Here is a 48,004-nt window from a genome sequence, read left to right as displayed (position 1 = left end):
TTTTATTTCTTTTTAAATCGGTTGAAGACGCATTAGAATCCAGCTGCGGCGTTTTCCCGGAATTGGCCTAGTCACACCAGGCGATTTGGTTGTGAGTTTTCCTTTGCCACAATTTGTTCCACCTTTATACTCATGAGAGTGGCTCGCGGCGCGCAACCTTGGCTGGGTGGATGTCGGGAGTTACGAGAAAATGACGATGGAGACCAACTACATGCAGACGATCGCGCTTGTCGACGACGACCGGAATATTCTCACTTCGGTATCGATCGCGCTCGAAGCCGAAGGCTACCGGGTCGAAACGTATACGGACGGCGCCTCCGCGCTTGACGGACTGATTGCCCGTCCGCCGCAGCTCGCCATTTTCGACATCAAGATGCCGCGCATGGACGGCATGGAGCTTTTGCGGCGTCTTCGCCAGAAATCGGATATTCCGGTTATCTTCCTGACCTCCAAGGATGAAGAGATCGACGAATTGTTCGGCCTGAAGATGGGTGCTGACGATTTCATCACAAAACCCTTCTCGCAGCGCCTTCTGGTGGAACGCGTCAAGGCCATCCTGCGCCGCGCCAGCAGCCGCGAGGCTTCCGCTGCGACCGGCGGCAGCACGCTGAAGCCGACGGCTGATCAACAGGCGCGTACGCTCGAACGCGGCCAGCTGGCCATGGATCAGGAACGCCACACCTGCACCTGGAAGGGCGAGCCGGTGACGCTGACCGTTACCGAATTCCTTATCCTGCATTCGCTTGCACAGCGGCCAGGCGTGGTGAAAAGCCGCGACGCGCTGATGGATGCGGCCTACGACGAACAGGTCTATGTTGACGACCGCACGATCGACAGCCACATCAAGCGCCTTCGCAAGAAGTTCAAACTGGTCGATGGTGACTTCGATATGATTGAAACGCTTTATGGCGTAGGATATCGCTTCCGCGAAGCGGCTTGAACGAGCCGCAATCGGGAGAGACCACCGGAATTGTGGTGGCGAGGACATAGACTTGTTGAAGAAAACGCCGGAAACCGTCTCGGACAGTGACGATGTCGAAGATCGCGGCAGCGAACGCCGCCATCGTATCCATCCGCTGACGATCGTCCGACGCATTTTTGGCAATGCGGTGTTTTCCAGCCTCACGCGCCGCATCCTTTTCTTCAACGTGGCCGCGACGGTCGTTCTGGTCGGTGGCATTCTCTACCTCAACCAGTTCCGCGAGGGGCTGATCGATGCGCGGGTGGAAAGTCTTTTGACGCAGGGCGAGATCATCGCCGGCGCCATCTCGGCCTCCGCCTCGGTGGATACCAACTCCATCACCATCAATCCGGAAAAGCTGCTGGAATTGCAGGCGGGGCAAAGCATCACGCCCGCCCCCAATGACGAGGACTTGAGTTTCCCGATCAATCCGGAACGGGTGGCGCCGGTGCTGCGCCGGCTGATTTCGCCGACACGGACCCGCGCTCGGCTTTTCGACGCCGATGCCAACCTGCTTCTCGATTCTCGCCATCTCTATTCCCGCGGCCAGGTCCTGCGCTTCGATCTGCCGCCGGTGACGCCGGAAACCCAGACCTGGGGTGAATGGTTCACCAGCATGTTCAACCGCATGCTGCAACCGAGCAGCCTACCGCAATACAAGGAAGCGCCAGGTGGCGACGGCTCGATCTATCCGGAGGTGATGAATGCGCTGACCGGCGTGCGCGGCGCAGTCGTTCGCGTTACGGAAAAGGGTGAGCTAATCGTTTCGGTCGCCGTTCCGGTGCAGCGCTTCCGGGCCGTGCTCGGGGTTCTGCTCCTGTCCACGCAGGCCGGCGATATCGACAAGATCGTGCATGCGGAGCGCCTCGCCATCATGCGCGTGTTCGGCATCGCCACGCTCGTCAACATCGTACTTTCCCTGCTGTTGTCCTCCACCATCGCCACGCCGCTCCGGCGGCTTTCGGCGGCTGCGATCCGCGTTCGTCGCGGAGCGAGAACCCGCGAGGAGATACCGGACTTTTCGGCGCGTCAGGATGAAATCGGCAACCTTTCCATAGCGCTTCGTGAAATGACGACGGCGCTCTACGACCGTATCGACGCAATCGAAAGTTTCGCCGCCGATGTCAGCCACGAGCTCAAGAACCCGCTGACTTCGCTGCGCAGCGCCGTGGAAACCCTGCCGCGTGCCAAGACGGAAGAGTCCAAACAGCGGCTGACAGAGATCATCTTCCACGATGTCCGCCGCCTCGACCGCCTGATCAGCGATATTTCGGATGCCTCGCGGCTCGATGCCGAACTGGCGCGTGTCGATGCATCGCCGCTGGATCTCGACGTTCTTATGAAGGGTCTGGTGGATATCTCCCGCCAGATCAGCACAAAGAAAAAGAGCGTGGCGATCGACTATGTCGCCGACCGGAAGGCGGGAGCCAAAACCTCCTTCGTCGTGAACGGTCACGATCTTCGCATCGGGCAGATCGTCACCAACCTGATCGAGAATGCGCGCTCTTTCGTTTCCGAGGAAAGCGGCCGCATCACCGTGCGCCTTTCCCGTCACAAGGACCGCTGCATCGTGCAGGTGGAAGACAATGGCCCCGGCATTCAGGCCGAGGATATCGACCGGATTTTCGAGCGCTTCTACACCGACCGACCGGCAAGCGAAGGTTTCGGCCAGAATTCCGGCCTTGGCCTTTCCATCAGCCGCCAGATCGCCGAAGCCCATGGCGGCAGCCTGAGGGCAGAAAACGTCGTCGACAAATACGGCGTGATATCAGGCGCGCGCTTCACCCTGTCGCTGCCGGCGGCCGAAACCCATGAACGCTGAACGCTTCAACCTGCACGCAACCGCCATTGTCGTCGACAACACCGGCATTCTCTTCACCGGACCGTCCGGCAGCGGCAAAAGCGAGCTTGCCTTCAGCTTTCTGACGGAGGCGCAACGATGCGGATTGCCGGCGGCACTGATCGCGGATGATCAGATTTTCGTGTATCGCGACGGCGAAAACATTATCGCCGAGCGGCCGGAAGCGATTGCCGGACTACTGGAATTGCGCGGCAGCGGCATCGTTAACGTCAACAGCGTCCCGAGCGCCGGACTAAATTTCGCTGTTACGACAGTTCTTTCACCGGAAAATCCAAGATTTCCGGAAGATGACGAGGTGTTGTTGCTGCCCTGCGGCGGGCATCTTCCGCTTCTGCGTATTCCGCTTTCCAGTCTTACGCCCTATGGAAAATTTGCTGCACTTGCTCAAAATCTTTTTAAAACGAACGTGAAGTGACCATGATTCAGGCGATTTTAGGCTTGCGATTCGCATTTTCCTCATCAAGATGAAATCCCACCGATGGACAGGATTGCCGCGTTGCGATAGTCGGCAATGAGAGTGCGTGTGCAAGGGAGCATTTCATGATCGGACTAGTGCTTGTCACCCATGGCAAGCTGGCTGAGGAGTTTCGCCATGCGTTGGAGCATGTCGTCGGTCCCCAGAAATTGATCGAGACGGTTTGTATCGGTCCCGAAGACGACATGGATCAGCGCCGGCAGGATATCATCGACGCCGTTACGCGCGTCAATGATGGAAATGGCGTCATTATTCTGACGGATATGTTCGGTGGCACACCGTCCAATCTTGCCATCTCCGTCATGAACAACGGCAATGTCGAAGTCATCGCCGGGGTCAATCTTCCCATGCTGATAAAACTCGCAGGCGTTCGCAGCGAAGACAACATGGACAAGGCGCTCCAGGACGCATCCGACGCCGGTCGCAAATACATCAACGTCGCCAGCCGCGTTTTAAGCGGCAAATAAGAAGTCAGCCCCATGTCGCCTCACTCCCGGGAATTGCCGATCATCAACAAGCGCGGTCTCCACGCCCGGGCATCTGCAAAATTCGTGCAGATGGTCGAGGGTTTCGACGCGACGATTACGGTGTCGAAGGACGGAATGACCGTTGGCGGCACCTCCATCATGGGTCTGATGATGCTGGCGGCCAGCCCGGGATGCAGTGTCTATGTCGAGGCGAGCGGCAACCAGGCGGAAGAGGCGCTCGCCGCACTCGAGGCACTTGTTGCCGACCGCTTCGGCGAAGAAGCCTGACCCCACCTCCATATAAAGACATAAAGACTTCTTTATATCGTTATTGCCAGATCGTTTTTGGCCTGCTAAACCGCTGCTACGTTTAAAAGCCGGGCCAGCAGGCATGGCATTTCTGATCTGGAGAACTTCATGAGCCTTGAGAAGGACTACATCATCGCCGATATCAACCTTGCCGCATTCGGCCGCAAGGAACTGGACATCGCCGAAACCGAAATGCCTGGCCTTATGTCCTGCCGCAAGGAATTCGGCGAGAGCAAGCCCCTGAAGGGCGCACGTATTACCGGTTCTCTTCACATGACGATCCAGACCGGTGTCCTCATCGAGACGCTGAAGGAACTGGGCGCGGACATCCGCTGGGCGTCCTGCAACATCTTCTCGACGCAGGACCATGCCGCAGCAGCTATTGCAGCGGCCGGCATTCCTGTTTTCGCGGTAAAGGGTGAGAGCCTGACGGAATATTGGGAATATACCGACAAGATCTTCCAGTGGACCGATGGCGGCCTCTCCAACATGATCCTCGATGATGGCGGCGATGCCACCATGTACATTCTGCTCGGCGCGCGCGCCGAAGCCGGTGAGGACGTTCTTTCCAACCCCGGTTCGGAAGAAGAGGAAATTCTTTTCGCGCAGATCAACAAGCGCCTCAAGGCTTCCCCCGGCTGGTTCACCAAGCAGCGTGACGCGCTGAAGGGCGTGACGGAAGAAACGACGACAGGCGTTCATCGTCTCTACGATCTTGCCAAGAAGGGCCTCCTGCCCTTCCCGGCCATCAACGTTAACGACAGCGTCACCAAGTCCAAGTTCGACAACAAATACGGCTGCAAGGAATCGCTGGTAGACGGCATTCGCCGCGCCACCGACGTGATGATGGCCGGCAAGGTTGCCGTGGTCTGCGGTTACGGCGATGTCGGCAAGGGTTCCGCCGCCTCGCTGCAGGGCGCTGGCGCCCGCGTGAAGGTCACGGAAATCGACCCGATCTGCGCGCTTCAGGCCGCCATGGACGGTTTCGAGGTCGTTCGCCTGGAAGACGTTGTGTCTTCCGCTGACATCTTCATCACCACCACCGGCAATAAGGACGTTATCCGCATCGAGCACATGCGCGAGATGAAGGACATGGCCATCGTCGGCAATATCGGCCATTTCGACAATGAAATTCAGGTCGCTTCGCTGCGTAACCTCAAGTGGACAAACATCAAGCCGCAGGTCGACATGATCGAGTTCCCGAAGGGCAACCGCATCATCCTGCTGTCCGAAGGCCGCCTGCTGAACCTTGGCAATGCCACAGGTCACCCTTCCTTCGTCATGTCGGCGTCGTTCACCAACCAGGTGCTGGGCCAGATCGAGCTTTTCACCAAGCCGGGTGAATACAAGAACGAAGTCTACGTGCTGCCGAAGCACCTCGACGAAAAGGTCGCACGCCTTCATCTCGAGAAGCTTGGCGTGCGCCTGACAGAACTTTCCGACCTTCAGGCTGATTATATCGGCATCTCGAAGCAGGGTCCGTTCAAGGCAGAACACTACAGATATTAATTTCATAGTTAATATCCACTGAAATTACACAATATGTAGATGCCGTGCGCTTGACAAAGCGCGCGGCATCTTTTTTGCGCGCTCCCTTTCCGCAGATTTATGAAGACGGTATTGTCATCGAACTTGATTCGGACACGCCAAAGGGCGGCGGGGACGAAATGGGATGTCTTGTCGAAGATGCGGCACATAGGACGGAGACAGACCGGGGATGACGGTTCACAATTCGGATCTGCGCGAGCAGACAGTTCAACGCGTTGAAAACACGCATGCTGGCGTGGCATTGGGCGCGGCCATGGCGCGTTGCCGGCTGGCGATCAGTGCTGTGCGGACAGGCTTTTCGCGGCTTCCCGTCCTGATGTCCGGCACGGTTCTCGCCGGCTCTGCAAATGTGGCGCTGGCGCAGGACGGTCTTGTCGCAAAGACCGGCGCGCGGCTGTTTTCATCCGGAGAAACCATCACCTATTCGCTTTTTGTCGGCATGCTTTCGGCAACGCTGTTTTCCGTCGTCTGGCTGGTGCGCCAGCGCGGTAATATCGAGGCGGAGAGCGGTGAATACCGCAAGGCGCTGGCAGAATCCCACCACAAGATCGCGAAATACGAGGCGCTTATCTCCGACAAGAGCCGGCGCATCGTCATCTGGGACGGCGTGGACAAGCGCCCCGAATTTCTGGGGCAGCTGCCCGTAGAGACGGGCGCACCGCAGGCGGATCACGATTTTCTGGCCTTCGGGCGCTGGCTGAAGCCATCATCCGCGAGCCAGCTTGAAAAATCCCTCGAAAAACTTCGCAGCCACGCACAGAGTTTCGATCTGACGATCGAGACGCAGCGCGGCGAAGTCATTGAAGTTCAAGGCCGGGTTTCCGGCGGCAATGCCTTCGCGCGTTTCGTCGCCCTCAACAACCTGCGCGCCGAACTGGCCGAATTGCAGGTGGAGCGCGAGCGCCTGATCGCCTCGGTCTCCACCTTTCAGGAACTTCTCGATTCGATCGAACAGCCCGTCTGGCGGCGCAATGGCGAAGGCGAACTCATATGGGTGAACCACGCCTATGCGCACGCTGTGGATGCGCGCGATGCCGAACAGACCATTCAGGAGAAACGCGAGCTTCTGAACACCGTTACCCGGCAGAAGATACGTGCGGCTGCCACGCCGAGTTCCCCCTACCACGATCGCATTTCGACGGTGGTTTCCGGAAACCGTACCTTCTTCGACGTTGTCGATATCAAGACGGCGGGCGGTTCTGCAGGCATCGCCATCGATGCCACCGAAGCGGAAACCACCCGCGAGGAAATGAAGCGGGTTCTGAAAAGCCACGCCGAAACGCTGGATCATCTCGCAACGCCCGTCGCCATTTTCGACGGCCGGCAGCGGCTGCAATTCTACAATCAGGCCTTTGCCACCCTGTGGGGCTTCGATCTGGTTTTTCTGGAATCCGGCCCAGATAATTCCGAGCTTCTCGACAGGCTGCGCACCGCCGGCAAATTGCCCGAGCAGCTGAACTGGAAAAACTGGAAAGAGACGGCACTCTCCGTTTACCGCTCTCTCGATACCAAGACCGATCTGTGGCACCTGCCCAACGGCCAGACGTTGCGGGTTATCGCGACCGCCCACCCGCAGGGCGGCGCGACATGGGTCTTCGAGAACCTGACCGAACAGGTCGATCTACAGATGCGTTACAACACCTTGGTGAAGGTGCAGGGCGAAACCATCGACCATCTGGCCGAAGGTGTCGCCGTGTTTGGTGCGGACGGACGTATTCGCCTTTCCAACCCGGCATTCAGGGCCCTCTGGGGCGTTACCGCCGAGCAGGCGGAAACTGGAACCCATATCCGCGCCGTTGAGGCCGCCTGCACGCAATCCTACGACAAGCCGGATGGCTGGCGCTCTTTCAGCCAGTTCATCACCAGCTTTGACGATGAACGCCCGTCGAGACAGGGAACGTTGGAGCTGCTCTCCGGCCTGGTCCTCGACTACGCCATTATTCCGCTGCCGGATGCGCAGACCATGCTGACATTCGTCAACATGACTGACAGCGTGCGGGCCGAGCGGGCGCTCAAGGAAAAGAACGACGCACTGCTCAAGGCCGACGAGCTGAAGAACGATTTCGTGCAGCACGTCTCTTATGAGTTGCGCTCGCCGCTGACCAATATCATCGGCTTCACCGATCTCCTGAAGACCCCGGGTATTGGAGAATTGACGGACCGGCAGGCGGAATATCTCGACCATATTTCCACCTCTTCCTCGGTTCTTCTGACCATCGTGAACGACATCCTCGATCTCGCGACCGTCGATGCTGGCATCATGCAGCTGAACTATTCGGAAAACGATCTCAACGAATTGCTCGACGACGTTTCGGTGCAGATTGCCGACCGGCTACAGGAAAGCGGTATTTCGCTCGAGATCGTCGCACCCGCGCATCTCGGCAGTCTGGTGGCGGATCACCAGCGCCTGAAGCAGATCCTCATCAAGCTCCTCACCAATGCAATCAATTTTGCGCCGGAAGGGTCTTCCGTTCAGCTTTCATGCCAGCGCAGCGAGGGTGACTTCCTGTTCTCGGTGGCGGACAAGGGACCGGGTATCCCCGAAGACATGCTCAAGGCCGTGTTTGACCGCTTCGAGACGCGCGGTAACGGCGGGCGGCGGACCGGCGCTGGCCTTGGCCTTTCTATCGTGGAAAGCTTCGTCAGCCTGCATCACGGCACTGTCAGCATCGACAGCCGGCCCGGCAACGGGACCATCGTCACCTGCCGCATTCCTTCGGGTGTGCACCCGCATTCCATCGCCGCAGAATGAGTGACGATATCCTGCCGATCACCCTTTCCCTCAATGGGGAAAAGGACACCATCCGGTTAGGCGAAGATCTGGCGCTGGCTTTGGGAGCTGGCGATTGCCTCGCGCTGATCGGAGATCTCGGCGCGGGCAAATCCACTCTCGCCCGCGCCTTCATCCGGGCGATGGCGGATGCACGTGATCTTGAAGTTCCAAGCCCCACATTCACGATCATCCAGACCTATCCAACACGTATTCCCGTTGCCCATCTTGATCTATACCGACTGTCTGACGTCTCGGAACTGGACGAACTCGGCATCGACGAGATGCTGGAAGACGGTATCTGCCTGATCGAGTGGCCTGATATCGCCGCCGAAATCCTCCCGCAAAACCAGACCATCAGCCTGCGACTGGAACACTCCGGTGACGGGCGTCGGGCTGTAATCGATGCTCCCGCGAAACAGAAAGCACGGCTTGAGCGCGTTTTCGCCATTCGCGATTTTCTTGCGAAAAATGGCAAGGGCGATGCGACCCGCCATTTCCTAAGCGGCGATGCTTCCACACGCGCCTATGAGACCATTTCCACCGATGGTCCGGACCTTATCCTGATGGACTGGCGACGCCCTTTGAGAGGTGCGATCGTTGCTGATGGCAAGACCTATGCGGAAATCGCCCATCTTGCCCAGGATGCCCGTTCCTTCGTGGCGATCGGCAATTATCTGCGAAATAGCGGCTTTCGCGCGCCTGAAATACTGGCGGCGGATACCGATCAGGGCATTCTTCTCCTGGAGGACCTCGGGCGGGAGGGGGTGCTTGCGCCCGACGGAACGCCGATTGAGGAACGTTATCTGCAAAGCGTCGCCTGCCTCGCCGCCCTTCATAAAGCTCCGACACCGCGCAAGCTGCCAGTTGGTGACGGCAGCACCTACGAAGTGCCTCCTTTCGATCGACCGGCGATGAAGATCGAGGTGTCGCTGCTGGTGGAATGGTATCTGCCCCACAAACGCGGCAAATCACTGTCCGATACCGAGAAGCGTGACTATTATGCTCTTTGGGACGGCCTGATAGACGCGCTCAGTGGCTGCGAAAGCGGGCTACTTCTGCGCGATTTCCATTCGCCCAACATTCTCTGGCAAGAGCATAATGCAGGCATCCGGCAAGTCGGACTGATCGATTTTCAAGACGCGATGATCGGCCCGACGGCCTACGATCTCGCCTCCATCGTGCAGGATGCGCGGGTTACCATTTCGCCCGAACTGCAGGAACGCCTGCTTTCGCACTATCTCGACATTAGACGAGACGAGCCGTCCTTCGATGAGGCGTCCTTTCTCAAGGCTTTCGCCATCATGTCGGCGCAGCGCAACTGCAAACTGGCCGGTATCTGGGTAAGGCTGTTGGAACGCGATGGCAAACCCGGTTATATGAAACATATGCCAAGGACGTTTCGCTATCTTTCCGCAGCGCTTTCGCATCCCGAACTTGCACCGCTCAAAGACTGGTGCGTCCATATGGGCATGGAATTTTAAAGACTGAAAGACGGTTGACCACGATGACGATCAAGAACGCGATGGTGCTGGCCGCCGGGCTCGGCACCCGGATGCGCCCGATCACGGATACGATCCCGAAACCGCTCGTCAAGATCGCCGGCAAACCGATGATCGACTACGCGCTCGACGCCCTTGTCGAGGCCGGCGCCGAGAAGATCGTCGTCAACGTCCATCACCATGCCGATCAGATGATCTCCCATCTTGAAACCCGTACCGACGCCGAAATCCTGATTTCCGACGAGCGGTCGCAGCTGATGAATTCCGGTGGCGGACTTGCCAAGGGCCTGAAACTTCTGGAGCCAGGTCCCGTCTTCGTCATGAATGCCGATCTTTTCTGGATTGGCGAGCAGCTGAATGCCGTCAGCAACCTGCGCAAGCTTGCACAATTCTTCGATGCGACGCGCATGGATATGGCGATGCTCTGCGTCGATATGGACCGTACCACCGGTCATAACGGCAAGAGGGATTTCAACCTCTCTTCGGATGGTAGACTGGCGCGGTATCGCGACGGGGACACGAACCCGGTGGTTTATGCCGGGGCCATTGCCATGGATTCGCACCTGCTGGACGATGCGCCGGGGGATGCTTTCAACCTGAATATCTATTTCGACAGCGCCATCGAGAAAGACCGGCTTTTCGGGCTTTCACTGGATGGCCACTGGATCACCGTCGGCACTCCCGATGCGATAGACGATGCCGAAAGTATCATCCGGCAATACAGGGAAAAGCGCTCTGCATGACTTTGACCCATCACGCAAAGCGCGTCCTGACGATCGCTGCGGGAACACCGTTCCTCAAAACGCTCGCGGAAACGCTGTGTGACGGGACACTGACAGCCGGCTATAAATACGACCCTGCGGATCCGCTTTCGCTTGCCAAGGTGACGATCTATGTTCCGACCCGGCGCTCCGCCCGCGTGCTGCGCTCAGAGTTTGTCGATCTTCTGGGCGGCCGTTCCGCCATTTTGCCACTGATCCGGCCGCTCGGCGAAACCGATGACGACAGCGGCTTCTTCGAGATCGAAAATCCTGAGATCATGGATCTGGCGCCGCCGATTTCCGGCACCGGCCGGCAAATCGAGCTGGCGCGCCTCATTCTGGCATGGCGCAACAGCCTGCCGGACGCCATCAGGGCCATCCATTCGGACTCACCACTTGTCGCCCCCGCCAGCCCTGCCGACGCCATATGGCTGGCGCGCGCGCTTGGCGAAGTGATCGATGCGATGGATACGGAAGAAAAGGAATGGGAGGCGCTCGCGCATCTCGATACCGGCGATCACGCCCAATGGTGGCAACTGACGGCGGATTTCCTGAAAATCGCCAGCGTGTTCTGGCCCGCCCGTCTTGCCGAACTCAATCGAACTTCCGCAGGCCGACATCGCAACGGCATCCTGAGGGCGGAGGCGAACCGGCTTGCCAACCTGCCGGACACCGGACCAATCATCGTTGCGGGCTCCACGGGCTCAATTCCGGCAGCAGCAGACCTTATCGCCTCTGTCGCCTCCCTGCCCCAAGGCGTCGTCGTGCTTCCGGGCCTCGATCTCACGATGCCGGAGGAGCAATGGGAGGCTATTGCCGAGGACCCTACCGATCCTTCAAGCCGCACCCATTCGCAATACGGGCTCTACATGCTGTTGCAGAAGCTCGATATCATGCGAGACGATGTCGTTCAGATTGGCGCTATCGATAGCGATCTTGAAAAACGCGCGGCGGTTTTTTCGGCAGCACTTGCTCCTGCCAAATCCACCAGTGACTGGAACCGCTGGCGTGAGGACAAGCAACCCGGATTTTTCGACGATGCTTTTGCGGCAGCGACCCTGATAGAAGCTGCCAACGAGCGCGAAGAGGCAACCGCAATTGCGGTGGCGCTGCGGCTGGCGCTTGAAGCGCCGGGCGCTGGCCGCCCGTCTCAGGCCGCGCTGATCACGCCCGATCGCGGACTGGCCAGGCGCGTGGCGACGGAATTGCAGCGCTTCGGTATCGAAGCCGACGATTCCGCCGGTACGCCGCTTTCCGCCACGCCGCAGGCCGGACTGACGCAACTCGCACTGGAAGCTATCCTCAGGCCCGGAGATCCGGTGCCGGTCATTTCCCTTCTGAAACATCCGCTCAGCCGTTTCGGGCTTTCGCTGGAGGCTTTTACAAAAGCATCAAAGGCGCTGGAATTGATCGCACTTAGAGGCGGCCGCGTCGAAACCGAAATCGGCAATCTGGAGGCGGTTCTCGATGCGCAACTGGCGGCACAGCGCGATGACCGGCATCCGCCTGCCTGGAGGCTGGCACTGCCTGAGGGAAGCGTAGACGCCGCGCGCGATCTGGCACGCCGGATCGCCGTTTCGACAGAGCCGCTTGGCAGCGCATTCGTTCGTCGCGACCGCTCAGGCCGGTCTTTCACGGACAAATTGCCGCTTTCCGATTGGGCCGAGCGGACGGGCCGGGTGATCGAAGCCATCTGCGCGGATGACAACAACGATCTTGCCACTCTCTGGTCCGGCGAGGCAGGCGACAAGCTTTCCGGCCTGTTTGGCGAATTGATGGAAAGCGGCGAAATCCTTGATGCGGATGGTCCGCAATGGGCTGATATCTTCGCGGCACTGGTTGCTGGCGAATCGATCAAGCCGCGATCCATGCGCCATCCGCGCATTTTCATTTTCGGTGCCCTTGAGGCACGACTGCAAAGCGTCGACACTGTCGTGATCGGCGGTCTCAATGAAGGGCTTTGGCCGGGCCAGACTGCAAACAACCCGTTTCTGTCCCGCAACATGAAGACAGCCATCGGCCTGGAACCGCCGGAACGGCGCATCGGCCAGCTGGCGCACGATTTCGAGATGGCGAACGGGACACGGCAGATTTTCTACAGCCGCGCGCTCAGACAGGGCTCGACACCCGCAGTCGCATCGCGCTGGCTGCAACGGTTGCTGGCACTCGGCGGCGAGGATTTTGCCGACCAGCTGAAGAAGCGCGGCGAGACCTATCGCCACTGGGCGGCACTGATGGATGCGAGCATCGACCAGGAAGCAGCAAAGCGCCCTGCCCCCAAACCGCCGGCTGACTTGCAGCCGAAGAGCTATTCCTTCAGCGAAGTGGGCAGGCTGCGCCGTGACCCCTATTCGATCTACGCGCGGCGTATCCTGAAGCTCAACCCGCTTGATGGCTTCAACCGCGATCCCAATGCCGCCGACCGTGGCACGCTCTATCATGCAATCATCGAGCGCTATTCCCGCGAGGGGCATATTCCCGGCACACCGGCATCGCTCGAGGCCATGCAGCGTATTCTGGATGAAAGTTTCGACGCGGAAGATCTTCCTGCACATGTCGATGTCATCTGGCGCCCGCGATTCGAGGCGGTGGCACGCGCCTTTATCGACTGGGAGAAAGAACGACATCCATCCATCCGCCGCAGCTTTTTCGAGGCGCGTGCCGGACAGGAAATCCCCGAGGCAGGCATAAGGCTGACCGGCATCGCCGACCGCATAGATATCAAGACCGGCGGTCAGGCGGATATTATCGACTACAAAACGGGGCTTGCGCCTTCAGTCAATCAGGCGCGCGCGCTGCTCGACCCGCAGCTCGCGCTGGAAGCGGCAGCACTGATGCGGGGCGCCTTCCGCGAGGCGGGTTCGCAGACGCCGGAGAACCTTATCTATGTGCGCCTGCGGCCGGGTACCCGTTTTTTTGCCGACCAGGTGAACAACGAACACTCCAACCGGGGTGGCAAAAAAGCACCGAAATCGGCAATCGAGCTGGCAACCGAATCAATCGATCAGCTGGCCAAGTTCGTGCGTTCGCTGCGTGATGGCGAAAACGGCTTTGCCTCGCGGCTGGTGCCGGAGGAGCAGCAATCCTACGGTGGGGAATATGACCACCTCGCCCGCGTTTCGGAATGGTCGACGGCAGAACCGGGAGACGGCGATGATGATTGACCCTATCGATCACGGGCCTGCCACGGACACCCCGCAAAGCTGGATAGACTGGACGAGCGATCGGCAGCGGCTCGCCTCCGATCCGGCAAGTTCCGCCTGGGTTTCGGCCAATGCCGGTTCCGGCAAGACCCATGTGCTGACCCAGCGCGTCATCCGTCTGCTTCTGGCCGGGTGCCGACCCTCCGCAATTCTGTGCCTCACCTATACCAAGGCAGCGGCGTCCGAAATGTCGAGCCGCGTTTTCGACCGTCTGGCGGAATGGGCTACGTTGCCGGATAACGATCTTGGGGATCGCGTCGCTGCCATCGAAGGAAAGATGCCGGATCGCATCAAGCTGGCCGAAGCGCGGCGGCTGTTCGCCAAGGCGCTGGAAACGCCCGGTGGGCTGAAGATCCAGACGATCCACGCCTTCTGCGAAGCCTTGTTGCATCAGTTCCCGCTGGAGGCCAATGTCGCCGGCCACTTCTCCGTCCTTGATGACCGCGCCGCAACAACCCTGCTGGCCGAGGCACGTCGGTCGCTTTTAACGGCGGTTTCGACGGAGGGAGACACCGATCTCGCGCAGTCTCTCGCTTATGTGCTTGATTTGGCGGACGAAAGCGGGCTCGAATCGCTACTCACCGCCATCATCGCCAATCGCAGCGCCCTTCGTGCCTTTTTGATCGATGCAAAACAGGCTGATGGCATCGATGCCCAATTGCGGCAGGCAATGCAGATAGACGCGGGTGAAACCGAAGAAACGGCAGCGGCGGCATTCTGGCCCTTGCCAGGTCTCTCGGGGCTTTCCCTCGATACCTATCTGACGCTTGCCGATGAAGTGGGCGGATCGCGCGTCATAGATGTCGCTTATGCCCTGCGGGAAGCGAAACGGCAGACGGATTCCGTGCGGCGCATGGAATTCATCGAAGCTGCGCTGTTGACAGCCAAGGGCGAGAAAAAATCCGATGCCTATGTCATCAACAAGGGCATGCAGAAATCCGCACCCGATCTCGTCGACGCGCTGACGCTTGCGCGGGACCATGTCGTGGCCTGTCGCAACCGCTATCGTCTGGTGCGAATGCTGGAGGCGACGAAATGCGCGCTTGTTCTGGCTGAGAGACTGATCGGCGATTTCGAGGATCTGAAAAAGCAGCGAAGCCAGCTCGATTTTGAGGATCTGATCGAGCGCGCCGCCAATCTCCTCAACCGCGATACGGCGGGCGCCTGGGTGCATTACAAGCTAGATCAGGGTATCGACCATATTCTCGTCGATGAGGCGCAGGATACCAGCCCTGTGCAATGGTCGATCATCCAGTCGCTGGCGGCGGACTTCTTCAGCGGCGAGAGCGCCCGCATGGGGCGGCGCACGCTTTTTGCCGTGGGTGATGAAAAGCAATCGATCTATTCGTTCCAGGGCGCACGACCGGAGCGGTTTTCGCAGGAGCGCGACGAGACCAAAAGGCGTGTCGATTCGGTGGAGCAGGCATTTCACCGCATCCGCCTGCCGCTGTCCTTCCGTTCCACGGAAGATGTGCTGGCCGCCGTCGATCAGGTCTTTTCGGACCCTAAAAATGCCAGCGGCCTCAGCGCCGATAACGAGCCAGTCGAACACCGCTCCAACCGCGCCGGCCACCCCGGCACCGTGGAAGTCTGGGATATGGTGGCGCCGGAAACCGCCGAGGACGAAGAAGACTGGACGGCACCTTTCGATGCACTTCGGGAAAGCGCGCCGGCCACCATCGTTGCCCGCCGGATCGCCGCGCGCATTGCCGGCATGATCGGCAACCAGACAATCATCGAAAAGGGCGTGGAACGCGCTATTGAGCCCGGCGATATTCTTGTGTTGGTGAGAAAACGCCATGCTTTCGTCAATGCGCTGACCCGTGAGCTGAAACGGCGCAAGAACATTCCCGTCGCTGGTGCCGACCGTCTTCGCCTGACCGATCACATCGCCGTACAGGACCTTCTGGCGCTTGGCCGTTTTGTCGTGCTGCCTGAGGATGACCTTTCTCTAGCCGCGCTGTTGAAAAGCCCGCTTTTCAATCTCTCCGAAGACGATGTTTTCGACGTCGCTGCCACACGATCCGATACGGAGAGCGTGTGGCAAAGATTGCAGACGCTTTCGCAAGACGAGAACAGCCGCTTCTTCGCAGTCGCCAAAAAGCTCAAGAACTTCATCGCGCTTTCGAAAACGGCAACGGTTCATGATTTCTTCGCTGCGGTTCTGACCCTGCATGACGGGCGCAAAAAGTTCCTGGGTCGTCTCGGCAACGAGGCGAGCGATGTCCTGGACGAGTTCCTGTCCTTTGCGCTTGACCATGAAAGGACTGGCTTGCCCGGCCTGCAAGCCTTCCTATCCGTTCTGGAAACGGATTCGCCGGAGGTGAAACGCGAACAGGACAAGGATCGCGGTGAAGTGCGGATCATGACCGTGCACGCCTCCAAGGGTCTTGAAGCGCCGGTCGTTTTTGTGGTCGATGGCGGTTCGAAGGCCTTCAACCACAGCCATGTCCCGAAACTGCGCTTCGTTGAAGCAGACGGGGACGCCTTCCCCGTCTGGCTGCCTGGCAGCGGTTTTTCCAATCATCTCATTCGCGCCGATGAGGAACGCCTGAAAACGGCCGCGGAAGACGAATATCGCCGGCTGCTTTATGTGGCGATGACACGTGCCGCCGATCATCTGGTCGTTTGCGGTTATCGCGGCCAGAAGGAAAATCCCGAATGCTGGCACGCTATCGTCAAGGCAGCACTCGCCGACAATGAAAAGCACTGCCAGCCGCAACAGTTTATGGCCGATGGTGAAGAGTGGCAGGGGCTTGTCTGGCGCAAGTCCGATGCTCGTTCGACCCCCGCTCCGAAAAGGCTGCCTGAACCACAGACGCAAGAAGAATATGCTCTCCCGGCGGGGCTTCTTACCCCCTTGCCCGCCCTGCCATCATTGCCGAGGCCACTCAGCCCTTCCGGTGCGGGCACCATCATTGATGACGGTGCGGACGATCTTGCCGTGCGTTCGCCGCTTTTCGGCGAAAAAGCCGATGTCTCCTCGCTGGCATTGCAACGCGGTCGGTTAGTGCATCGCATGCTGCAGGCCCTGCCGGATTTTGCCGAGAGTGAGCGGGAAGAGGCAGCCCGCCGTTATGCCGAACGTGCCGCACGGTTCTGGCCGTCTGCCGAGCGCGAACATCTGATACGGGCGGTTTTGCGGGTCATGTCAGAACCAGCGGTGCAGCCGGCATTTTCGCCCAATAGCCGCGCAGAAGTTTCCATTATGGGGACCATGACGATCGGCAGGCAGCATTATGCGGTTTCCGGCCGTATCGACCGGCTGGCAGTGGATGGCGACCGCGTCATTCTGGTCGATTACAAGACGAACCGCGTGCCGCCGCGCGACGCGCACGAGATACCCTTCTCCCACACGGCACAGCTTGCCATCTATCGCGAAATTCTGTCACCGCTTTATCCCGGCAAGGAATTTGTCTGCGCGCTGATTTATACGGAAAATGCCGCTTTTATGACGGTTGGTGACGATGCCATGATGCAAGCCCTTGCCGCAATAAAGACAAAGTGAGATACCGGGGCATTGAAATTTCGACGCGCCCGCATCACATCGATAGTGGAAAAGATTCACTGAAAGGAGAGCCAGATATGGCTACCGTAAAAGTCGACGCCGCCAACTTCCAGTCCGAAGTCCTCGAATCCTCCGAACCAGTCGTGGTGGATTTCTGGGCCGAATGGTGCGGCCCGTGCAAAATGATCGCGCCGAGCCTCGAAGAAATTTCGTCCGAGCTTGCCGGCAAGGTCAAGGTCGCAAAGCTCAACATCGACGAAAACCCGGAACTGGCTGCCCAGTTCGGCGTTCGCTCCATCCCGACTCTTGCCATCTTCAAGAGCGGCGAAGTGGCTGACATCAAGGTCGGCGCTGCGCCCAAGACAGCGCTTTCGGCCTGGATTTCCGGCGCCGCGTAAGCGACTTTCCATGGAATAAAGAAAAGCCCGGCATCGCTGCCGGGCTTTTTTATTCGGGAACCGTGCCATTCAATGCAAGCGCGTTTCCGGCAAGATAAAGCGAGCCGCCGATCAGGATGCGCGGCGGCGGCCCTTCGGGATCGAAGCGACGCGATAGCTCGTCCAGCGCCTCGGTCAGCGAAGATGTAGGCGCCGCAACCAGACCGGCATCAAAGGCCGCATGGGCAAGCACGACGGGATCGATTGCGGCATCTGTACCGCCGATAGGAACCGTGAAGACATACTCCGCGATATCGGCGAAAGCCTTGAAATAACCCACCGGATCCTTGGTGTTGATCATGCCGGCAATGATGAAGAGCGGGCGCGGTGTCTTTTCTTCAAACCCCGCCATTGCCTCGGCAATGACTTCGCCCGCGCCTGGGTTGTGACCACCATCGATCCAGATTTCCGCATCCTTCGGAGCGATTTCAGCGATTTTTCCTGTTAGGATACGCTGAAGACGGCCGGGCCATTCCACTGTTGTCATGGCCTTTTCGATCATCCGCTCCGTCACCTCAAAACCGGCAGCCTTGACGGCCCGGATCGCGGCAGCGGCATTGGCAAGCTGGTGGCGACCGGGAAGACGTGGCAGCGGCGCGTCGGTCAGGCCGAATTCATCCTGGTAGACCATACGGCCGAATTCTTCATGGGCGGAAAAATCCTGCCCATAGACTGATGCCGGGCAACCAAGACGCTCAGCCGTGGAAACGAGGGTATCCAGCGCCGCATCATACTGCTGATGACCAATGACGACAGGGGAACCCGACTTCATGATGCCGGCCTTTTCAGCGGCAATCAGTTCCACCCGGTCGCCGAGATAGGCCTGATGATCGAGCGATATCGGCATGATAACGGAAACGGCCGGGTTGTTGATCACATTGGTCGCATCGAAGCGCCCACCGAGTCCAACCTCGACCACGGCAGCATCTGCCGGATGCTCCGCGAAGAGCAGAAACATCGCGGCGGTCAGAATTTCGAAAACCGTTATCATCTGGCCGCCGTTGGCAGCTTCGATGCGGCGCAGCGCATCCGCAAAGACGGCATCATCGACATAACGGCCTTTTTCGGCGGAAACGCCGATGCGATAACGTTCATGCCAGTTCACGAGATGCGGAGAGGTGTGAACGTGCACGGAAAGTCCTGCCGCCTCCAGTAATGCGCGGCAAAAGGCCGTAACCGAACCCTTGCCGTTGGTGCCTGCGACATGAATAACCGGCGGCAACCTTTTCTGAGGGCTGCCTAGTTTTTCCAGAAGACGGGAAATTCTGTCCAGTGAAAGATCAAAACCCTTGGGGTGAAGCTGCATCAGCTTTTCTATGATCTGTTCGGCCTCGCCGATTGCGGGCTTCGTCATATCTTCTGTTCGCCTTTCAGGCGTTGTATTGGCCATTTGTCCGCCGCACCCGAGATGAAATCATGCAACGTATAACGTCATCCCGAAGGCGCTTCCCGCCTCCGGGCGACATATTTTTCCGTCAGGCCGAAGCCGCGAGCGGAATGACCGCGTTTGCTTCTGCCGGAGCCTTCGTCATGATCTTGAGAAGGCTTGCCAGCGTATCGGGAATTTCGCGGCGATCGATCACCATATCCACCATGCCGTGCTCCAGCAGGTATTCCGATGTCTGGAAGCCTTCCGGGAGCTTTTCGCGAATGGTCTGCTCGATCACGCGCTTGCCCGCAAAGCAGATTTCGGCGCCCGGCTCGGCGATATGCACGTCACCCAGCATGGCGTAGGAAGCAGTGACACCACCCGTCGTCGGGTTCGTCAGAACCACGATGTAGGGCATGCCTGCTTCTTTCAGCATGTTGACAGCAACCGTGGTGCGCGGCAGCTGCATCAGCGACAGAATGCCTTCCTGCATGCGGGCGCCACCGGAAGCCGGGAACATGACCAGCGGGCAACGCTCGGAAATGGCGCGCTCGAACGCCTTGACGATGGCTTCGCCGGCCGCGATGCCGAGAGAACCGCCCATGAACTGGAATTCATGCACAACGGCAACGATCTTCAGGCCTTTCAGGAGGCCAACGCCAGCAAGAATGGTATCTTCCTGCTCGGTCTTCGTGCGGCTGTCGCGCAGACGATCGGTGTATTTCTTGGAATCGCGGAACTTCAGCGGATCCTGCGCTACCTTCGGCTGCGGCAAGGCCTCATAGACGCCACCATCGAAAAGATCGACGAGACGCGCCTTTGCCGGCATCTTCATGTGGTAACCGGAAGCGGGAATGACCCACTTGTTATCTTCCAGATCCTTGTGGAAGACCATCTCGCCCGTTTCCGGGCACTTGATCCACAGGTTCTCAGGAACCTCCGGGCGGCGGCCAAGCATGGAATTGATCCGGGGCCGTACGTAATTGGTGATCCAGTTCAACTGACTACTCCTGACTGGGCCGCGCGCTTATTCCGCAGCGGCAAGGCGCGACGCACGCACGCCCGTTGAAAGTCCTTTTACCAGCGTCGTGACAGATGGCACGGTATCGGCGGTTGCCTGCCCGTCCTTCGTCAGACTGCCGGCAATCTGGTTGACGATGGCCGAACCGACCACCACGCCATCCGCCACGGCACCGATCGCTTTGGCATGATCGGCCGTCTTGACACCAAAACCGACGCAAACCGGCAGTTCCGTATGCGCCTTGATACGACCGACCGCGCCTGAGATCAACGAGGGATCGGGCAGTGCGGAACCGGTAATACCGTTCATCGATACGTAATAAACGAAACCTGAGGTATTTTTAAGAACGGTCGGCAAGCGCTTGCCATCCGTCGTCGGCGTGGCGAGACGGATGAAATTCACGCCGCGCGCCAAGGCGGGCACGCAGAGCTCATCATCCATTTCAGGCGGCAGATCGACCACGATCAGACCATCGACGCCAGCCGCCAACGCATCGTCAAGAAATTTGTCGACGCCGTAGATGTAGATCGGATTGTAGTATCCCATCATCACGATCGGGGTCGCGTCGTCTTCCTTGCGGAACTCGCGGGCGAGATCGAGCGTGGTTTTCAGCGTCTGGCCGCCTTTCAGCGCGCGCTGTCCTGCCAGCTGGATCGCCGGGCCATCCGCCATCGGGTCGGAAAACGGCATGCCGAGCTCGATAACGTCGGCGCCTGCTTCCGGCAGGGCCTTCATGATGCCGAGCGAGGTTTCGAAATCCGGGTCGCCGCCCATGAAATAGGTAATCAGAGCCGGGCGGTTTTCAGCGCGCAGATCGGCAAAGCGCTTGTCCATACGTGCAGTCATGGTCTTACATTTCCATTCCGAGGAACTTGCTGACGGTGTGGACATCCTTGTCCCCACGACCCGAGAGATTCATCAGGATGATCTCATCCTTGCCCATCTTCGGTGCGCGCTTGATGACTTCCGCCAGCGCGTGACTTGGCTCCAGAGCGGGAATGATGCCTTCGAGGCGCGTCAGCATCTGGAAGGCGTCCAGCGCCTCGTGGTCCATGATCGGTACATATTCCACGCGGCCGATATCGTTCAGCCAGGAATGCTCAGGGCCGATGCCGGGATAATCGAGACCTGCGGAGATGGAATGGCCTTCCTTGATCTGGCCATCCGCATCCTGAAGAAGGTAGGTGCGGTTTCCGTGCAGAACCCCCGGCGAACCGGCCGTGATCGAAGCGCAATGCTCCTCACCCGAAAGACCCCTGCCGCCAGCCTCGACGCCGACGATACGGACACTCTTGTCATCAAGGAAAGGATGGAAGATGCCGATGGCATTCGAGCCACCGCCAACAGCCGCAATGACCATATCCGGAAGACGGCCCTCCGCCTCCAGCATCTGTGCCTTTGCTTCCTCACCGATGACGGCCTGGAAATCGCGAACCATTTCCGGATAGGGATGCGGGCCGGCAGCTGTGCCGATCAGGTAATAGGTGTCATCGACATTGGTGACCCAGTCGCGCAGCGCCTCGTTCATGGCATCTTTCAGAGTGCCGTGGCCGGCCGTTACCGGCTTTACCTCAGCGCCCAGAAGCTTCATGCGGAAAACATTCGGCGCCTGACGGGCAACATCCGTCGCGCCCATATAAACGACGCAGGGCAGGCCGAAGCGCGCGGCGACGGTCGCCGAGGCAACGCCGTGCTGGCCGGCACCGGTTTCGGCAATGATACGGGTCTTGCCCATGCGCTTGGCAAGCAGGATCTGGCCAAGGCAATTGTTGATCTTGTGCGAGCCGGTGTGATTCAGCTCTTCGCGCTTGAAATAGATCTTGGCGCCGCCCAGTTCGGCCGTCAGGCGTTCCGCGAAATAAAGCGGGCTCGGGCGGCCAGTATAATGAGCGCCGAGATATTTGAGTTCTGCCTGAAATTCGGGATCGGTCTTTGCCTTCTCCCACTCCGCCTGCAAATCCAGAATAAGCGGCATCAGCGTTTCGGCAACGAAGCGGCCTCCGTAAATGCCAAAACGGCCGTCCTCATCGGGACCGGCGCGGAAAGAATTGGGTGTTGGCGCGTCGTTCACTTCAAGCTCCCTTTGGGCCTTTCGACCAATCATTCACCACATCGAAGAATGCATCAATCATCGCAAGATCCTTGACGCCCGGCGCGCTCTCCACACCGGACGACAAATCCAGTCCGCCAGCTCCGGTTTCGGCCAGAGCCTCCGCGACATTGTCCTTGTTCAATCCCCCGGAAAGCATGTAATCGATACTTCCGTCAAGAGAGCGCAGGATGGTCCAGTCGAAGGATACTCCGTTGCCTCCCGGCAAATCGGAACCCGCAGGCGCCTTGGCATCCAGCAGGAAACGGTCGGCTATGCCTATATAGGGATCAATCTTGGCAAGATCAGCGGCGTCGCGAACGGAAAGCGCCTTCATTACCGGAAGTCCGTAGAGTGCTTTGATGTTCAGCACCCTCTCCGGGCTTTCACTGCCGTGCAATTGCAGAATATCCGGTCTCAGCAGATCGACGATCTCGTCCAGATCATCATTGTCGGCATTGACGGTAACGGCGACAACCTTTGCGGCGCCACGGGCGGCTTCCGCCAGCCTGCCGGCGATATCGGGCTCGATGTTGCGGGGGCTCTTTTCAAAGAAAATAAAGCCGACATGGGAGGCGCCGCGCCTGACGGCACGCTCCAGCGCTTCCGGTGTCTTCAATCCGCAAATCTTGATATCCGGTTTCATACCCGCGACCTGACACGAAATGCGACAAGAGTCGAGCCAAATCGCACCCGTTTTCCATGGAATGTTTCACGTGAATCCAGATGGCGATGCACGCCTCCACTTTCAATCAAAATCGATAGCGTGGAGTTTAGAGCCGTGACGTTTCAGCCATTCCTTGGCTTCCTGCGTATGCGGGCAGAGTTTTTCGCACAGGGCCCAGAATTTCGGGCCGTGGTTCATTTCCCGCAGATGCGCAACCTCGTGGGCTGCGAGATAATCGATGACCTTTTCCGGAGCCATGACGATACGCCACGAGAAACTCAGATTTCCATCATGGGAACACGAACCCCAGCGGCTGCGGGTGTCCTTCATGCTGATGGATCGCACGGGCTTTCCGGCCGCGCTCGCGTGAACCGCAACAAGCCTCTCCAGATCAGCCTTCGCTTCCTTTTTCAAAAACATGGCCACCCGTCTGCGGAGGTGTTCGGGCGCTCCGCTGACTTTCAATACCGCCGTGCCGTCCTCGTCTTTGGAGATATGAGTCAGGCCACGCAGGCTGCCAGTGTGATGGATACGATGGGATACGCCGCGAATATCAACCGACGCACCATGACGCAAACCGTCATCTGGGGTGATTTTCGAAAGCTTGCCTTCAATCCAGCCCTGATGCCTTTCGAGAAAATCATCCACCTGGCCATGGTGAAGCCCCATCGGGATCGTCAGCTTCAGAGCCCGGCCGCCGGGTTCGATGCGCAAGGTGATGCGCGTGGCGCGCGGGTTTTCCTTCACCGTAATTGGCACATGACGGCCAGCCACCTCGACGGTGCGCTGGCTGGGCGCTACCTTTTTCGGCGCCGGCGACTTCACGGATTTTCTGAGGAACGAAAACATGGACTGTTCATAGCCGATTCGACACCGGCTTGGCCACGCAAATGCGCGGCATCGCCTGGCTTCCAGCGCTAGACAGTCTGATTCTTGCGGATGAATTCCACCATGCGCGGCACAATCTCCTTGCGGAAACGCGACCCGTTGAAAACGCCGTAGTGACCGACGTCGGGCTGCATGTAGTGCGCACGCTTTTCATCGGGGATGTTCCGGCAAAGATCGTGCGCGGCTTTGGTCTGGCCCACACCGGAAATATCGTCGTTTTCGCCTTCCACGGTGAACAGCGCGACGTTACGAATGGCAGCGGGATCGACCGCCCTGCCCCTATGCTGCATGTTTCCCTTGGGAAGCGCGTGTTCGATGAAGACGGTTTCCACTGTCTGCAGGTAGAACTCCGCCGTCAAATCCATCACGGCCAGATATTCATCGTAAAAATCGCGATGCTTCTCAGCGGAATCGCCGTCGTTCTTGACGAGGTTCAGGTAGAAATCCTTGTGTGCCGTCATGTGCTTGTCGAGGTTCATGGACATGAAGCCGGATAATTGCAGAAAGCCGGGATAGACATTCCGGCCAAAAGCCGGCTGCGGCCACGGTACCTGCATGACGACATTGTCGCGGAACCATTCGATTGGCTTGGCCGTGGCCAGACCGTTGACAGCTGTGGGATTGATGCGCGTATCGATCGGACCGCCCATCAGCGTCATGGATGCAGGCGCGAAACCGTCACCATCGGCTTCCATCAGGGACACTGCGGCCAGAACCGGAACCGAAGGCTGACAAACGGCGACCACATGGGCGCCGGGCCCGATCTCGCGCAGCATATCGATGACGTAGCTGATGTAATCGTCGAGATCGAATGTCCCTTCGGTGACTGGCACCATGCGGGCATCGATCCAATCGGTGATATAGATATCCGCCGATGGCAGCAGCGCCTCGACCGTTCCCCGCAGCAATGTGGCGTAGTGGCCTGACATAGGCGCCACCAGCAGCACCTTCGGATCTGGTTTGCGGGCCGCATCGAGTTCTTTTTTGAAATGAACGAGATTACAGAAGGGACGCGACCAAATGATCTCTTCAGTGACGGCAACGGTCCGGTCATCGACGGTGGTAGTCGCCAAACCGAACTCCGGCTTGATGTAACGGCGCGTCAGCCGCTCGAATACCTCAAAGCCTGCATCGAGGCTTCGCCCGAAGGCGGTGCTGGAAAGCGGGTTCAAAGGATTGCTGCATGCCTGGCGCATCATATCGGCACCGGCGCGCAGTGGCGCCATCGCCGCATGGTTCATTTCATAGAGGTGGTAGAACACTGATTACGCCTCCTCGCGGATCAAGCTCTTTTTTTGACCATAGCAGCTTTTCGCAACTGCACAAAATCGAAGGCGCCGGTGGTTTCCCTCCGGCGCCTCAATTTCAGTTGAACGTTTGTTGATAATCAGATGTCGGCAACGAAGGTCTGTTTCTGGGAACCGAGGCCTTCAATGCCGAGTTCAACGACATCGCCGGTCTTGAGGTAACGCGGGGGCTTCTGGCCCATGCCGACGCCGGGAGGCGTGCCGGTGGAAATGACGTCGCCGGGATGCAGAGACATGAACTGGCTGAGATAGGAAACGACATGCGCGACGCCGTAAACCATGGTCTTGCTGGAGCCGTCCTGCATTGTCTGGCCGTTGACCTTCAGCCACATTCCGAGGTTCTGCGGATCGGTGATTTCGTCCTTCGTGACCAGCCAGGGGCCGATCGGACCGAAGGTGTCGCAGGACTTACCCTTGGTCCACTGTCCGGCACGCTCCGTCTGGAACGCGCGCTCAGAAACATCGTGCGAAACGCAATAACCGGCGACGTAGTCGAGAGCATCGGCCTCAGATACATATTTCGCGGTCTTGCCGATGACGACGCCGAGTTCGACTTCCCAGTCGGTCTTCTCAGAACCGCGCGGAATGACAACGTTATCGTTCGGACCGACGATTGCCGAGGTCGCCTTCATGAAAATGACCGGTTCCGGCGGTACGGTCGCACCGGTTTCAGCGGCGTGGTCAGAGAAATTGAGGCCGATACAGATGAATTTTCCGGTTCCGGCAACGCAAGCGCCAATGCGCTCTTCGGAGATTACGGGAAGAGTGCCGAGGTCGATGGCGGCAATCTTCTTCAGGCCTTCCGGAGAAATGGCTTCACCGCCGATGTCTTTGACATGAGCAGACAGATCGCGGACTTTTCCTTCCGCGTCGAGGATCGCAGGTTTTTCCTGGCCAGGCTGGCCAACGCGCATCAATTTCATGGAACTCTCTCCCGGTTGTCAGACAAGGTGATGCATATATGAACGATACATTCATACTTGTCACCCCTTGACTGCTTCGACTTTCGAAAAATACCTTTTCCCTCCCGACAATCAAAAGGACACGCCCGTGACAAATAGCAATTCCCGGCAATCCGAATATCCCGTCGATCCACTCTTCCTCGATCGCTGGTCTCCTCGCGCATTCGATGGAGATGCGATGCCAAACGAGCATCTGCTGACCATTCTCGATGCCGCGCATTGGGCGCCATCGGCATCCAACCAGCAACCGTGGCGGTTTGTCTACGCGCACAAAGATAGCGAGGATTGGCCGCTCTTCGTGGAACTGCTGATGGAAGGAAACCAGCGCTGGGCAAAAAATGCCTCAGTGCTGCTCTTCGTCCTTTCCCGCGACCACAATATTTCACGAGAGGGTGAGAAAAAGCCTTCAGCGACCCATTCCTTCGATGCCGGTGCGGCATGGTTTTCACTCGCCATGCAGGCGCATCTGCTCGGTTACCACGCCCATGGCATGGCAGGCATATTTAAAGACCAGATCGTGGAAAAGCTTGATGTTCCGGATGGATATAAGGTGGAGGCCGCAGTTGCCATCGGCACATTGACCGACAAGGCTGTTCTTCCTGACGATCTGGCAGAACGGGAAGTGCCCAGCAAGCGCCTCCCCCTTTCGGACGTAGCTTTCAAGGGGCGGTTCAGCGGCAAGGCCGATTGATATCCGACAACACAGATGACAAAAGGCCCGGCGGAAAATTGACCGCCGGGCCTTTCGTTAAAGTTTCGTTTCACGTGAATCGTCACGCGAGACGTCCCACAGGATTAAATGTCGAGATTGGCAACGCTGAGCGCATTTTCCTGAATGAAGTCGCGGCGCGGTTCCACCTCATCGCCCATCAGGCGCGAAAACAGGCCGTCGGCATCCGTGGCATCGTTGACCTTGACCTGCAGCAGCGAACGTACATTGGCGTCGAGTGTGGTTTCCCACAGCTGCTCGGCGTTCATTTCACCGAGACCCTTGTAACGCTGCATGGAAAGACCCTTGCGGCCGGCGGCGAAAATAGCATCCAGAAGCGCACGCGGTCCGGCCAGTTCCATAGTGCCGTCCTTGCGTTGCAGAACCGGCGGAGTGACGTAAATATCGCGCGTGCGGGCCGCGAGCTGATCGATATGACGGGCATCGACCGAACCGATCAGGCCCATATCGAGCGTCGAGATTTCCTTGACACCGCGTACCATGCGCTCGAAGCGCAAGCCGCCATCTTCCAGCACCAGGCCGGACCAGCCGCGTTCGGTTTCTTCCGCGATCATGTCCAGACGCCGGGCCACTTCGGCAACGGTTTCCTGGGCACGGGCAGCATCGGCCGAAAGCTCGGGGTTCAGGGCACCCGCAATGGCGGCCTGTTCCACGATGGAGCGGCTGTAGCGGGAATGCAGACCGTCGATCAGCGTGCGCATGCGCACCGCATCGAGAATGACCTCACGAAGGTCAGCGCCGATGCGTACTTCGCCGGAGCCGAGCGTCAGCGACGTATCCTCGATGCCCATCGAGATCAGATATTCTTCCAGCGCCTTCTCATCCTTGAGATACTGCACGGATTTGCCGCGCGTCACCTTATAAAGCGGCGGCTGGGCGATATAGAGATGGCCACGCTCGATCAGTTCCGGCATCTGGCGGAAGAAGAAGGTCAACAGCAGGGTACGAATGTGGGCGCCGTCGACGTCAGCATCCGTCATGATGATGATCTTGTGGTAGCGCAGCTTGTCTGCGTTGAATTCGTCCTTGCCGATCGACGTGCCGAGCGCGGTGATCAGCGTGCCGATTTCCTGGCTGGACAGCATCTTGTCGAAACGGGCGCGCTCAACGTTCAGGATCTTACCGCGTAGTGGCAGGATGGCCTGCGTTTCGCGCGAGCGGCCCTGCTTGGCCGAACCGCCTGCGGAGTCACCCTCGACGAGGAAGAGTTCGGATTTCGCCGGATCGCGTTCGGAACAATCGGCGAGCTTGCCGGGCAGAGAGGCGATATCGAGCGCACCCTTGCGGCGCGTCAGTTCGCGCGCCTTGCGGGCGGCTTCACGGGCAATGGCCGCTTCCACCACCTTGCCGACAAGAATCTTGGCGTCGGACGGATGTTCCTCTAGCCAGGTGGACAGGGCCTCATTGACGAGACTTTCCACGACAGGGCGCACTTCAGACGAAACGAGCTTGTCCTTCGTCTGCGAAGAAAACTTGGGGTCGGGAACCTTGACGGAAAGAATTGCCGTCAGTCCTTCGCGGCAGTCCTCACCCTGCAAGCTGACCTTTTCCCTTTTCATGATGCCGGAAGTCTCGGCATAGGATGTCATCTGACGCGTGAGCGCCGCGCGGAAGCCAGCCATATGGGTGCCGCCGTCGCGCTGGGGAATGTTGTTGGTGAAGCAGAGCACATTTTCGTGGTAGCTGTCGTTCCACCAGAGCGCGACCTCAACCGTGATGCCGTCCTTTTCGCCATGAATGGCGACCGGCTTGTCCACCAGCGGTTTCTTGGCCCGGTCGAGATAACGCACGAAGGCTTCAAGACCGCCATCGTAGAGCAACTCTTCCTGTTTGATATCAGAATGACGCTTGTCGGTGAGCACGATACGAACACCGGAATTCAAAAACGCCAGTTCGCGCAGGCGATGCTCCAGCGTACCAAAATCATAATCCGTCATGGTGAAGGTGTCGGGGCTCGCCAGGAAGGTGACTTCCGTGCCGGAGCGGCCCTCATATTCGCCAATGACCGAGAGCGGAGCATCGGCAACCCCATGGGTGAAGCCGATTTCGTGCAGCTTGCCATTGCGGCGGATTCTGAGCTTCAGCCAAACCGAAAGCGCATTTACGACCGAAACGCCCACGCCATGCAGACCGCCGGAAACCTTGTAGGAGTTCTGGTCGAATTTTCCGCCCGCATGAAGCTGGGTCATGATGACTTCCGCGGCGGAAACGCCCTCGGAAGAATGGATATCAGTCGGAATGCCGCGTCCGTTGTCCGTTACCGTCACCGAACCATCGGCGTTGAGCGTTACCGTCACCAGATCGGCATGACCCGCAAGAGCCTCGTCGATGGCGTTGTCGACCACCTCGTAGACCATGTGATGCAGACCGGAGCCGTCATCGGTATCGCCGATATACATGCCGGGCCGTTTGCGCACAGCATCAAGACCCTTCAGGACCTTGATCGAATCGGCTCCGTATTCAGTGTTGGCGCCGACTTCGCTTGACGATGTTTCGGTCATAAGTACTCTTTCCAAAATTTCCTGGCCAAGTTTTCAGTGAGAAGGCCTGAAGCCCGCGAATCACTCAAATCCGACATACGACTATAGAAATTCTACACTCAATCCCAAAGGCCACATGCCTCAGAACGCTGCATAAAGCAGGGGATAGAGGGGTTTCAATCGCAAGAACGGCTTTTTTGTAGCACCGCTGACAGTTCCTCTATCACACTCAGCGGCAGCTTGCGAATATCCCGCGCCAGCCGATTGGCAAAAGCCGTATATTGCGGCGGCAGACCGACCGTGTCGATCGCCACCTTGGGGTCGGAGGAGCCGGCGAGAAAGAACAATTCCTCCGCCTCATCCCAGATGATGTTGAAATATCCGGCGATGCGCTGGAGGAGATCGAAGCTCGGTTTGCCGCGTTTGCCGTGCTCCAGTGCCGAGAGATAAGCGGGGGAAACGCCGATTGCCGCCGCCATCTCCTTCTGTGTCACACCCTTGCGCTCACGAAGCAGCCGCACGGCTTCTGCAAAGGGCGTCATGATTTTTCACCCTTGCGGCGCGCCAACCGGACATAGAGAGCGCCATCGCCGCCGTGATTGGCGGATGCATCCTCATAGGACGAAATCAAGTAACGATATTCCGGTTTGGCGAACCACATGGGCACGGCCCTTTTCAGCGCACCATCGCTGCCGATGGAGCGACCCTTGCCGGTGATGACGAGCACGTGCCGGAGGCCCCGTTCGTGCGCCCGCAATAGAAAGTCGAGCAGAACCGCATGGGCTTCGCTCTGAAACATGCCATGCAGATCGATACGTCCTTCCAGCGGCAACCGCCCGCGCGTCAACTTGCGCTTAATCGGCTTTTCCATCGGTTGATGAATTTTTGGCTTCTTGTCCGGCGTAAAGGGCGAAACGTCCACCGGCTCCGCGAGCATCCTAGGGAAGACGGCGTTTGCCGTTTGCGGGACGACAGGTTCCGCCGCGGCTTCCTCGATATCGTCGAAAGCCAGCAAATCCTCCAGCCTGCCGGAGATGGGTCGGGCTGTTCTTGCGACCTTACCCCACAGAATGCGTTCTTCCTTGCCAAGCTTTCGACTGCCCTTCATCGCCGATACCTTTTCGCAGCAACATGCGGCAGCAGCATATAGAAATCGGCGTCGTTGCGCACTGTGCCTGCAAGTTCCCCGGCTTCAAAACCCGAGCCGGTGAAAATGTCGCCGCGTGCCGGGCCAACGATGGCCGAGCCGGTATCGAGCGCCAGCATCAACCGCGCGAAGGGCTTGCCATTATCCAGGTGGGTCAATGACGGCGCATGGATAAAGAAGGGAAAACCGAAGGTGTGGATGAGCCTGTCCACCGCAAGCGCCCGCCCGGCGACCAGCGGCACCTTGGCGGCGGCGATCGGTCCCATATCCAGGCCGGCAACATCAGCCTCCCGGAAAAAAATATAGGAGCGATTATGCCATAGCACCCCATCCACCTCATCCGGATGGTCGGCGAGCCATTTGCGAATTGTCTGCATCGAGATCGTTTTCGGATCCAGTTCCCCACGATCCAGAAGCAACCGACCGATCGGCGAGAACGGATGCCCGGCCTTGGCGGCATAGGTGATGCGTTTCACCTCTCCATCAGGAAACAGAAGACGGGCAGCACCCTGAACGTGGACGAAAAACAGATCGACCTTCGATTTCGCCCAGGCAATCTCAAGCCCCCTGCCCTGCAGATATCCTTCGTCGATCGCGCGGCGATCGGGAAAATAGGAAATGCCGTCCTCACCCTCTCTGCCAAAAGCATAGGACGGATCGAAACCGCTCGGGCGATTTTCGTCGTCGATATCCACCAGCTCCGGTGGGCGGCGGTAGACCGGATACTTCCAGACATCGTCGCGGACGGACGATACCTCAAGCTCCGGTTCATAAAAGGCAGTTACAAAACCGCGTTTTCCGCCGGGTGGTGAAATTTTGAAAGGTACACAATTCGTCTCGAAAAACCGGCGGGCCTGCTGGGGACTATCCGCTTGTTCCTCATCGGCCAGTTCCAGAAGCGAGGCCAGTTCGCCGGCGGTGAGACCCAGCGCGCCGGTCCTGTAGGGTTTTGAATTCCGAAGATGTGACAGGATCGTCCGCATCGCCGGAAACAGCTTACGCGGATCGTCGTCCTGCCATCCCGGCAGATCACCGAAAGAAACTTCTTCGAACGAAAAGGGCGTGTTCATTGCTCGGATTCAGTGGCGATCAGCTTCCAGTTGGGATCGCGCGAGCGGACATCACGCGAGAAGGTCCAGATGTCGTCCACTTCCGCAACCGCATCGGGATCGCCGTCCACCAGCTTGCCATCCTTGTCATAGGTGGCCGAAATCAGCTGGCTGACTATTCTGAGCGTGATCTGCTCTTCGGAATCGCGGATACCGGCCTGGGTGATATCGGCCTTCTCTATTCCCACGAAAGTGGACTTGACCACCTCGCCGCGACTTTCCCGCTCGGAAATGGCCGCCTCGAACCCGTCGAAAACTTCCTTCGACAGAAGGTTCTTCAACGTCTTGCGGTCACCATCGGCAAAACCCATGACGATCATCTCATAGGCCATGCGGGCGCCGTTCAGGAATTCCTTGGGGCGGAAGGTCGGGTCCTTGGTCATCAGCTCGCGCAGGGATGTATTCAAGGCAGTATCGACGGGTGCCAGAGCATCCGCCTCGGCAAAGCGGTTTTCGTCCTCCGCCTCAGAGCGTTTGGGCAGGGTCACGACCTTGTTATCGTCCGTGACGGGGCCTTTCGCGACATCGCGCGGCGTGTAAGGGTCGAATGGCGGCTTCTCATTGCCGGTTCGGCGACCAAGAACGCTGCGCAGCTGAAGAAAGATCAGCACCGCTGCAACGAGAAAAAACAATGTGATAAAGTCGCTAAAGCCCATCTTTTACCAAAACCGCCATTTAAATTCAAAAACCTGAACATCATATAGTCTGCATCTTATCATCATTCAAATGTGCAGATTCAATCATCGGTGTTCTCGGGAACCGGCAATCTGCCAGAGATGCACACGCAAGGCTAGAAGATGCGTTTTTCCTTTCTCCCCATCGTCATCCTGATGATGCCAATCCTGGAAATTGCCGGTTTCATCATCGTCGGCAAGACAATCGGTCTGTGGCTGACATTGGCGCTCGTCCTGTTCACGTCGTTTCTGGGGTTGCTGATCCTGCGGCTCGGCGGCATCGGCATGGTGAGAAATCTTCAGGCCGCAGGTCGTACCGGCGCCCAGCCTGCCGATGAGCTGGTCAATGGCGCCATGCGCGTCGTGGCGGGCATCCTGCTGTTCATCCCGGGTTTCATCACCGATATACTCGGTCTCCTGCTTCTGTCGAAAACGGTGAGACGTTTTTTCTGGAAGATCCTCGGACCCCGCGTCGTCGTGGCCGGTTCTTTTCGCCAGTCGGGTCAACCCGGCGGCCAGACCGGGCCGCAACCCGGTGACTTTTCCGGGTTCAGCAATGGTCAGGGAAATAAGGGTAGCTCCAAGGTCGTGGACCTCGACGAACAGGAGTTTCACCGCGAAGGGCCCAAGGATTCTCCCTGGTCCCAAAAGCCGGATGATCGCAACCTGCCCAAACCCTGAAGCACGGCAAAGGGTTAGGGAGCCGAGAGCACGAGGGTTGTAAGGCTCAAGTCGAAATGATAGACCGCCTTCCACGAAATCACGCCGCGAGGAAACGTAATGACCGCTGAAAATGGCGCACAGGGCGCAGTTAGTCCTTCCCTCAACATTCTTACCCAGTACATCAAGGATCTTTCTTTCGAAAATCCGGGTGCTCCTCGTTCGCTTCAGGCTCGTGACAATGCGCCGTCGATCAACATCAATGTCAATGTCAACGCAAACCCGATTTCTGGTTCGGATTTCGACGTTGTGCTGACGCTGAATGCCGAAGCCAAGGATGGCGACAAGGTTCTGTTTGCAGCCGAGCTGGTTTATGGCGGCGTGTTCCGCATTGCCGGTTTCCCGCAGGAACATATGCTGCCGGTGCTGTTCATTGAGTGCCCGCGCCTGCTGTTCCCCTTCGCACGCCAGATCATCGCCGATGTCACTCGCAATGGTGGCTTCCCGCCGCTGATGATCGATCCGATCGATTTCGCGCAGATGTTTTCGCAGCGCGTTGCCGAGGAACAGGCCAGAGCCAAGGTTCAGGCCGTACCGAACTGAATTGCACGAGACGCCGCTCTTTTTAGAGTTCAGACAAAAAAAACCCGGGTTCAGCGCCCGGGTTTTTATTTGAGGTTGTCGTCATTTTTCAACGGCGCATCTAAGCGCCAGGCGCACTTAATTCTGGTAACGGTTCCAGATCGCCTTGTCGCCCATGCCGAGAACGAGCTTGCCGTGCGCCGCGATGGTCTCCGCATCCAGTCTTGATGGTAGAGGATGCGGCCTTTGCAACGGCTCATTTGGGACATCATCATCCTCGATAGTGACCGCTTGCTGTTTGGAGCCGGAACCGAAACCGAGCGCTGTCTGGCGCCCACCAATCATTTCTATGTAGACTTCGGCGAGCAGTTCGGAGTCGAGAAGCGCGCCGTGCTTGGTGCGGTGGGAGTTGTCGATCCCGTAACGCCGGCAAAGTGCGTCGAGGGAATTCGGACCCATCGGGTGCTTGCGGCGTGCAAGCGAAAGCGTATCCGTCACCAATTCAGATGAGACCGGCGCAATGCCGAGGCGGGCAAATTCCGCATTGATAAAACCCATGTCGAATGTCGCATTATGCGCCACCCATCGGGCACCTTCAAAAAATTCGCGGATTTCGTCGACGACTTCGGCGAATTTCGGCTTGTCTTTCAGGAAGTCGTCGGTGATGCCATGCACCGCAAGCGCGTCCGGGTGAACCTTGCGATCTTCCGGGTTGATATAAATATGCAATGTGCGGCCGGTCGGAAAATGGTTGTTGAGCTCGATTCCGCCGATTTCGATCACGCGGTCCAGTTTCGATTCAAGGCCTGTGGTTTCCGTATCGAAAATGATCTCACGCATTTTTCTCTCCGTTGCCCGAACCGGCACTTAGTCTCTGCAGAATTTCTCTTACCTGATCCCGCGCAGCTTCGACACCATTTCCGCTATCGATGATAAAATCGGCGCGCCGGCGCTTTTCGGCATCGGGCATCTGCCGGGCCAATATCATTTCGAATTTCTCTTCCGTCATGCCGGGACGGGACAAAACCCGCTGGCGCTGTATTTCCGGCGCGCAACTAACAACGACTACTTTATCGACCCTCGTTTCCGCGCCGGTTTCAAACAGTAGCGGGATATCGAGAACGGCGAAATTTTGATTTTCCTCTCTCGCCTTACGGAGAAAAGCTTCCTGTCTTTCACGAACAAGCGGATGGACGATTGCTTCCAGCATTCTAAAATTAGCCGGATTCTCCCTGAGGATGTTACCGAGTTCAAGACGGTCGACCGTGCCGGAAATGGTCGTGCCCGGAAAGGCGGCTTCGATCATCGGCACGGCTTCTGCTGAATAGAGGTCGTGCACAACCGCATCAGAATCGAGAACCGGTATACCTTCCGCGGCAAACAGTTTCGCCGTGGTCGTTTTTCCCATTCCGATCGAGCCGGTGAGACCGATGACGATCATCAATGTTTCTCCATATCCTCAATGATGAGGCAACGAAGAGTGTCATCAACTTCCGGCGTTTTGCCGAACCATTTTTTAAAGCCGGGTTTTGCCTGATGAAGGAGCATGCCAAGCCCATCGACCGTCGCAATACCCTGTGTCTGCGCCATCTGGAGGATGGGGGTTCTCAACGGCACATAGACGATATCGGTTACAACAGCACTTGCAGCGAGCGGCGAAAAATCAATCTCGGGCGCTTCCGTTCCGTCCATACCCAGCGATGTCGTGTTCACAAACAACCCGGCGTCCTGCATGACTTCATGAAGCGCGCCCTGAGGATGAGAAAAAACCCGTGCACCGAAACGGTCAGCCATTTCACGGGCACGTTCGACCGTGCGGTTCAGGACATGGATTTCGGCAATGCCGCGGTCCCGTAGCGACTGAACGACGGCCCTGCTTGCACCGCCGGCTCCGAACACCACCGCCCGGTCGGTTTTCTCCCATCCGGGATGGCGCTCATCGAGATTGGAAACGAAGCCATAGCCATCCGTGTTGGTGGCATGCAGCCTGCCCTCTTCCATCCAGACGGTATTGGCTGCACCCAGTTCCTCCGCCAGCTCGTCGGGACTATCCGCCAGCTTAAAGGCCGCTTCCTTGTGCGGAATGGTAACATTGCCACCCACCGCTGCACCAGGTCCCTGGTCCTTTAGTGCCGTGATGAAATCGGGGAAGTCATCGGGGGCAACCTCAATGGCCTTATAGGAGCCGGGTATCCCGAATTTCTTCAGCCAGTAGGAATGGATGATCGGTGACCGGGAGTGCTTGATCGGATAACCGACAACGAAGGCGTTTATAGTTAATGTTTCACGTGAATCAGCCATCGATGACATCCATGTCGCGCAGTTTCATTAAGAGAGGCAGAAGCGGCAGGCCAAGAATGGTGAAATAATCCCCCTCTATCGAAGTAAATAGCTGGATTCCTTCGCCCTCGAGCTGATAGGCACCGACACTGCTCAAGGCCTTTTCACCCACGCGTTGCAGGTGGCGAGAGACGAATTCGGCGCTCAAATTTCGCACCGAAAGCTCGGCACTGGAAATCGTCTGCCATACGACATCACCGCCGCGGGCAAGAACGGCTGCACTGTTCAGGCGATGAACCTTGCCGGATAATGAGAGCAGATGTGCTTCGGCTTCGGCCATGGTTTTTGGCTTGTGGTACACCCGGGCACCGAGCGCCATCGTCTGGTCGCATCCAAGAACGAGTGCTTGCGGATGCAGGGCACTTACCGAGAGCGCCTTCGCCTTGGCCAGTTCCAGCGCAACCTCTTCCGGCTTTGCGCCATTTTTTTCCAGCTGCTCGTCGAGCGCGCGCTCGTCAATATCCGCCGGGATCGCCGAAAAGGTCAGCCCCGCATTGCGCATCAACATCTGACGGGATGCGCTGGACGAGGCGAGGATCAACTCTTGTTTCATCGACTGTCTGCTCCGAATGTTGCGATCCGGATTATCGTGTCCTCGGGCGAAGGGCAAGGATTGCCGCGGCCGTTTCCTCTATGGAGCGGCGTGTAACATCGATCAGCGGCCAATTGTTACGGGCACAGAGCGCACGCGCATATTTCAGCTCTTCCATGATGGTAGCGCGATCCGTGTAGCGCCCGCTGTCAAATCCGCCGGTCGTGCCGAGTTCCCGGTTTTCACGTACCTGCGATATGCGGTCCGATGTCGCGACAAGACCAACGATCAGAGGACGGGTGGCGGCATAAAGGCTTTCCGGCAACGGCACGTTTGGAACGACCGGTATATTGGCGGTCTTTATGCCTCTGTTGGCGAGATAGATGCTTGTCGGTGTTTTCGACGTTCGACTGATCCCAATGATGACGATATCGGCTTCGTCATAGCTTTCCGGCATTTGCCCGTCATCATGGTCCATCGCAAAATTGAGCGCTTCGATCCGGGCGAAATAATCCGCGTTCAGCGCGTGCTGCGCCCCGACCCGCCGTCTCGAAGGTGCGCCGAGATAGGTCTGGAAAATGCCGATGATCGGTTCGAGGACGTTGACGCAGGGCACCCCGATCGCGTGACAGCGCAAATCCAGGAACTCGGCCAGCTGCTGATCCACGATCGTATAAAGAACGATGCCCGGTTCCTTGTCGATCAGATCCACCACCTGGGCGAGCTGCTTCTGGTTCCTGATCATCGGATAAACATGTTCCACCGGCATCGAAGCGTGGAACTGCGCCGAGACGGCACGACCGGCCGACATGAGAGTCTCTCCGGTTGAGTCCGAAATCAGGTGCAAATGGAAGAAACTTTTTTTGTTCTCCACGCTGTTTTTCTCTCGCTGTTGATAAACCGGGACAAACTTCCGAATTGTTCCGCGGGCCGAGCCGCCTCGTGGATAAAGTGGGTTTTTTCCACAATCCGCAAGTGGCGTCCTTGCTATCAGGCATGCCTGTGAATTGTCTGGAAACTCTGAACTTGTTCAAAACTGTCCACAGATGATCCACAGGCAATGGCTTCAGAGGATAGAACTTAAATAGCTGAAAATATTATATAAATATCTATTATCCCATTTATTGCGATGAAGCGATGAAATGTCGTGTTCAGGTCTTGGCGCTTACACCCGACTGCGGCATATCGACTGGAAAGATTTTAATCCTTGCTACTCACCGACTCTAAGAAATAGAAAATCTTTTAAATCTCTTAGATTTTATTTTTTGGAAGTTGGGTGGCATGAGCGAGCGTAAGGTTTTAAAGGTGTTGAACGGGCAGACGGTCACACCTCCGCCCATATGGCTGATGCGGCAGGCAGGGCGTTACCTTCCGGAGTACAGGGAAACGCGAAAGAACGCCGGCAGTTTCCTCGATCTCTGTTATAATCCCGAACTGGCAACCGAAGTGACCCTTCAGCCCATTCGCCGGTTCGGTCTTGATGCAGCTATCCTCTTTTCCGATATTCTGGTGATACCGGATGGGCTTGATCGCAATGTTTCCTTCAGCGAGGGAAAAGGTCCGGCCATGGATCCGATCGATGTGGATGGTATCGACAGGCTGGATGCGAGCAACGTGATTGCGCATCTTTCACCCGTTTTCGAAACCGTCTCACGTTTGCGCCAGACCTTGCCTGATGAGACGACGCTTCTCGGTTTTTGCGGTGCGCCCTGGACGGTTGCAACCTACATGATTGCCGGCCACGGAACGCCTGATCAGGCGCCGGCGCGGTTGTTCGGTTATCGGGAGCCGGCAGCCATGGAAAAGCTTCTTGCCTTGCTGGCTGAGGTTTCCGCCGACTACCTTGTGGCGCAGATTGATGCCGGGGCCGATGCGGTGCAGATTTTTGATTCCTGGGCCGGGGTGCTTGGCGAGAAGGAATTCGAGGAATATGCGGTAAAACCCGTCGCCCGTATCATCGCTTCGGTGCGCGCTCGCCGCCCCTCCGCGAAGATCATCGCCTTTGCCAAGGGGGCCGGTTATCTTTTGAAGGATTATCGCCGCAAAACGGGCGCAGACGCCATCGGGCTCGACTGGTCGGTGCCACTCGGTTTCGCAAGGGACTTGCAGAAGGAAGGCCCGGTACAGGGCAATCTGGACCCCATGCTGATGGTGGCGGGTGGCAAGGCTCTGGAGGACGGTATCGACGCTGTGCTGCAGGCTCTGGGACAGGGCCCGCTGATCTTCAATCTCGGCCATGGCATCACGCCGCAGGCCGATCCGGAAAACGTTGCAAGGCTGGTGCAGCGGGTGCGTGCCGGCGGAGCCGGGGCATGAGCGGCGAGAACCAGACCTCCGCCCGCTCAGGAAACAGGGCTGCCCTTCGCGCAGGTATGGCGCTCGGTGTCTTTGCCGCTTTTGTCGCGCTGTTGTTTTACGCCGATCCGGCCGATCTCTATTTGTGGATCAAGGCGCTTCATATCATCGCGGTGATTTCCTGGATGGCGGCGATTTTTTACCTGCCGCGCCTGTTCATTTACCACACCGATGCACCCACCGGTTCGCAGCAATCCGAAACCTTCAAGGTGATGGAACAGCGGTTGATCAAGGTCATCATGAACCCGGCGATGATGATAAGCTGGATATTGGGGCTTTATCTCGCATGGTCGGTTTATGGTTTTTCCGGCGGCTGGCTACATGCGAAAATCGCACTGGTGGTGCTTCTAACCATCGCCCACGTCTATTTCACCCGCAGTGCCAAACGGTTCGCCCGGGATGAAAATATCAAGCCTGCCCGTCACTGGCGGTTGATGAACGAGGTTCCGACGGTACTGATGATCCTCATAGTCATACTTGTGGTTGTGAAACCCTTCGGTTAAGAGGTCGCAACGATAAATTTCGCGGAATTCGTGCTTTCCTCTTGCAGTAGCCCTATTCAATCGCTATTTTCGGACCACTCATCTCGTGGCATGTGAATTATTCAGTCATCTGCGGCTTCTCCCTCAGCATCTGATTCGCGAACACGCCCTCCCCCGACATTACATTATCAAACGGTCTTTCCTTCATGGCTGAAATGAAGCTTCAGGAACTTAAGAGCAAATCGCCTACCGACTTGCTAACTTTTGCTGAATCCCTGGAAGTTGAAAATGCGAGCACCATGCGCAAGCAGGAGCTTATGTTCGCAATCCTCAAGGTTCTCGCGAGCCAGGACATCGAAATTATCGGCGAAGGCGTCGTTGAAGTCCTGCAGGACGGTTTCGGTTTTCTACGGTCCGCAAATGCAAATTATCTGCCGGGTCCGGACGATATCTACATTTCGCCCTCGCAAATTCGCCGTTTCTCTCTGAAGACCGGCGATACTGTCGAGGGGCCGATCCGTGGACCCAAGGAAGGCGAACGTTATTTCGCGCTTCTCAAAGTCAACACGATCAATTTTGACGATCCTGAAAAGATCCGTCACAAGGTTCACTTCGATAACCTGACGCCGCTTTATCCGAATGAGCGGTTCAAGATGGAGCTGGAGCTTCCGACATCGAAGGATCTGTCGTCGCGTGTGATCGATCTGGTCGCGCCACTTGGCAAGGGCCAACGTGGATTGATCGTCGCCCCGCCGCGTACCGGTAAAACTGTTCTCTTGCAGAACATCGCGCATTCCATCACGGCTAACCATCCGGAATGTTACCTGATCGTTCTTCTGATCGACGAACGTCCGGAAGAAGTCACAGACATGCAGCGCTCGGTCAAGGGTGAGGTGGTGTCGTCAACCTTCGACGAACCAGCTGTACGCCACGTCCAGGTGGCCGAAATGGTCATCGAAAAGGCGAAGCGCCTTGTCGAACATGGCCGCGACGTCGTTATCCTGCTCGATTCCATCACCCGCCTCGGCCGAGCTTATAACACGGTCGTTCCGTCTTCCGGCAAGGTTCTGACCGGTGGTGTGGATGCCAACGCGCTGCAGCGGCCGAAGCGATTCTTCGGTGCCGCACGTAACATCGAAGAAGGTGGTTCGCTGACGATTATCGCGACCGCGCTGATCGACACCGGCAGCCGCATGGACGAAGTCATCTTTGAAGAATTCAAGGGTACGGGTAACTCGGAAATCGTGCTTGACCGTAAGGTCGCTGACAAGCGTATCTTCCCGGCGCTCGATATTCTCAAGTCCGGTACACGTAAGGAAGACCTGCTCGTGCCGCGTCAGGATCTCCAGAAGATTTTCGTGCTTCGTCGAATTCTCGCGCCGATGGGAACGATGGATGCCATCGAGTTCCTGATCGACAAGTTGAAGCAGACCAAGACAAATTCGGATTTCTTCGAATCGATGAATACCTGATCCGGAGTTTTACCGGTTCCATCGACAAAGCTTTAAAGCCGCATCCGTTCATTCGGATGCGGCTTGACTGTTTTAACCGAGGTGAATGATGCCAGCTTCCGCCGATACCATTTATGCGCTCTCCAGTGGAGCATTGCCGGCCGGCGTCGCTATTATCAGGATCAGTGGGCCCGCAGCCTTCCAAGCCTTTGTGACGTTGACCGGTCGTGACCTTCCCGCACCGCGGCAGGCGGTTTTGTGTTCGATTCGAAACCGAAACAATGAGATCATCGATCAGGCGCTGATGGTCGTTTTCCCTGGACCCAATTCCTTTACGGGTGAGAACTGCATCGAAATCCACAGCCACGGCAGCCGTGCGGTTGTCGCATCAATTTTTGCCGAGCTCGAACTGCTTGAAGGATTTCGGCCTGCGGATGCCGGCGAGTTCTCCCGCCGTGCGTTTGAAAACGGCAAGATGGATCTTCTCGAGATCGAAGGTCTGGCGGATCTGCTGCAGGCTGAAACGGAGATGCAGCGGCGGCTAGCGGTTGAGCAGAGCACTGGTAAGCTGTCAGCGCTCTACGATGGCTGGGCAGGCCGGTTGACGCGTGCTCGCGCCCTGATCGAGGCGGAGCTGGATTTCGCCGACGAGGAAGATGTGCCGGATTCCGTTGCCGCGCAGGTGTGGGACGCGATGATGCAACTTCATAGTGAAATTACCAGCCATCTCCAGAACGGCGGAAGCAGCGAGATCATTCGTGACGGGTTCAAGGTGGCGCTGGTAGGGGAGCCTAACACTGGCAAGTCTACGCTTCTTAATGCTCTGAGCGGCCGTGACGTTGCTATTGTCACTGACATTGCTGGTACGACCAGAGACGTGCTGAGCGTTGATATTAATCTCGACGGTTACCTGGTCCGCATATTCGATACGGCCGGAATTCGGGAGACGCAGGATTTGGTCGAAAAGGAAGGCGTAAGGCGGGCCGTTCTGACAGCGGAAACCGCGGATCTTATTTTGATATTGCAAGATAACGATTCGACTCCGAAACAATCGATCATTTCGCTGGAAAATGCTCGCCATTTGCATCTACGGACAAAAACCGCAATTTCCTCTTCTACAGTTGACGCTGTTTTTGATCTCGCCATCTCCGCCAGGGAAGGCGTCGGTCTCGACGAATTGCGTCTATTGATAAAGCGAGAGATTGAAAGCAGGGTTGGTGTTGCGCAGACATTGGTCCCTGCCCGCGCCCGGCACAAAAAACGACTTGAAGAGACGCTGAACTATGTTAGTGATGCGCTCAATTCCGAGACCATGGACCTTACGATAAGGTCGGAATATTTGAGACTCGCAGCAACATCGCTTGGACGCATTACTGGCCGCGTCGATGTGGAAGATTTGCTGGGCGTGATCTTCTCGGAATTCTGCATAGGAAAATGATTCACGTGAAACATTGGTGGCCAATACGGCAAAGCCGATGATTTGGGATAAGGCGCAGGGATATGCACCAGTCATTTGATGTCATTGTTATCGGTGGTGGACATGCCGGCAGCGAAGCTGCGGCGGCCGCTGCACGACATGGCGCTAAAACCGCTCTCGTTACCCATAAGCGAGAGACGATCGGGGTGATGTCCTGTAACCCGGCAATCGGTGGTCTCGGTAAAGGACACCTGGTCCGCGAAATTGATGCGCTGGACGGTTTGATGGGCCGGGTTGCTGATGCAGCGGGAATTCAATTCCGTATGCTCAATCGCAAAAAAGGCCCCGCCGTCCGCGGGCCGCGCACGCAGGCTGATCGACGGCTTTATCGCGAGGCGATGCAGCGGGAAATCAATGCGATTGAAAACCTTAGCATTATTGAAGGCGATGCATTCGATATTGACATGACCAATGGTCGGGTATCTGCCGTTAGAATGGCGAACGGTAGCCGGATTCCTTGTGGTGCTGTTGTGTTGACGAGCGGCACTTTTCTACGCGGCCTTATTCATATCGGCTCCGAAAAGATTCCCGCAGGCCGGGTTGGTGAAAAACCGTCTCTTGGCCTTTCCGAAACGCTTGGCCGTCTGGGCCTCGCCATGGGCCGGCTGAAGACTGGCACCCCTGCCCGGCTTGATGGTCGCACGATCGATTGGAACGCTGTGGATCGGCAAGCGGCCGATGAAGATCCTGTTCCGTTCTCCTTTATGACGGATCGCATTGTCAATCCACAGATCGAATGCGGCGTAACCCGAACGACGCCGGCTGGACACAAGATCATTCAGGATAATATTCATCTGTCAGCGATGTATTCGGGACAGATCGAGGGTGTTGGTCCGCGCTATTGTCCGTCGATCGAAGACAAGATTACACGCTTCGGTGAACGGGACGGTCATCAGATATTTCTGGAACCAGAAGGCCTTGATGACCACACAATTTATCCAAATGGAATTTCGACGTCGCTTCCTGCCTCAGTTCAGGAGCAGTTTATCCGCACCATCCCCGGCCTTGAGCAAGTCAACATCATTCAGCCCGGCTACGCGATTGAATATGACTATGTCGATCCGCGTGAGCTGAAGCCTTCTCTGGAATGCCGGAAAATTCCGGGATTGTTCCTGGCAGGGCAAATCAATGGCACGACGGGTTATGAAGAAGCAGGCGCCCAGGGTCTGGTTGCCGGGTTGAATGCGTCGCTATATGCAGGCAATGCTGACCCTATCCATTTCAGTCGTACCGAATCCTATATCGGTGTGATGATCGACGATCTCACCTCCAAAGGTGTCAGCGAACCCTATCGCATGTTTACGTCGCGAGCCGAATATCGGCTTTCACTTCGCGTTGACAACGCTGATCTGCGACTTACACCTATTGGTCAGATGGCTGGCATTATCGGGCATGACCGCCAAAAACGCTTCGCAGATTTTATCTCAGATCTGGATCGGGGTCGCGAGCTGATGAAGAGCATTTCCATCAGTCCCTCCCAGGCTGCTAAACAGGGATTGAAACTCAACCAGGACGGTCAACGTCGTTCGGTTTATGAAATGCTCGCCTACCCCGATATCACGATGGAAACTCTTACCACTCATTGGCCGGAGCTACGGGCGCTTAATACCAAGGTCGCTGAGGTTTTGGAAATCGAAGCGAGTTACGCTGTCTATATGCAGCGTCAAAACGCGGATATCGTCGATATCAAGCGAGACGAAGACAGAAAAATTCCCAATGATTTCGATTTTCAGTCTTTATCCGGACTCTCCAACGAACTGAAACAAAAGCTGGAAAAGGCACGTCCAGAGAACATTGCCCAGGCTGCGCGTGTTGACGGTATGACACCTGCTGCGATATCGCTGCTTCTCGCACTTCTGCGGAAAGGCTCCGCATCAGGAAGTGAAAAATTGCGCATGCACCAATAGCGAGTCGGACCATGAAGATAAACGGCCAGAGTGTTTCACGTGAAACACAGGAGAGGCTCGAGCATTTCGTCGAGCTCTTCAAGAAGTGGAACAAAACCACAAATCTGGTTGCGCCTTCGACTCTCACTGAGCTCTGGAGTCGGCATGTCGCGGACAGCGCACAGATATTTCAGCTCGCCCCTCAACCGCAAAAGTGGATTGATCTGGGAAGCGGCGGCGGTTTTCCGGGCGTCATTACAGCGATTTTTCTCGCGGAACTGGGTGATGGTTGGGTCGATCTGGTAGAGAGCAACAATAAAAAGGCTGCGTTTTTGCGAATTGCGCTGAAAGAAACCGGCGCAAGAGGCGCGGTTCATCCAGTCAGAATTGAAAAAGCGCCTGAAATCGTTGAAAATAGCGATGCGGTTTCGGCAAGAGCCCTCGCCGAGATGAATTTACTTTTCGAATATATTCACCCGTGGGCGCAAAATAATCCAAATCTCAGGGCATATTTCAATAAAGGCAGGGATTATGAATCCGAACTGCAGAAAGCGCATGGCCGCTGGCAGTTTGATCTGATAAAACACCAGAGTGCCATTGAGGCAGATTCTGTTGTTCTTGAAATCAGTAACCTCACTAAGAGGCACTGACGAGCTGGTCAGGTGCGGTATGACTTCTGAAAAAAACCGGATTATCGCAGTCGCAAACCAGAAGGGTGGCGTTGGCAAAACAACGACGGCCATCAATCTGGCTACCGCGTTGGCGGCTATTGGAGAGCGTGTGCTGATCATTGATCTCGATCCGCAGGGTAATGCCAGCACAGGATTGGGAATCGACCGCAAAGAGCGCAAGCTTTCTTCCTATGATCTTCTGGTGGGTGATCATACCGTTGCCGAAGTTGCGGTTCCGACAGCAGTTCCGAACCTCGATATCGTCCCGTCAACGATGGATCTTCTGGGCTTTGAGATGCAGGTTGCGAATGTTGCCAACCGCGTCTTTCTGTTGCGTACCGCCATGGAGACGCAGGAAGCCAGAGACTATTCCTATATTTTGGTAGATTGCCCGCCCTCTTTTAATCTTTTGACGATGAATGCCATGACCGCTGCTCATTCTGTGCTGGTACCGTTGCAGTGCGAGTTCTTTGCGCTGGAAGGTCTCAGCCAGTTGTTGGATACGGTCAGCCAGATACGTGGTTCGGTAAACCCGCAGCTTGATATTCAGGGTATCGTTCTCACGATGTTCGATGCGCGCAACAATCTTGCGCAGCAGGTGGTTTCCGATGTGCGGATGCATCTGGGAGAAAAGGTTTACCACACTCTCATTCCGCGCAATGTTCGGGTTTCCGAAGCGCCGTCTTATGGTAAACCGGCAATTCTTTATGATCTGAAATGCGCTGGCAGCCAGGCTTATTTGCAATTGGCGTCCGAAGTGATCCAGAGAGAGCGTCTGCGCAAGGCGGCCTGACGTTTTGCCGGACTATATGGAGTAATATCTTATGAGTGATGATCTTTCCAAGCGTCGACTCGGACGCGGTCTTGCGGCGTTGATCGGCGAAATGGATCAGCCTGTGCCGGTGGGTGAACCGCAGCGCGCCGTTAGTGCGGATCGCGCCATCCCGATCGAGTTCATCGCTCGCAGCCAGAGAAACCCACGTCGACACTTTGACGAAAATGAGTTGCAGGATCTTGCCTCATCCATTCGTCAGCACGGGATTGTTCAGCCTGTGGTCGTGCGAACGATTGGCGTCAACCGTTACGAGATAATCGCTGGTGAACGGCGCTGGCGCGCGGCACAGCTGGCCGGTTTTACGGACGTTCCTGTCATCGTTCGGGATGTAGACGACCGCACGGCTCTGGAGCTGGCTATCGTCGAAAACGTCCAGCGTTCCGATCTGAATCCGCTTGAAGAAGCGATGGGCTATGAGCAGTTGATCGCCGAACATGGCTACACCCAGAACGACCTCGGTGAAATCATCGGCAAGAGCCGAAGCCATGTTGCAAACAGCCTTCGTCTTTTAAAACTTCCCGATCCGGTTCGGGACATGTTGGCGGATGGTTCGCTTTCCGCTGGCCATGCGCGCGCGCTTGTTTCCACTTCCGATCCGTCAGGTCTGGCTCGGACTATCGTTTCCAAGGGGCTTTCGGTGCGTGATGCCGAGCGCCTGGCGCAAAACGACATCAAGTCGCAGGGTGACGTCTTGGAGAAGCGGCCTTCGGCTGAGAAGGATTCCGATACGGTCGCGCTTGAACGCAGCCTCTCGGATGCTCTCGGTCTGGACGTGAAGATTAGCCACAAAGGCGGATCGGGACAAATCCGCATCGGATACCGCACGCTAGAGCAGCTGGAAGCCGTGTGCCGGCTTCTGGAGCAAAAATAAGCAAGTATCTGTTTTAATTGATAAAATACCCGCGTTTAGCGGGTATTTTTATGCCGTGGTGCTCAAAAGTCGATAGCGCGGCCGTTTATTTCGTAGTCACCGAAACGAACAGGTTCCGCGCCGCCGCGACCGCCGGTTTCCTGCGGCAATTGAAGATCCGCCTGTTGTTTGCGCCGTTCTTCCGCTTCCTTTAACGCACGTTCCGCCGCCGGCGAAAGCCGCTTGAGCATTTCTGCGCCGTTGTCATTATCCGCATCCTGCATGAGTAATCCTCCCTATGACGGGATATTGAAATATGTTTGCCGTTCACCAGATTATATAAACAGATGGGCTTTATAAACCCCGGAATATTTCCTGAGTGGTAACAAGGAGAATTTGACATATGAACATGATGCGCACGGCAATGCTTCTGGCCTTCATGACGGCATTGTTCATGGGTGTCGGTTTTCTGATCGGCGGTAAGGGCGGCATGATGATTGCCTTGCTTATTGCCGCTGGTATGAATCTTTTCTCCTACTGGAATTCGGACAAGATGGTCTTGTCGGCCTATCGTGCACGCGAGATCGATGAGGCGAATGCGCCTGAATTTTTCCACATGATCCGCGATCTCTCGCATAATGCCGATCTTCCGATGCCCAAGGTTTATATTTATGATAGCCCGCAGCCGAACGCCTTCGCGACGGGAAGAAACCCGCAGAATGCCGCTGTCGCCGCCTCGACGGGCCTGCTGGAGCGCCTCACCCCTGAAGAAGTGGCTGGTGTCATGGCGCATGAGCTGGCCCATGTGCAGAACCGCGATACGCTGACGATGACTGTGACCGCGACGCTGGCAGGCGCCATCTCCATGCTCGGCAACTTCGCATTTTTCTTTGGTGGCAATCGTGAAAACAACAATAATCCGCTGGGCTTTATCGGCGTACTGGTTGCGATGATCGTGGCGCCGCTTGCCGCGATGCTGGTGCAGATGGCGATCAGCCGTACCCGGGAATATTCTGCCGACCGGCGGGGAGCGGAAATTTGCGGCAATCCGCTCTGGCTTGCTTCCGCACTGCAGAAAATTTCGGGCATGGCGCAGAGCATTCATAATGAGGATGCGGAGCGTAACCCGGCGACGGCGCATATGTTCATCATCAATCCCCTGTCCGGTGAGCGCATGGACAACCTGTTTTCTACGCATCCGAATACGGAAAACCGGGTGGCGGCACTTCACGCTATGGCACAGGAGTTTTCCCCGCGAGGATCGACGCCAGCGCCATCGGGTGATAGACCTCAGCGCAAATCAGGCTCCGTTCCCAATACGGGCTGGGGACGAGGCAAAGAAAACGAGCGCAAGGGACCGTGGTCTTGACATCCGATACTCAAAATAAGCCGTCCCGGTCTAAAAAACCGGGACAGGACCATGCAAGGGGCCGCGAAGACGGCCCTTCGTCTTTCCAGGATAAACCCGGCCTTGCTGCACGCGTTGCCGCAACCCGCATTCTGGCGGCCGTTCTGGAAAAGAAAACCTCGCTGGACGGTATGCTGGACAGCGAAAACGGCAATCCCGTCTATCGCGCGCTATCCCTTGCGGACCGGGCGCTGGTGAGAGCGATCGTCAACAGCGCGCTTCGCCACCTT

The 48,004-nt window shown here is 57.2% G+C and carries 44 protein-coding genes (1 of these 44 only partly in view); 25 read left to right on the top strand and 19 right to left on the bottom strand.

The features are described from left to right. Positions 1–211 precede the first annotated feature (211 nt). The 12 genes from chvI to trxA all read left to right on the top strand — a co-directional run bounded on the left by chvI (position 212) and on the right by trxA (position 17,763). Positions 212–940 (top strand): two-component system response regulator ChvI, encoded by a 729-nt coding sequence (gene chvI, locus GH784_RS07895; RefSeq protein ID WP_003516307.1) that lies wholly within the window; start codon positions 212–214, stop codon positions 938–940. Positions 941–992: 52 nt separating this feature from the next. Continuing rightward, on the top strand, positions 993–2,783 hold the full coding sequence (chvG, locus tag GH784_RS07890) for a two-component system sensor histidine kinase ChvG (protein ID WP_065705032.1): 1,791 nt from the start codon (positions 993–995) through the stop codon (positions 2,781–2,783). Beyond that, complete coding sequence (locus GH784_RS07885) at positions 2,773–3,237, top strand: HPr kinase/phosphorylase (protein WP_065705034.1); 465 nt, start codon at positions 2,773–2,775, stop codon at positions 3,235–3,237. Before chvG ends, GH784_RS07885 begins: the two co-directional genes overlap by 11 nt. A 125-nt stretch (positions 3,238–3,362) precedes the next feature. Continuing rightward, entirely contained in the window at positions 3,363–3,764 is a 402-nt protein-coding gene (locus GH784_RS07880) for a PTS sugar transporter subunit IIA (RefSeq protein WP_003516318.1), read from the top strand. Positions 3,765–3,776: 12 nt separating this feature from the next. Continuing rightward, entirely contained in the window at positions 3,777–4,052 is a 276-nt protein-coding gene (locus GH784_RS07875; RefSeq protein ID WP_003516321.1) for an HPr family phosphocarrier protein, read from the top strand. 129 nt (positions 4,053–4,181) lie between these two features. Further along, positions 4,182–5,582: an adenosylhomocysteinase gene (ahcY, locus tag GH784_RS07870; RefSeq protein ID WP_003516323.1), complete on the top strand. Its 1,401-nt coding sequence runs from the start codon at positions 4,182–4,184 to the stop codon at positions 5,580–5,582. Between the two features lie 208 nt (positions 5,583–5,790). Then, positions 5,791–8,373 (top strand): sensor histidine kinase, encoded by a 2,583-nt coding sequence (locus GH784_RS07860; protein ID WP_003516327.1) that lies wholly within the window; start codon positions 5,791–5,793, stop codon positions 8,371–8,373. Next, the gene (tsaE, locus tag GH784_RS07855) at positions 8,370–9,875 is read left to right on the top strand and encodes a tRNA (adenosine(37)-N6)-threonylcarbamoyltransferase complex ATPase subunit type 1 TsaE (protein ID WP_065705037.1); all 1,506 of its coding nucleotides are present in this window, start codon (positions 8,370–8,372) and stop codon (positions 9,873–9,875) included. The genes GH784_RS07860 and tsaE overlap by 4 nt, the downstream gene beginning before the upstream one ends. Before the next feature lie 23 nt (positions 9,876–9,898). After that, positions 9,899–10,636, top strand: a complete 738-nt coding sequence (locus GH784_RS07850) for a nucleotidyltransferase family protein (protein ID WP_065705241.1) — start codon at positions 9,899–9,901, stop codon at positions 10,634–10,636. Then, on the top strand, positions 10,633–13,818 hold the full coding sequence (addB, locus tag GH784_RS07845) for a double-strand break repair protein AddB (RefSeq protein WP_065705039.1): 3,186 nt from the start codon (positions 10,633–10,635) through the stop codon (positions 13,816–13,818). The genes GH784_RS07850 and addB overlap by 4 nt, the downstream gene beginning before the upstream one ends. Next, positions 13,808–17,365 (top strand): double-strand break repair helicase AddA, encoded by a 3,558-nt coding sequence (addA, locus tag GH784_RS07840; RefSeq protein ID WP_065705042.1) that lies wholly within the window; start codon positions 13,808–13,810, stop codon positions 17,363–17,365. Before addB ends, addA begins: the two co-directional genes overlap by 11 nt. 77 nt (positions 17,366–17,442) lie before the next feature. After that, positions 17,443–17,763 (top strand): thioredoxin, encoded by a 321-nt coding sequence (gene trxA, locus GH784_RS07835; RefSeq protein WP_003516334.1) that lies wholly within the window; start codon positions 17,443–17,445, stop codon positions 17,761–17,763. Positions 17,764–17,812: 49 nt separating this feature from the next. Here trxA and GH784_RS07830 read toward each other — a convergent pair whose 3' ends face one another. From GH784_RS07830 to GH784_RS07795, 8 genes are all read right to left on the bottom strand, one after another. Continuing rightward, positions 17,813–19,192 carry a bifunctional folylpolyglutamate synthase/dihydrofolate synthase gene (locus GH784_RS07830; protein ID WP_173995145.1) on the bottom strand — a complete coding sequence of 460 codons (1,380 nt, stop codon included), beginning with the start codon at positions 19,190–19,192 and terminating at the stop codon, positions 17,813–17,815. A gap of 85 nt (positions 19,193–19,277) precedes the next feature. Next, positions 19,278–20,171: an acetyl-CoA carboxylase, carboxyltransferase subunit beta gene (accD, locus tag GH784_RS07825; RefSeq protein WP_013635186.1), complete on the bottom strand. Its 894-nt coding sequence runs from the start codon at positions 20,169–20,171 to the stop codon at positions 19,278–19,280. 27 nt (positions 20,172–20,198) lie between these two features. Then, on the bottom strand, positions 20,199–21,038 hold the full coding sequence (trpA, locus tag GH784_RS07820) for a tryptophan synthase subunit alpha (RefSeq protein WP_003516338.1): 840 nt from the start codon (positions 21,036–21,038) through the stop codon (positions 20,199–20,201). 4 nt (positions 21,039–21,042) lie between these two features. Next, positions 21,043–22,263 (bottom strand): tryptophan synthase subunit beta, encoded by a 1,221-nt coding sequence (gene trpB, locus GH784_RS07815; protein WP_019565940.1) that lies wholly within the window; start codon positions 22,261–22,263, stop codon positions 21,043–21,045. Position 22,264: 1 nt separating this feature from the next. Beyond that, positions 22,265–22,927 carry a phosphoribosylanthranilate isomerase gene (locus GH784_RS07810; RefSeq protein ID WP_038489227.1) on the bottom strand — a complete coding sequence of 221 codons (663 nt, stop codon included), beginning with the start codon at positions 22,925–22,927 and terminating at the stop codon, positions 22,265–22,267. Between the two features lie 102 nt (positions 22,928–23,029). Further along, entirely contained in the window at positions 23,030–23,797 is a 768-nt protein-coding gene (locus GH784_RS07805; protein WP_013635183.1) for a M48 family metallopeptidase, read from the bottom strand. Positions 23,798–23,865: 68 nt separating this feature from the next. Next, positions 23,866–25,098 (bottom strand): polyhydroxyalkanoate depolymerase, encoded by a 1,233-nt coding sequence (locus GH784_RS07800; protein WP_019565942.1) that lies wholly within the window; start codon positions 25,096–25,098, stop codon positions 23,866–23,868. A gap of 125 nt (positions 25,099–25,223) precedes the next feature. After that, a complete protein-coding gene (locus GH784_RS07795) occupies positions 25,224–26,066 on the bottom strand; it encodes a fumarylacetoacetate hydrolase family protein (RefSeq protein ID WP_019565943.1) in 843 nt (280 codons plus the stop codon). A 127-nt stretch (positions 26,067–26,193) separates the two neighbouring features. Here GH784_RS07795 and GH784_RS07790 point away from each other — a divergent pair, with 127 nt between their 5' ends. After that, the gene (locus GH784_RS07790) at positions 26,194–26,796 is read left to right on the top strand and encodes a nitroreductase family protein (RefSeq protein WP_111790434.1); all 603 of its coding nucleotides are present in this window, start codon (positions 26,194–26,196) and stop codon (positions 26,794–26,796) included. Positions 26,797–26,900: 104 nt separating this feature from the next. Here GH784_RS07790 and gyrB read toward each other — a convergent pair whose 3' ends face one another. The 5 genes from gyrB to GH784_RS07765 form a co-directional block, all read right to left on the bottom strand. Continuing rightward, positions 26,901–29,336: a DNA topoisomerase (ATP-hydrolyzing) subunit B gene (gene gyrB / locus GH784_RS07785; RefSeq protein ID WP_013635179.1), complete on the bottom strand. Its 2,436-nt coding sequence runs from the start codon at positions 29,334–29,336 to the stop codon at positions 26,901–26,903. A 155-nt stretch (positions 29,337–29,491) separates the two neighbouring features. Then, positions 29,492–29,857: a helix-turn-helix domain-containing protein gene (locus GH784_RS07780; RefSeq protein WP_003516346.1), complete on the bottom strand. Its 366-nt coding sequence runs from the start codon at positions 29,855–29,857 to the stop codon at positions 29,492–29,494. Then, entirely contained in the window at positions 29,854–30,423 is a 570-nt protein-coding gene (locus GH784_RS07775) for a Smr/MutS family protein (RefSeq protein ID WP_065705049.1), read from the bottom strand. Before GH784_RS07775 ends, GH784_RS07780 begins: the two co-directional genes overlap by 4 nt. Then, the gene (mltA, locus tag GH784_RS07770) at positions 30,420–31,532 is read right to left on the bottom strand and encodes a murein transglycosylase A (protein ID WP_065705051.1); all 1,113 of its coding nucleotides are present in this window, start codon (positions 31,530–31,532) and stop codon (positions 30,420–30,422) included. The genes GH784_RS07775 and mltA overlap by 4 nt, the downstream gene beginning before the upstream one ends. After that, a complete protein-coding gene (locus tag GH784_RS07765) occupies positions 31,529–32,227 on the bottom strand; it encodes a Tim44/TimA family putative adaptor protein (RefSeq protein ID WP_003516349.1) in 699 nt (232 codons plus the stop codon). The genes mltA and GH784_RS07765 overlap by 4 nt, the downstream gene beginning before the upstream one ends. 141 nt (positions 32,228–32,368) lie before the next feature. Between GH784_RS07765 and GH784_RS07760 the strand changes: the two genes are divergently transcribed. Further along, positions 32,369–32,926 (top strand): FxsA family protein, encoded by a 558-nt coding sequence (locus GH784_RS07760; RefSeq protein WP_065705053.1) that lies wholly within the window; start codon positions 32,369–32,371, stop codon positions 32,924–32,926. Between the two features lie 99 nt (positions 32,927–33,025). After that, the gene (secB, locus tag GH784_RS07755; protein ID WP_003516359.1) at positions 33,026–33,508 is read left to right on the top strand and encodes a protein-export chaperone SecB; all 483 of its coding nucleotides are present in this window, start codon (positions 33,026–33,028) and stop codon (positions 33,506–33,508) included. 117 nt (positions 33,509–33,625) lie between these two features. Here the strand turns inward: secB and dnaQ are convergent, their stop codons facing one another. From dnaQ to GH784_RS07730, 5 genes are read right to left on the bottom strand one after another with little or no spacing between them, the layout of a single operon-like run. Beyond that, a complete protein-coding gene (gene dnaQ, locus GH784_RS07750; RefSeq protein ID WP_003516361.1) occupies positions 33,626–34,327 on the bottom strand; it encodes a DNA polymerase III subunit epsilon in 702 nt (233 codons plus the stop codon). Beyond that, the gene (coaE, locus tag GH784_RS07745) at positions 34,320–34,928 is read right to left on the bottom strand and encodes a dephospho-CoA kinase (protein ID WP_065705055.1); all 609 of its coding nucleotides are present in this window, start codon (positions 34,926–34,928) and stop codon (positions 34,320–34,322) included. The genes dnaQ and coaE overlap by 8 nt, the downstream gene beginning before the upstream one ends. Then, positions 34,928–35,788: a shikimate dehydrogenase gene (locus tag GH784_RS07740; protein WP_065705058.1), complete on the bottom strand. Its 861-nt coding sequence runs from the start codon at positions 35,786–35,788 to the stop codon at positions 34,928–34,930. Before GH784_RS07740 ends, coaE begins: the two co-directional genes overlap by 1 nt. Then, on the bottom strand, positions 35,781–36,380 hold the full coding sequence (locus GH784_RS07735) for a Maf-like protein (RefSeq protein ID WP_065705061.1): 600 nt from the start codon (positions 36,378–36,380) through the stop codon (positions 35,781–35,783). The genes GH784_RS07740 and GH784_RS07735 overlap by 8 nt, the downstream gene beginning before the upstream one ends. Before the next feature lie 31 nt (positions 36,381–36,411). Beyond that, entirely contained in the window at positions 36,412–37,233 is an 822-nt protein-coding gene (locus tag GH784_RS07730; protein WP_003516369.1) for a pyruvate, water dikinase regulatory protein, read from the bottom strand. 407 nt (positions 37,234–37,640) lie between these two features. Between GH784_RS07730 and hemE the strand changes: the two genes are divergently transcribed. From hemE to GH784_RS07690, 8 genes are all read left to right on the top strand, one after another. Next, positions 37,641–38,675, top strand: a complete 1,035-nt coding sequence (gene hemE / locus GH784_RS07725; protein ID WP_025594715.1) for a uroporphyrinogen decarboxylase — start codon at positions 37,641–37,643, stop codon at positions 38,673–38,675. Further along, positions 38,672–39,217 (top strand): protoporphyrinogen oxidase HemJ, encoded by a 546-nt coding sequence (gene hemJ / locus GH784_RS07720; protein ID WP_065705063.1) that lies wholly within the window; start codon positions 38,672–38,674, stop codon positions 39,215–39,217. Before hemE ends, hemJ begins: the two co-directional genes overlap by 4 nt. Positions 39,218–39,402: 185 nt before the next feature. Further along, positions 39,403–40,668: a transcription termination factor Rho gene (gene rho / locus GH784_RS07715; RefSeq protein ID WP_013637014.1), complete on the top strand. Its 1,266-nt coding sequence runs from the start codon at positions 39,403–39,405 to the stop codon at positions 40,666–40,668. Between the two features lie 85 nt (positions 40,669–40,753). Further along, a complete protein-coding gene (mnmE, locus tag GH784_RS07710) occupies positions 40,754–42,085 on the top strand; it encodes a tRNA uridine-5-carboxymethylaminomethyl(34) synthesis GTPase MnmE (protein ID WP_065705066.1) in 1,332 nt (443 codons plus the stop codon). A 62-nt stretch (positions 42,086–42,147) separates the two neighbouring features. Beyond that, positions 42,148–44,031, top strand: coding sequence for a tRNA uridine-5-carboxymethylaminomethyl(34) synthesis enzyme MnmG (gene mnmG, locus GH784_RS07705; RefSeq protein ID WP_065705068.1), 1,884 nt, complete (start codon positions 42,148–42,150; stop codon positions 44,029–44,031). Positions 44,032–44,042: 11 nt separating this feature from the next. Next, on the top strand, positions 44,043–44,660 hold the full coding sequence (gene rsmG, locus GH784_RS07700; protein ID WP_065705070.1) for a 16S rRNA (guanine(527)-N(7))-methyltransferase RsmG: 618 nt from the start codon (positions 44,043–44,045) through the stop codon (positions 44,658–44,660). 19 nt (positions 44,661–44,679) lie between these two features. Beyond that, positions 44,680–45,474 carry a ParA family protein gene (locus GH784_RS07695; RefSeq protein ID WP_013637010.1) on the top strand — a complete coding sequence of 265 codons (795 nt, stop codon included), beginning with the start codon at positions 44,680–44,682 and terminating at the stop codon, positions 45,472–45,474. Positions 45,475–45,505: 31 nt separating this feature from the next. Next, positions 45,506–46,387 carry a ParB/RepB/Spo0J family partition protein gene (locus GH784_RS07690; protein WP_013637009.1) on the top strand — a complete coding sequence of 294 codons (882 nt, stop codon included), beginning with the start codon at positions 45,506–45,508 and terminating at the stop codon, positions 46,385–46,387. Positions 46,388–46,449: 62 nt separating this feature from the next. Here GH784_RS07690 and GH784_RS07685 read toward each other — a convergent pair whose 3' ends face one another. Further along, the gene (locus tag GH784_RS07685; RefSeq protein WP_003516384.1) at positions 46,450–46,650 is read right to left on the bottom strand and encodes a DUF1674 domain-containing protein; all 201 of its coding nucleotides are present in this window, start codon (positions 46,648–46,650) and stop codon (positions 46,450–46,452) included. Between the two features lie 119 nt (positions 46,651–46,769). Between GH784_RS07685 and htpX the strand changes: the two genes are divergently transcribed. Both htpX and GH784_RS07675 read left to right on the top strand, forming a co-directional pair. After that, positions 46,770–47,735 (top strand): zinc metalloprotease HtpX, encoded by a 966-nt coding sequence (gene htpX, locus GH784_RS07680; protein WP_013637008.1) that lies wholly within the window; start codon positions 46,770–46,772, stop codon positions 47,733–47,735. Further along, positions 47,732–48,004, top strand: partial view of an RsmB/NOP family class I SAM-dependent RNA methyltransferase gene (locus GH784_RS07675; protein WP_065705246.1) — the 5' end (the start) only. The gene runs 1,113 nt beyond the window's last position; the window shows 273 of its 1,386 coding nt (coding positions 1–273); it begins with the start codon at positions 47,732–47,734; its stop codon lies beyond the right edge, outside the window. Before htpX ends, GH784_RS07675 begins: the two co-directional genes overlap by 4 nt.

The organism is Agrobacterium tumefaciens (assembly GCF_009649785.1).
In the GTDB taxonomy this organism is placed as follows: Bacteria; Pseudomonadota; Alphaproteobacteria; order Rhizobiales; family Rhizobiaceae; genus Agrobacterium; species Agrobacterium tumefaciens.
This window is presented reverse-complemented; position numbering and strand designations above follow the sequence as displayed.

What these genes read in the sequence shown, in the direction of transcription:
- GH784_RS07690 (WP_013637009.1), top strand. Translation starts at nt 45,506, where the DNA reads ATGAGTGATGATCTTTCCAAGCGTCGACTCGGACGCGGTCTTGCGGCG.
- GH784_RS07805 (WP_013635183.1), bottom strand. Translation starts at nt 23,797, where the DNA reads ATGTTTTCGTTCCTCAGAAAATCCGTGAAGTCGCCGGCGCCGAAAAAG.
- GH784_RS07810 (WP_038489227.1), bottom strand. Translation starts at nt 22,927, where the DNA reads ATGAAACCGGATATCAAGATTTGCGGATTGAAGACACCGGAAGCGCTG.
- GH784_RS07695 (WP_013637010.1), top strand. Translation starts at nt 44,680, where the DNA reads ATGACTTCTGAAAAAAACCGGATTATCGCAGTCGCAAACCAGAAGGGT.
- GH784_RS07760 (WP_065705053.1), top strand. Translation starts at nt 32,369, where the DNA reads ATGCGTTTTTCCTTTCTCCCCATCGTCATCCTGATGATGCCAATCCTG.
- GH784_RS07685 (WP_003516384.1), bottom strand. Translation starts at nt 46,650, where the DNA reads ATGCAGGATGCGGATAATGACAACGGCGCAGAAATGCTCAAGCGGCTT.
- GH784_RS07875 (WP_003516321.1), top strand. Translation starts at nt 3,777, where the DNA reads ATGTCGCCTCACTCCCGGGAATTGCCGATCATCAACAAGCGCGGTCTC.
- gyrB (WP_013635179.1), bottom strand. Translation starts at nt 29,336, where the DNA reads ATGACCGAAACATCGTCAAGCGAAGTCGGCGCCAACACTGAATACGGA.
- dnaQ (WP_003516361.1), bottom strand. Translation starts at nt 34,327, where the DNA reads ATGCGTGAGATCATTTTCGATACGGAAACCACAGGCCTTGAATCGAAA.
- rsmG (WP_065705070.1), top strand. Translation starts at nt 44,043, where the DNA reads ATGAAGATAAACGGCCAGAGTGTTTCACGTGAAACACAGGAGAGGCTC.
- GH784_RS07880 (WP_003516318.1), top strand. Translation starts at nt 3,363, where the DNA reads ATGATCGGACTAGTGCTTGTCACCCATGGCAAGCTGGCTGAGGAGTTT.
- mnmG (WP_065705068.1), top strand. Translation starts at nt 42,148, where the DNA reads ATGCACCAGTCATTTGATGTCATTGTTATCGGTGGTGGACATGCCGGC.
- secB (WP_003516359.1), top strand. Translation starts at nt 33,026, where the DNA reads ATGACCGCTGAAAATGGCGCACAGGGCGCAGTTAGTCCTTCCCTCAAC.
- addB (WP_065705039.1), top strand. Translation starts at nt 10,633, where the DNA reads ATGACTTTGACCCATCACGCAAAGCGCGTCCTGACGATCGCTGCGGGA.
- trxA (WP_003516334.1), top strand. Translation starts at nt 17,443, where the DNA reads ATGGCTACCGTAAAAGTCGACGCCGCCAACTTCCAGTCCGAAGTCCTC.
- htpX (WP_013637008.1), top strand. Translation starts at nt 46,770, where the DNA reads ATGAACATGATGCGCACGGCAATGCTTCTGGCCTTCATGACGGCATTG.
- rho (WP_013637014.1), top strand. Translation starts at nt 39,403, where the DNA reads ATGGCTGAAATGAAGCTTCAGGAACTTAAGAGCAAATCGCCTACCGAC.
- GH784_RS07795 (WP_019565943.1), bottom strand. Translation starts at nt 26,066, where the DNA reads ATGAAATTGATGCGCGTTGGCCAGCCTGGCCAGGAAAAACCTGCGATC.
- mltA (WP_065705051.1), bottom strand. Translation starts at nt 31,532, where the DNA reads ATGAACACGCCCTTTTCGTTCGAAGAAGTTTCTTTCGGTGATCTGCCG.
- hemJ (WP_065705063.1), top strand. Translation starts at nt 38,672, where the DNA reads ATGAGCGGCGAGAACCAGACCTCCGCCCGCTCAGGAAACAGGGCTGCC.
- GH784_RS07780 (WP_003516346.1), bottom strand. Translation starts at nt 29,857, where the DNA reads ATGACGCCCTTTGCAGAAGCCGTGCGGCTGCTTCGTGAGCGCAAGGGT.
- GH784_RS07740 (WP_065705058.1), bottom strand. Translation starts at nt 35,788, where the DNA reads ATGGCTGATTCACGTGAAACATTAACTATAAACGCCTTCGTTGTCGGT.
- addA (WP_065705042.1), top strand. Translation starts at nt 13,808, where the DNA reads ATGATGATTGACCCTATCGATCACGGGCCTGCCACGGACACCCCGCAA.
- ahcY (WP_003516323.1), top strand. Translation starts at nt 4,182, where the DNA reads ATGAGCCTTGAGAAGGACTACATCATCGCCGATATCAACCTTGCCGCA.
- coaE (WP_065705055.1), bottom strand. Translation starts at nt 34,928, where the DNA reads ATGATCGTCATCGGTCTCACCGGCTCGATCGGAATGGGAAAAACGACC.
- tsaE (WP_065705037.1), top strand. Translation starts at nt 8,370, where the DNA reads ATGAGTGACGATATCCTGCCGATCACCCTTTCCCTCAATGGGGAAAAG.
- mnmE (WP_065705066.1), top strand. Translation starts at nt 40,754, where the DNA reads ATGATGCCAGCTTCCGCCGATACCATTTATGCGCTCTCCAGTGGAGCA.
- GH784_RS07775 (WP_065705049.1), bottom strand. Translation starts at nt 30,423, where the DNA reads ATGAAGGGCAGTCGAAAGCTTGGCAAGGAAGAACGCATTCTGTGGGGT.
- GH784_RS07850 (WP_065705241.1), top strand. Translation starts at nt 9,899, where the DNA reads ATGACGATCAAGAACGCGATGGTGCTGGCCGCCGGGCTCGGCACCCGG.
- GH784_RS07830 (WP_173995145.1), bottom strand. Translation starts at nt 19,192, where the DNA reads ATGGCCAATACAACGCCTGAAAGGCGAACAGAAGATATGACGAAGCCC.
- trpA (WP_003516338.1), bottom strand. Translation starts at nt 21,038, where the DNA reads ATGACTGCACGTATGGACAAGCGCTTTGCCGATCTGCGCGCTGAAAAC.
- GH784_RS07860 (WP_003516327.1), top strand. Translation starts at nt 5,791, where the DNA reads ATGACGGTTCACAATTCGGATCTGCGCGAGCAGACAGTTCAACGCGTT.
- GH784_RS07885 (WP_065705034.1), top strand. Translation starts at nt 2,773, where the DNA reads ATGAACGCTGAACGCTTCAACCTGCACGCAACCGCCATTGTCGTCGAC.
- chvI (WP_003516307.1), top strand. Translation starts at nt 212, where the DNA reads ATGCAGACGATCGCGCTTGTCGACGACGACCGGAATATTCTCACTTCG.
- GH784_RS07735 (WP_065705061.1), bottom strand. Translation starts at nt 36,380, where the DNA reads ATGAAACAAGAGTTGATCCTCGCCTCGTCCAGCGCATCCCGTCAGATG.
- GH784_RS07765 (WP_003516349.1), bottom strand. Translation starts at nt 32,227, where the DNA reads ATGGGCTTTAGCGACTTTATCACATTGTTTTTTCTCGTTGCAGCGGTG.
- hemE (WP_025594715.1), top strand. Translation starts at nt 37,641, where the DNA reads ATGAGCGAGCGTAAGGTTTTAAAGGTGTTGAACGGGCAGACGGTCACA.